The sequence below is a fragment of the Acinetobacter psychrotolerans genome (assembly GCF_048552595.1).
GTDB lineage: Bacteria > Pseudomonadota > Gammaproteobacteria > Pseudomonadales > Moraxellaceae > Acinetobacter.
In genome coordinates this window covers 1-57,671 of sequence record NZ_JBIMDK010000018.1, presented here as the reverse complement: position 1 = coordinate 57,671, position 57,671 = coordinate 1, and the positions used below count along the sequence as shown (strand labels likewise).

The 57,671-nt window shown below is 36.6% G+C and carries 54 protein-coding genes (1 of these 54 running past the window's edge); 28 read left to right on the top strand and 26 right to left on the bottom strand.

From position 1 onward, the window contains the following. From ACG94X_RS13950 to bamJ (ACG94X_RS13935), 4 genes are all read left to right on the top strand, one after another. Positions 1 to 261 carry the 3' portion of a low molecular weight protein-tyrosine-phosphatase gene (locus ACG94X_RS13950; RefSeq protein WP_419384309.1) on the top strand. It extends 168 nt beyond the left edge of the window, so the window shows 261 of its 429 coding nt (coding positions 169-429); its start codon lies off the left edge, out of view; the stop codon is at positions 259 to 261. 21 nt (positions 262 to 282) lie between these two features. After that, on the top strand, positions 283 to 2,475 hold the full coding sequence (locus ACG94X_RS13945) for a polysaccharide biosynthesis tyrosine autokinase (protein ID WP_419384308.1): 2,193 nt from the start codon (positions 283 to 285) through the stop codon (positions 2,473 to 2,475). 192 nt (positions 2,476 to 2,667) lie between these two features. Beyond that, positions 2,668 to 3,375 carry a BamJ family beta-barrel-assembly machinery protein gene (gene bamJ, locus ACG94X_RS13940; RefSeq protein WP_419384307.1) on the top strand — a complete coding sequence of 236 codons (708 nt, stop codon included), beginning with the start codon at positions 2,668 to 2,670 and terminating at the stop codon, positions 3,373 to 3,375. 44 nt (positions 3,376 to 3,419) lie between these two features. After that, on the top strand, positions 3,420 to 4,109 hold the full coding sequence (gene bamJ, locus ACG94X_RS13935; RefSeq protein WP_419384306.1) for a BamJ family beta-barrel-assembly machinery protein: 690 nt from the start codon (positions 3,420 to 3,422) through the stop codon (positions 4,107 to 4,109). Between the two features lie 101 nt (positions 4,110 to 4,210). On the opposite strand, the gene murJ is transcribed toward bamJ (ACG94X_RS13935), so the two are convergent. The 3 genes from murJ to ACG94X_RS13920 all read right to left on the bottom strand — a co-directional run bounded on the left by murJ (position 4,211) and on the right by ACG94X_RS13920 (position 6,667). Next, positions 4,211 to 5,761, bottom strand: coding sequence for a murein biosynthesis integral membrane protein MurJ (gene murJ / locus ACG94X_RS13930; RefSeq protein WP_419384305.1), 1,551 nt, complete (start codon positions 5,759 to 5,761; stop codon positions 4,211 to 4,213). A gap of 165 nt (positions 5,762 to 5,926) precedes the next feature. Next, the gene (gene ampD, locus ACG94X_RS13925; protein WP_419384304.1) at positions 5,927 to 6,502 is read right to left on the bottom strand and encodes a 1,6-anhydro-N-acetylmuramyl-L-alanine amidase AmpD; all 576 of its coding nucleotides are present in this window, start codon (positions 6,500 to 6,502) and stop codon (positions 5,927 to 5,929) included. A 33-nt stretch (positions 6,503 to 6,535) separates the two neighbouring features. Next, a complete protein-coding gene (locus tag ACG94X_RS13920; RefSeq protein WP_419384303.1) occupies positions 6,536 to 6,667 on the bottom strand; it encodes a hypothetical protein in 132 nt (43 codons plus the stop codon). 14 nt (positions 6,668 to 6,681) lie between these two features. On the opposite strand from ACG94X_RS13920, the gene nadC reads away from it, so the two are divergent. From nadC to ACG94X_RS13905, 3 genes are all read left to right on the top strand, one after another. Then, the gene (gene nadC, locus ACG94X_RS13915; RefSeq protein ID WP_419384302.1) at positions 6,682 to 7,527 is read left to right on the top strand and encodes a carboxylating nicotinate-nucleotide diphosphorylase; all 846 of its coding nucleotides are present in this window, start codon (positions 6,682 to 6,684) and stop codon (positions 7,525 to 7,527) included. A gap of 152 nt (positions 7,528 to 7,679) precedes the next feature. Beyond that, positions 7,680 to 8,843 (top strand): DUF2135 domain-containing protein, encoded by a 1,164-nt coding sequence (locus ACG94X_RS13910; RefSeq protein ID WP_419384301.1) that lies wholly within the window; start codon positions 7,680 to 7,682, stop codon positions 8,841 to 8,843. A 171-nt stretch (positions 8,844 to 9,014) separates the two neighbouring features. Further along, a complete protein-coding gene (locus ACG94X_RS13905) occupies positions 9,015 to 10,892 on the top strand; it encodes an LTA synthase family protein (protein WP_419384300.1) in 1,878 nt (625 codons plus the stop codon). A 14-nt stretch (positions 10,893 to 10,906) separates the two neighbouring features. Here the strand turns inward: ACG94X_RS13905 and ACG94X_RS13900 are convergent, their stop codons facing one another. The 6 genes from ACG94X_RS13900 to ACG94X_RS13875 all read right to left on the bottom strand — a co-directional run bounded on the left by ACG94X_RS13900 (position 10,907) and on the right by ACG94X_RS13875 (position 17,129). Then, positions 10,907 to 11,071: an ABZJ_00068 family colistin stress protein gene (locus ACG94X_RS13900; RefSeq protein ID WP_419384299.1), complete on the bottom strand. Its 165-nt coding sequence runs from the start codon at positions 11,069 to 11,071 to the stop codon at positions 10,907 to 10,909. Between the two features lie 231 nt (positions 11,072 to 11,302). Further along, complete coding sequence (locus ACG94X_RS13895) at positions 11,303 to 13,483, bottom strand: phosphocholine-specific phospholipase C (protein WP_419384298.1); 2,181 nt, start codon at positions 13,481 to 13,483, stop codon at positions 11,303 to 11,305. Between the two features lie 21 nt (positions 13,484 to 13,504). Next, the gene (locus tag ACG94X_RS13890; RefSeq protein ID WP_262087376.1) at positions 13,505 to 13,633 is read right to left on the bottom strand and encodes a hypothetical protein; all 129 of its coding nucleotides are present in this window, start codon (positions 13,631 to 13,633) and stop codon (positions 13,505 to 13,507) included. A gap of 219 nt (positions 13,634 to 13,852) precedes the next feature. Then, positions 13,853 to 14,569: a ribonuclease PH gene (rph, locus tag ACG94X_RS13885; protein ID WP_419384297.1), complete on the bottom strand. Its 717-nt coding sequence runs from the start codon at positions 14,567 to 14,569 to the stop codon at positions 13,853 to 13,855. Positions 14,570 to 14,803: 234 nt separating this feature from the next. Next, entirely contained in the window at positions 14,804 to 15,943 is a 1,140-nt protein-coding gene (locus ACG94X_RS13880) for a fatty acid desaturase family protein (protein ID WP_419384296.1), read from the bottom strand. 133 nt (positions 15,944 to 16,076) lie between these two features. Beyond that, positions 16,077 to 17,129, bottom strand: coding sequence for a flavin reductase family protein (locus tag ACG94X_RS13875; RefSeq protein WP_419384295.1), 1,053 nt, complete (start codon positions 17,127 to 17,129; stop codon positions 16,077 to 16,079). 174 nt (positions 17,130 to 17,303) lie between these two features. On the opposite strand from ACG94X_RS13875, the gene ACG94X_RS13870 reads away from it, so the two are divergent. Beyond that, complete coding sequence (locus ACG94X_RS13870) at positions 17,304 to 17,969, top strand: TetR family transcriptional regulator (protein WP_419384294.1); 666 nt, start codon at positions 17,304 to 17,306, stop codon at positions 17,967 to 17,969. 63 nt (positions 17,970 to 18,032) lie between these two features. Here the strand turns inward: ACG94X_RS13870 and ACG94X_RS13865 are convergent, their stop codons facing one another. Continuing rightward, positions 18,033 to 18,650, bottom strand: coding sequence for a thiol:disulfide interchange protein DsbA/DsbL (locus ACG94X_RS13865; protein WP_419384293.1), 618 nt, complete (start codon positions 18,648 to 18,650; stop codon positions 18,033 to 18,035). 183 nt (positions 18,651 to 18,833) lie between these two features. On the opposite strand from ACG94X_RS13865, the gene ubiG reads away from it, so the two are divergent. The 13 genes from ubiG (at position 18,834) to ACG94X_RS13800 (ending at position 30,457) form a co-directional block, all read left to right on the top strand. Then, positions 18,834 to 19,547, top strand: a complete 714-nt coding sequence (ubiG, locus tag ACG94X_RS13860) for a bifunctional 2-polyprenyl-6-hydroxyphenol methylase/3-demethylubiquinol 3-O-methyltransferase UbiG (protein ID WP_419384292.1) — start codon at positions 18,834 to 18,836, stop codon at positions 19,545 to 19,547. Further along, positions 19,547 to 20,218, top strand: a complete 672-nt coding sequence (locus ACG94X_RS13855) for an HAD family hydrolase (RefSeq protein ID WP_419384291.1) — start codon at positions 19,547 to 19,549, stop codon at positions 20,216 to 20,218. The genes ubiG and ACG94X_RS13855 overlap by 1 nt, the downstream gene beginning before the upstream one ends. 127 nt (positions 20,219 to 20,345) lie before the next feature. Further along, positions 20,346 to 21,092 (top strand): YciK family oxidoreductase, encoded by a 747-nt coding sequence (locus ACG94X_RS13850; protein ID WP_419384290.1) that lies wholly within the window; start codon positions 20,346 to 20,348, stop codon positions 21,090 to 21,092. Between the two features lie 169 nt (positions 21,093 to 21,261). Next, on the top strand, positions 21,262 to 21,417 hold the full coding sequence (locus ACG94X_RS13845) for a hypothetical protein (protein WP_419384289.1): 156 nt from the start codon (positions 21,262 to 21,264) through the stop codon (positions 21,415 to 21,417). 248 nt (positions 21,418 to 21,665) lie between these two features. Next, the gene (locus ACG94X_RS13840) at positions 21,666 to 22,061 is read left to right on the top strand and encodes an RcnB family protein (protein ID WP_419384288.1); all 396 of its coding nucleotides are present in this window, start codon (positions 21,666 to 21,668) and stop codon (positions 22,059 to 22,061) included. 214 nt (positions 22,062 to 22,275) lie between these two features. After that, positions 22,276 to 22,644 (top strand): RcnB family protein, encoded by a 369-nt coding sequence (locus tag ACG94X_RS13835; protein ID WP_419384287.1) that lies wholly within the window; start codon positions 22,276 to 22,278, stop codon positions 22,642 to 22,644. 220 nt (positions 22,645 to 22,864) lie between these two features. Further along, a complete protein-coding gene (argA, locus tag ACG94X_RS13830; RefSeq protein ID WP_419384286.1) occupies positions 22,865 to 24,217 on the top strand; it encodes an amino-acid N-acetyltransferase in 1,353 nt (450 codons plus the stop codon). Between the two features lie 363 nt (positions 24,218 to 24,580). Further along, complete coding sequence (locus tag ACG94X_RS13825) at positions 24,581 to 25,540, top strand: sulfonate ABC transporter substrate-binding protein (protein WP_419384285.1); 960 nt, start codon at positions 24,581 to 24,583, stop codon at positions 25,538 to 25,540. A gap of 106 nt (positions 25,541 to 25,646) precedes the next feature. After that, positions 25,647 to 26,570 (top strand): sulfonate ABC transporter substrate-binding protein, encoded by a 924-nt coding sequence (locus tag ACG94X_RS13820; protein WP_419384327.1) that lies wholly within the window; start codon positions 25,647 to 25,649, stop codon positions 26,568 to 26,570. A gap of 29 nt (positions 26,571 to 26,599) precedes the next feature. Continuing rightward, entirely contained in the window at positions 26,600 to 27,769 is a 1,170-nt protein-coding gene (ssuD, locus tag ACG94X_RS13815) for an FMNH2-dependent alkanesulfonate monooxygenase (protein ID WP_419384284.1), read from the top strand. After that, positions 27,766 to 28,605, top strand: coding sequence for an aliphatic sulfonate ABC transporter permease SsuC (gene ssuC, locus ACG94X_RS13810; RefSeq protein WP_419384283.1), 840 nt, complete (start codon positions 27,766 to 27,768; stop codon positions 28,603 to 28,605). Before ssuD ends, ssuC begins: the two co-directional genes overlap by 4 nt. An 8-nt stretch (positions 28,606 to 28,613) precedes the next feature. Further along, the gene (locus tag ACG94X_RS13805; RefSeq protein ID WP_419384282.1) at positions 28,614 to 29,411 is read left to right on the top strand and encodes an ATP-binding cassette domain-containing protein; all 798 of its coding nucleotides are present in this window, start codon (positions 28,614 to 28,616) and stop codon (positions 29,409 to 29,411) included. A 434-nt stretch (positions 29,412 to 29,845) separates the two neighbouring features. Next, on the top strand, positions 29,846 to 30,457 hold the full coding sequence (locus ACG94X_RS13800; RefSeq protein WP_419384281.1) for a TetR family transcriptional regulator C-terminal domain-containing protein: 612 nt from the start codon (positions 29,846 to 29,848) through the stop codon (positions 30,455 to 30,457). A gap of 97 nt (positions 30,458 to 30,554) precedes the next feature. Here the strand turns inward: ACG94X_RS13800 and ACG94X_RS13795 are convergent, their stop codons facing one another. After that, positions 30,555 to 31,118: a 5'-methylthioadenosine/S-adenosylhomocysteine nucleosidase family protein gene (locus ACG94X_RS13795; RefSeq protein ID WP_419384280.1), complete on the bottom strand. Its 564-nt coding sequence runs from the start codon at positions 31,116 to 31,118 to the stop codon at positions 30,555 to 30,557. A 188-nt stretch (positions 31,119 to 31,306) separates the two neighbouring features. Between ACG94X_RS13795 and ACG94X_RS13790 the strand changes: the two genes are divergently transcribed. After that, positions 31,307 to 31,849 carry an NADPH-dependent FMN reductase gene (locus tag ACG94X_RS13790; protein ID WP_419384279.1) on the top strand — a complete coding sequence of 181 codons (543 nt, stop codon included), beginning with the start codon at positions 31,307 to 31,309 and terminating at the stop codon, positions 31,847 to 31,849. Between the two features lie 439 nt (positions 31,850 to 32,288). Here ACG94X_RS13790 and ACG94X_RS13785 read toward each other — a convergent pair whose 3' ends face one another. The 14 genes from ACG94X_RS13785 to ACG94X_RS13720 all read right to left on the bottom strand — a co-directional run bounded on the left by ACG94X_RS13785 (position 32,289) and on the right by ACG94X_RS13720 (position 47,536). Next, positions 32,289 to 32,735, bottom strand: coding sequence for a hypothetical protein (locus ACG94X_RS13785; protein WP_419384278.1), 447 nt, complete (start codon positions 32,733 to 32,735; stop codon positions 32,289 to 32,291). Then, a complete protein-coding gene (locus tag ACG94X_RS13780) occupies positions 32,732 to 33,541 on the bottom strand; it encodes a hypothetical protein (protein ID WP_419384277.1) in 810 nt (269 codons plus the stop codon). Before ACG94X_RS13780 ends, ACG94X_RS13785 begins: the two co-directional genes overlap by 4 nt. Then, on the bottom strand, positions 33,534 to 33,797 hold the full coding sequence (locus ACG94X_RS13775; RefSeq protein ID WP_419384276.1) for a PAAR domain-containing protein: 264 nt from the start codon (positions 33,795 to 33,797) through the stop codon (positions 33,534 to 33,536). Before ACG94X_RS13775 ends, ACG94X_RS13780 begins: the two co-directional genes overlap by 8 nt. 37 nt (positions 33,798 to 33,834) lie before the next feature. Further along, positions 33,835 to 34,578, bottom strand: coding sequence for an OmpA family protein (locus tag ACG94X_RS13770; RefSeq protein WP_419384326.1), 744 nt, complete (start codon positions 34,576 to 34,578; stop codon positions 33,835 to 33,837). A 22-nt stretch (positions 34,579 to 34,600) separates the two neighbouring features. After that, positions 34,601 to 35,563: a type VI secretion system-associated protein TagF gene (gene tagF, locus ACG94X_RS13765; RefSeq protein WP_419384275.1), complete on the bottom strand. Its 963-nt coding sequence runs from the start codon at positions 35,561 to 35,563 to the stop codon at positions 34,601 to 34,603. 34 nt (positions 35,564 to 35,597) lie between these two features. Then, the gene (gene tssM / locus ACG94X_RS13760; protein ID WP_419384325.1) at positions 35,598 to 39,530 is read right to left on the bottom strand and encodes a type VI secretion system membrane subunit TssM; all 3,933 of its coding nucleotides are present in this window, start codon (positions 39,528 to 39,530) and stop codon (positions 35,598 to 35,600) included. A gap of 38 nt (positions 39,531 to 39,568) precedes the next feature. After that, on the bottom strand, positions 39,569 to 40,954 hold the full coding sequence (locus tag ACG94X_RS13755; RefSeq protein ID WP_419384274.1) for a hypothetical protein: 1,386 nt from the start codon (positions 40,952 to 40,954) through the stop codon (positions 39,569 to 39,571). After that, entirely contained in the window at positions 40,955 to 41,947 is a 993-nt protein-coding gene (gene tssG, locus ACG94X_RS13750; RefSeq protein WP_419384273.1) for a type VI secretion system baseplate subunit TssG, read from the bottom strand. After that, the gene (gene tssF, locus ACG94X_RS13745; protein ID WP_419384272.1) at positions 41,911 to 43,719 is read right to left on the bottom strand and encodes a type VI secretion system baseplate subunit TssF; all 1,809 of its coding nucleotides are present in this window, start codon (positions 43,717 to 43,719) and stop codon (positions 41,911 to 41,913) included. Before tssF ends, tssG begins: the two co-directional genes overlap by 37 nt. A 16-nt stretch (positions 43,720 to 43,735) precedes the next feature. Then, a complete protein-coding gene (tssE, locus tag ACG94X_RS13740) occupies positions 43,736 to 44,209 on the bottom strand; it encodes a type VI secretion system baseplate subunit TssE (protein WP_419384271.1) in 474 nt (157 codons plus the stop codon). Between the two features lie 67 nt (positions 44,210 to 44,276). After that, positions 44,277 to 44,780 carry an Hcp family type VI secretion system effector gene (locus ACG94X_RS13735; RefSeq protein ID WP_419384270.1) on the bottom strand — a complete coding sequence of 168 codons (504 nt, stop codon included), beginning with the start codon at positions 44,778 to 44,780 and terminating at the stop codon, positions 44,277 to 44,279. Between the two features lie 47 nt (positions 44,781 to 44,827). Next, positions 44,828 to 46,309: a type VI secretion system contractile sheath large subunit gene (tssC, locus tag ACG94X_RS13730; RefSeq protein ID WP_419384269.1), complete on the bottom strand. Its 1,482-nt coding sequence runs from the start codon at positions 46,307 to 46,309 to the stop codon at positions 44,828 to 44,830. After that, positions 46,302 to 46,811: a type VI secretion system contractile sheath small subunit gene (gene tssB / locus ACG94X_RS13725; protein WP_419384268.1), complete on the bottom strand. Its 510-nt coding sequence runs from the start codon at positions 46,809 to 46,811 to the stop codon at positions 46,302 to 46,304. The genes tssC and tssB overlap by 8 nt, the downstream gene beginning before the upstream one ends. 35 nt (positions 46,812 to 46,846) lie before the next feature. Further along, entirely contained in the window at positions 46,847 to 47,536 is a 690-nt protein-coding gene (locus ACG94X_RS13720; protein ID WP_419384267.1) for a hypothetical protein, read from the bottom strand. A 374-nt stretch (positions 47,537 to 47,910) separates the two neighbouring features. On the opposite strand from ACG94X_RS13720, the gene tssH reads away from it, so the two are divergent. The 6 genes from tssH to ACG94X_RS13690 are packed head-to-tail and all read left to right on the top strand — an operon-like array spanning position 47,911 to position 55,529. Further along, complete coding sequence (gene tssH / locus ACG94X_RS13715) at positions 47,911 to 50,595, top strand: type VI secretion system ATPase TssH (protein ID WP_419384266.1); 2,685 nt, start codon at positions 47,911 to 47,913, stop codon at positions 50,593 to 50,595. A 15-nt stretch (positions 50,596 to 50,610) separates the two neighbouring features. Continuing rightward, the gene (tssA, locus tag ACG94X_RS13710) at positions 50,611 to 51,714 is read left to right on the top strand and encodes a type VI secretion system protein TssA (protein ID WP_419384265.1); all 1,104 of its coding nucleotides are present in this window, start codon (positions 50,611 to 50,613) and stop codon (positions 51,712 to 51,714) included. Between the two features lie 6 nt (positions 51,715 to 51,720). Beyond that, positions 51,721 to 53,085 carry a type VI secretion system baseplate subunit TssK gene (gene tssK, locus ACG94X_RS13705; RefSeq protein WP_419384264.1) on the top strand — a complete coding sequence of 455 codons (1,365 nt, stop codon included), beginning with the start codon at positions 51,721 to 51,723 and terminating at the stop codon, positions 53,083 to 53,085. Between the two features lie 15 nt (positions 53,086 to 53,100). Continuing rightward, complete coding sequence (locus ACG94X_RS13700; RefSeq protein WP_419384324.1) at positions 53,101 to 53,901, top strand: DotU family type IV/VI secretion system protein; 801 nt, start codon at positions 53,101 to 53,103, stop codon at positions 53,899 to 53,901. A 12-nt stretch (positions 53,902 to 53,913) separates the two neighbouring features. Then, complete coding sequence (locus ACG94X_RS13695) at positions 53,914 to 54,549, top strand: hypothetical protein (RefSeq protein WP_419384263.1); 636 nt, start codon at positions 53,914 to 53,916, stop codon at positions 54,547 to 54,549. After that, on the top strand, positions 54,546 to 55,529 hold the full coding sequence (locus tag ACG94X_RS13690; protein WP_419384262.1) for a M15 family metallopeptidase: 984 nt from the start codon (positions 54,546 to 54,548) through the stop codon (positions 55,527 to 55,529). Before ACG94X_RS13695 ends, ACG94X_RS13690 begins: the two co-directional genes overlap by 4 nt. Positions 55,530 to 55,875: 346 nt before the next feature. Here ACG94X_RS13690 and ACG94X_RS13685 read toward each other — a convergent pair whose 3' ends face one another. After that, a complete protein-coding gene (locus tag ACG94X_RS13685; protein ID WP_419384261.1) occupies positions 55,876 to 57,225 on the bottom strand; it encodes an aromatic acid/H+ symport family MFS transporter in 1,350 nt (449 codons plus the stop codon). Positions 57,226 to 57,671 lie beyond the last annotated feature (446 nt).

The following is a 57,671-nucleotide window of genomic DNA, read 5'->3' as shown; positions in this document are numbered from 1 at the left end:
CTTCATATTGATATGCGTGAACATATTGCACGTCAAATCAACGCTGAACTGATTAAAAAAGCTGATTTAATCTTAGTTATGAGTAAAAATCAGTCTCAGCATATTGAACAAAAATGGCCATTCGCAAAAGGTAAAGTATTTCGCTTAGGTCATTGGCAAAGTCAAAATGTGCCTGATCCATACAAACATGATCAAGCATTTTTTGATGAAACCTGTAAGAATATTCAAGTTTATGCCAAAGATTGGCAATCACACCTCTAAATTTTAATTAGTTGTTAACTTATGAACCAAAATTCAAAAACTAATGATGATGATACAATTGACTTAAAAGAGTTATTTTTCTCTTTAATTTCCCAATGGAAAGTGATTGCACTTTGTGTCATTTTGAGTTTAATCTGCGCGTTACTTTATCTTCGTGTTACCGCACCCGTCTACTCAACCGACGCCATCGTTCAAGTTGAAGATGGCAAAAGTGCAGCATCTGCTGCTTTAATGGGTGGTCTATCAGATGTTGCAGGAAGCTTAGGACAAAAATCTCCCGCTGATGCAGAGATAGAAATCCTAAACTCAAGACTTGTACTAGGTAAAGTGATTCATGACCTGAATCTAGACATCCAAATTTCCGACAATGAAAATACTTTTTTCCATAACTTGGTTTCAAAAGATAAAACTCGATTAAGCTACGACACTAAAGCCATTACTTTTCAAAAGAATCAATCAAGCTTTTCAGTCTTGAAATTTGATATTCCACAATATTACTATGATAAAAAATTAACCCTGCAGTTTGTTGATAAAACTAAATTTAATTTAAGCTATAAAGATCAAGTTGTCTTTAAGGGCAGTTTAAATCATTTAAATCAAACTCAAGATAATAAAGGAATGTGGTCTGTTCAAATTAATAGCCAGAGCCCATTTAAACAAGATTTTACCATCACAAAACTTTCGCTTCCTTCGGCAGTTAAACTGGTACGAGAAAACTTTGCAGTTTCTGAAAAAGGTAAAATGACTGGGGTGATTGGTCTAAGCTATACAGGCATTGATCAAGAACATATTACAAAAGTTCTTAATCACATCTTAAGCATCTATCATGAACAAAATATTGAACGTAAAACATTAGAATCAAAGCAAACTTTAAGCTTTCTTGATCAACAGCTACCTGAGTTGAAAAAGCAACTTGAAGATTCAGAAATCAAATTCAATAAATTCCGTGAACAATATAATACTGTTGATGTCACACAAGAATCTGAGTTGATGCTCAAGCAAAATATCGAACTGGAAAAAATGCGCATCGAACTCAAGCAAAAACAAGCTGAGTACTCTGCAAAATATACCTCAGATCACCCGCTCATGACTGAAATTAATGCGCAACTGGCAGCTATTGATAAAAAAATCTCAGAGTTAGCACAATCTATTAAGCGCTTACCTGAAACCCAGCGCCTGTATTTACAAATTTATCGTGATGTTAAGGTGAATACTGAGCTTTACACTTCATTATTAAACAGCTATCAACAATTAAAAATTGTGAAAGCGGGTGAAATTGGTAATGTCCGTATCATTGATACCGCTGTAGAACCCGTTAAACCAATCAAACCACGAAAACTGATTGTATTAATTCTTTCAATTTTTGTTGGTGGCTTTATTGGTGTTTTAATTGCTTTAGTTCGTAATATGCTTTCTTCGGGTATTAAAGATTCAAGCCGTATTGAAAATGAGTTAGATCTGCCTGTTTATGCAACCGTTCCTCGATCTCCTATACAAGAGAGCCGTGTTCAATTGCTTAAAAAGAAAAAGTCGATTCCTATTCTTGCGGTTAAAAATAGTGAAGATATTGCGATTGAAAGTTTGCGTAGTATTCGTACCACCATCCATTTTGCTTTAAATAATGCAAAAAATAATATTATTGCTATTTCTGGACCTGCACCTGAAATTGGCAAATCATTTATCTCGACAAATCTTGCCGCAATTTTTGCACAAGGGAATAAAAAAGTTCTTTTGATTGATGCAGACATCCGTCGTGGTTATTTACATAAGTATTTCGACCATGATACATCGCCTGGTTTAACAGAATATTTAACCAATCAAAATTCAATTGAACAATGTATTGTACATTCTGGAACAGTCAATAATTTAGATTTCTTACCTCGTGGTAAGAACCAAGGCAATCCTTCAGAAATGCTCAGTTCACAGCGCTTTAGTGAGTTACTCAATCAATTGTCTCAGCAATATGACCATATCATCATAGACACACCACCTATTCTTGCAGTCACTGATGGTATTATTATTTCCCAATTTGTCGGTGTAAATCTTGTTGTCGCACGTTATGGCAAAACACAAATGAGGGAATTAGAATTAACCATCAATCGCTTTGAACAAGCTGGAACCAAAGTCAATGGTATTATTCTCAATGATGTTCAAGCATCGATTGGAGGAAGTTATGGCTATGCTTATGCCTATACTTCAGTCAAAGATGATTAATACTCTTGTATTTAGATAGCAAACACTCAAAAAGCCAGATTAAAATCTGGCTTTTTGATAATTGAGATCTGTATATTTTTAGTTGTCCTCATCAGATAACTATATCGTTTGCCATGAAGACGTTATATGCTTGTTCAGTTTATGCTAAGGATCAACTTAGCCTTTTAAAAAGATTAAAATTTGGGAATTTTTATGAGTAAAGCCTTACCCATCGCAGTTGCTGTAATTTTAGGTGGTGCTGCACTTGTACCTGTTTATTATGCTTCTCAACATCCAGCTGACGTAAACAGTAGTTCAATGTCAAAAACTGCAAAACCTGTTGAAAAAATCAGTTATGCACTAGGCTATGAAGTTGCAAGCCAAACACCACCTGAAGTTGATGTAAATACATTTATTAGTGGTATTCGTGACGGTCATGCTAAAAAGCAACGTGCATATACAGACGAAGAATTACAAGCTGCTTATGTTGAATTCCAAAAAGAAATGCAACATAAACAATTAGAAAAAACCGAGAAAACGACATCATCAAATGACACTTTCTTAGCAGAAAATGCTAAAAAACCAGATGTTGTAACTACAGCATCTGGTTTGCAATATAAAGTGACCAAACAAGGCTCAGGTAAGCAACCTGCGGCAACTTCACAAGTTACTGTACATTACAAAGGTATGTTGCTAGATGGCAAAGTCTTTGATAGTTCTTATGATCGTGGACAGCCTGTAGAATTTCCTTTAAACCAAGTGATTCCTGGTTGGACTGAAGGCTTACAGTTGATGAAAGAAGGTGGTAAAGCGACGTTCTATATTCCTGCAAAATTGGCTTACGGTGAACAAGGTGTACCTGGAACGATTCCACCGAATAGCACATTAATTTTCGATGTTGAACTTCTTCAAGTGAAATAAATATTAAAAAAGGAGAGCTTAGCTCTCCTTTTTGGATTTTAATTATGAAAAAAACACTCATTACCTTTAGTTTAAGTCTAATCACGACTACTACATTCGCAGCGCCTATTAATAATAAAAGCCCCCAACAAGATCAATTGGGTTATAGCTACGGTTATGTAATGGGACGTACCAATGCAGACACGTTAAAAGATATTAATTTAGATACTTTTATCCAAGGTATTAAAGAAGGTTCTTCAGGGCAAAAAGCTTCTTTGACCGATGAAGAAATGGCGAAAGCACTATCGCAATACAAACAACGAAGCGAAGCGAAGCAAATGCTAGAGTTTAAAAAAATAGCAGATGAAAATTTAAAAATTGGGACAGCTTTTTTAGACAATAATGCCAAACAATCAGGTGTTATCACTCTGCCAAGTGGTTTGCAATACAGCATTCTCCAACAAGGATCTGGCAAAGCCCCCTCTGCTAAATCGAAAGTATCAGTCAATTATGAAGGTCGCTTGTTAGATGGGACTGTTTTTGACAGCTCTTTTGCTCGAAATGAAGCTGTAGAGTTTCAAGTCAGCCAAGTCATTTCTGGTTGGACTGAAGGCTTACAACTGATGAAAGAAGGCGCTAAATATCGTTTCTTTATCCCTGCAAAATTAGCGTATGGCGAAATCGGTGCAGGTGATGCCATTGGACCAAACAGTACATTAATTTTTGATGTTGAGTTATTGAAAGTTTTACCTTAAAAATTATTTAGCAATTCATCAAAAGGCATCAATAAAAAAACATCGCTCAATAGCGATGTTTTTTTTACAGCAAATATTTTCAATGGAATGAATAAAAATACTTAATGCTTCAAATGTCTTGGTCTAAATCCAGCAGTCAACAATGCAATGCCATAGGTTACAACACCAACAATACATAAACCCAAGACTTCTAAAATACGAATCCATTGCGAAACTTCTCCATTATACCAAGTCATGGCATAGCAAAGTGCTGCGACCATTGCGATATTAGCAATAGAAAATTGAACAAATAATTTTTTCCAATGTGCGCCAAATCTAAAAATATCACGCTTATGTAAATAGAAATATAACATTCCTGCATTCACTAAAGCCGAACCAGAAGAAGCAATTGCTAATGCTATATGTTCTGCTTGCCAATCTATGAACCTAAAAAAGCCAATAAATATAATATTAAGGATCGCATTGGCAGCAACAGCCATTAAACCGACACGAACAGGAGTCTTGGTATCTTGCATTGCATAGAAACCAGGCGCAAAAACTTTAATGAGCATGAATGCCAACACCCCACCACTCATACATTGCAGTGCCATTGCGGTCATTTGAGTATCACGCACATCAAAAGCACCTCGTTGGAACAGTGCTTGAATAATCGGCGTTGAAAGCATAAACAATGCGATACTTGCAGGAACACCGACAAGGACAATCACACGTGCTGCCCAATCCAACATTTTGCGAAATTTAGCTTGATCTTGTTCAGCCTTACTCATTGATAATGAAGGTAGAATCACTGTTCCAATCGCAACCCCAATCAATCCCAAAGGCAGCTCTGTCATTCGTTCTGCGCTGTAAAGCCAAGATACAGAACCATCCTGCATGAACGATGCCCAAATCGTATTTAACAATAAATTAATTTGTGTCACTGATACCCCAAATAATGCGGGCAACATCAATTTAAGAATACGATCTACACCTTCGTGTTTAAAATCAACCTTAGGTGGAATAAGTAATTTTTTTTTCCATAATTCCGGTACTTGTATCGCAAGTTGTAAAATACCCGCGATCACCACAGCCCAACCCAGTGCCATAATCGGCTGTGCTAAATAAGGGGAAAGCCACCAAGCTCCAGCAATCATCGCAATATTTAACAGTACAGGAGAAAATGCAGGTGATGCAAATGAGCCATAGCTATTTAAAATGCTGCTAGCAAAAGCAGTCAATGACATAAACATTAGATATGGAATCGTTAAACGAAACATATCTACAGCGAGATCAAATTTAGCAGGATCGTTATGAAATCCGGGTGCATAAGCATATAAAATCACGGGTGCAATAATCATACTGACTAACGTCAATATTGACATCACGATCAACAGACAACCAAACACTCGGCTAATCAAAATCTGCACTTCCGCATGTAATTTTGTAGTTTTATATTCAGTTAAAACAGGAATAAAGGCTTGTGAAAAAGCCCCTTCGGCAAATAACCGCCTAAAAAAGTTCGGAATACGAAATGCAACCACGAAAGTATCGAAGTCTTTACCTGCACCAAAAACATTCAGTAGCACCATGTCTCTGACTAGACCCAATACCCGAGAAAGCATGGTCATTGCACTGACAATAAAGGTGGATCGCCACAGCGCCATCGTATTCACCCAGTTAAAATAAAGTCGCTATTGTAATTAAATATTCTTAAAAGTTCGTTGTTAAATCATAAATAGAATTGATTTTTTATGATTTTAAATCGTTCAGATATTCACAAATCAAAAGAACTTAACTATTTTTTAGGAATCACCCACTAAAAGAGCAGCTAATTTATGTCAAAGCCCATGTTTAACCTTGACCAATAACTCACGAAAAGCTTGCCATTGAAAATGTGGCCCAGGATCTGTTTTACGCCCTGATGCAATATCTGAATGTCCTGCAATATGCTGCTGGATCATTGGATAAGCACGTTGCAGCGTTGCAACAGCGTTCACCAATTGTTGATATTGAATTGCTTCAAAATCAGTATCATCACTGCCTTCAAGCTCAATACCGATTGAATAATCATTACATTCAATTTTACTTAAATAAGTAGAACGCCCTGCATGCCATGCACGATCATTAAAATTCACAAACTGTAAAATTTCACCTGTTCGTAGAATAAGTAAATGCGTGGAAACTTTCATACCTTCAATGGTTTGAAAATAAGGATGAATCGACCAATCAAGTTGATTTTGAAAAAATTGCTCAATATATCCACCTCCAAACTGCGACGGCGGTAAGCTAATATTATGAATCACGAGCAATTGAATTTCTGTATTTTCAGGACGTTGATTATAATTAGGGGATGGAATTTGTCTTGCGCCAATCAGTTGACCATCGACCACTTGAAACTGCGTTGCAATCTGCATCATCCACCTTTTATTCAAATGAATATCAATATTTTATAGATAAATTTGGATACTGAATCCACCAAATTTTAATGCTGCTAGTTTACTCTGATCTGTATAAAATAAAAACTTCTTCAAACTGGTGACGACAATGTTAATATAACGCTCAGTTTTTAAGGGTGACATTATAGGGACATTCCATGAGCATACCTCAATCTTTGCTTGAACAATCGATTCAAATCAATATTCAACAAGCACTCCAAGAAGATATTGGTGATGCGGATATTACTGCCCTACTCACGCCTGAAGATGAACAAGCCACTGCAACCATTATCTCACGAGAAGATATGATTTTGGCAGGTCAGCCATGGGTCAATGCTATTATTCAAACCTATGATCCATCAATAAAAATTACTTGGCTTAAAAATGATGGCGATCGAGTCAAAGCCAATGAAACCATTTACAAGCTTGCAGGTTCTGCACGTAGCTTACTCACCATAGAACGCCCTGCTTTAAATTTTGTACAAACCTTGTCTGCTGTTGCGACCAAAACTGCTGAATATGTTCAATATTTAGAAGGCACACACACCAAACTGCTCGATACACGTAAAACTTTACCCGGTTTACGCATTGCACAAAAATATGCAGTTGCGATTGGTGGTGGTCAAAACCATCGTTTAGGTTTATTCGATGCTTTTTTGATTAAAGAAAATCACATCATGGCCGCAGGCGGTATTGAGCAAGCCATTGCCAAAGCACACCAAATTGCACCCGGTAAGATTGTTGAAGTCGAAGTTGAAACTTGGGATGAATTAAATCAAGCACTTGAAGCGAAAGCGGATATTGTGATGTTAGATAATTTCAGCCAACAACAAATGATTGATGCGGTAAAACATGTTGCAGGTCGTTGTAAACTAGAGGCTTCTGGCAATATCACACTTGCTAATTTACATGAAGTCGCAAAAACAGGCGTCGACTATATTTCGATGGGTGTATTGACCAAAGATGTCAAAGCTATCGATTTATCGATGCGTTTTAATGCCTAATTACTCAATCATATTCGGTCATAAAGCAGTATCAATATACTGCTTTTTTTATTACAAAATAAAACGATGAGTCAATAAATAATCAGCTAATTTTATGCAAAAGATCTTCTAAATAACAATCAAATTATGTGCACCAACAAAAGAGATAAACAATGAAAAAACATATTTTATATTCATCACTATTCGCATCCATTATTCCGATCTTGAGCCATGCAGACACCGTCAATGTGCATGTGTTAAGTGCAACAGTGAAAGATCAAAATATTGCCAATGCTGAAGTGATTTTGCAAAAAAATGGTGAGCGCTCTGCATCAAGCTCTACCAATACAAGCGGCCGAGCCTCAGTCAATAGTAATACTACAGACAATTCAGATAATTTACTGATTATCAAAAAATCAGGTTATTCAACACTGGTTGCAAAATGTCCATGTGATGGCATGACCTACGCCTTAAGCCCTGTACTCAAAGATCTCAACAGTATGCGAATTGTACTGAATTGGGGGCAAAACCCTTTAGATCTCGATTCACACTTAAGTTATAAAAATCAGCATGTATATTGGGACAGTAAACAAGGTTTGGCTGCAAATCTGGATGTGGATGACACCGACTCTTATGGTCCTGAAACCGTCACGATTGATAAACGTTTAGAAGGTCAATATTATGTGTATTCAGTACATGACTTTTCTGATCGCACTCAACCAACTACGACCAATTTATCCAATAGCCAAGCCAAAGTCATGGTGTATGCAGGTGAATCACTGATTCGTTCTTATTATATTCCAACTGGTCAAACGGGGAATTTATGGACTGTATTCCGCATTAGCCCTGAAGGTGAAATTCAAGACATCAATCGTATTTCAGGAGCCACGGTTAACGCAAGCCAAGTGGGTTCAACAGTATCAAATTATCAAAATCAAACCACTCGGGTAAATATTGTTCCTGTCTCAGCCGATGCGCAAAAAAGAGCCAAGACCCTTAATTTAAGTGCAGATAAAGCCTATCAAAACAACCAGATTGAACAAGCTGCAATGCTCTATCAACAGTCTATCGACTACAATCCAAATGTTGGCCAGACCTATAGTAATCTTGCCGTTGCTTATCAAAAGCTCAATCGTTCCTCAGAAGCTTTATGGGCAAATCAAAAATCCATTGCTTTGGCGACCAATAACAATACCAAAGCTTATTCTCACTATAATATGGGTAAAATCTATGAAAATAATCAAGATTACGCCCAAGCTAAGCAACATTACCAATTGGCAAATCAATACAAACCAAGCGCGACTTATGATGAAGCGATACAACGCGTAAGCCAGTAAAAAAATTGCCCAAAGGATATCTACATTCTTTGGGCAATTTTGATGCTTTAGTTTGCTATTTTTTATTGATTAGTTTTAATTTTGCTTACAAAACAAGCAGTTTTTACATAGAAAAGCCGTCTGAATAAGCCTATAATCTTTGGCTTCCAATACATTCCTGTAATTAGGCCAATGAAGACTTTGAAACAACAAGTTTTGTTTTTACTTGTCGCTTTTTTATCTGTATTTGCTTTTTTCTTATACCAAGAAGATATCACGCGTTTCTTTCAATTACGTGACATCTATCTAAAACCACGTCTGTATAAATATGGCTTTTCAATTCTCTTAAACTACGCCTTTATTAGTTTATTTTATTTAATTTTAAGAAAAACCTTTGCGACTATTTTACTCAGTCAATTTATTATTTTTTTACTGAGTTTTATAAATATCAAGAAAGAGCAATATCTTTCTGCGAGTTTGGTTCCTAGTGATTTTTTATTATTTAAAGAAACCTTTATCGCCTCTCCAATCATGCTCAAAATTGCGGTCTTTGCAGCAATTGCTGTGTTTATTGGACTATTTGTATTTCTCTATAAAAAAGAGAAATTAGGGACAAAGCCGCTTCTCCTAACAAATAGCATTTTATCTTTTGCTATCCTTGGCTTCTTTATCACTGCGAATTTTAAAAATAATTTTAGTGAAGCGTGTGTCAATGCAGCAAAAAATTCAATTTGCCAATATGCAAAATATTTACCCAATACCCGTGGTGACTGGATCGGTGATCATTTAACCATTAAATACTTAGGTTTTTCGACCTTCTTTTTTTCCAAAACCGTAGATGGCTTAAACAATAAAATTTTCCAAACACAAGTTATTCCTGAAGAAAAAGTTGCTGCTTTTTATCAACCAATGACGGTTGAGCATGATGAAGAACCTACATCGAATCTAGCATCAGATGATCAGTCACAACAAAAGTTATTGCCAAATATCGTTTTTGTGATGAGCGAGTCGCATTGGGATGCCACAAAATTAGATAGAAGCATTCCACGTAACATCACCCCAACAATTACTAAAAATCAGGTTTCTAGCTTATTGTCTCCAAGCTTTGGAGGAGGAACTGCTAACGTTGAGTTTGAAGTTTTAACCAGCCTAAATACCTATTTAAATCATAATGAATTGGCTTATGTATCAAAATTAAAACGCCCAACCTATTCATTACCAATGTATTTAAATACATTGGGTTATGAAACAACTGCAATGCATAACAACGGCAAATATTTTTATAACCGTAGCGCAGTTTATCAAAATCTAGGTTTTAACCGTTTTACTTCAATTGAAAATATGATCAACATGGCTGACCGTGCCAAATATATCAATGCTGCGGGTTGGGCTACTGATGATTTGATTTATAACAGCATTGAAAATCAGCTTAAAAATACCGACAAACCGCAATTTATCTATGCCATCAGTGTTGAAAATCATCCAATGTATAGTGATGATCGCTTTGGTAAAGACCATTTTAAAATCACTAAAGATGGTGTGAGTGAGAACAGTAAACGTGCACTGAATACTTATTTAACGGGTATGCAACGTGCTGATGATAAATTTAAAACCCTGATTGAGCATGTTAAACAGCTTGATCGCCCAACGATTGTGATTTTCTTTGGTGACCATTTACCTAACTTACAAAGTGTTTACGATGAATATGGCTTCTTTAAATCAGAGCAAGAAAAAGCTGAGAAAAAAGATGTGCGCTTCTTTGAAACACCACTTGCAGTTTGGGCAAATTTCCCGATTGATCATAAACAATTTAAAGGGCCTTTTGTGGCAGCACATTTCTTAGCACCTAAAGTATTAGAAGCTGCGCATATTCCCCTTTCACCTTACTATGCTTTTGTAAATAAGGTGAGCGCTTGTTATACAACCGTTCATCAGACAGGTACACAAACGCAAAAATCTTGTGAATTTAATCAAGCTGAGATTCTACAACAGTATAAAGACATGAATATGGATGTGTTAAATGGTAAGAATTTCACTTATCAGATGTTAAAATCAAAAGCTGAAAGCTAGTCCTATCCAAATGATCAAGAAGGTTCTCCTGAGTCTTCTTGATCGTGCTGTTGTTCAGCATGTTGTTGTGGTTCATTATTTTTTGCGTCAAATTCTTTGCTTTCGAAATCTTCACGGCGTGGATCTCCAGCTATCAATACAAAGGTAATCACTGCGAATAGAACAATGAGTATTTTCATAAGCCTGCCATTTGCTAAAATTTTAAATATTCTAAATATTGGCTGATGAAAAGATTTGTAGAGTCTGTATACGAAACAAGGGATTTCAGCTGATTTATGTATCTATTGAGATAAATAGATGATTGGAATCTTAATCATGTAAGTTTGCGCAAATTATGTGAGCATTTATCAACTCAAAAATAAGGTGCAAAGCGCACCTTATTTAAATCATAAAAATTTAGCTATTTAAAATTAAGATTCTATGAATCCCATATAAGGGTCAGAAAATGAGTCTTTACCCGTTTCAATACGCCCAGCAAAACGGCGTTTAAAGGTGCTATCACCGTCTATTGTCACAGTAAAATCATACCAACCACCGAAATCAGACATATTCCAATTCAACTCCTTTTCTGTAGAAGCAGTTTCGATATTCCATGTCTTATTGGGTAGATAAGCATTGGCTTTCACCGTCAATTTTGCTGTTTTCGCAGCGTCATTACGAACTTTTAAATAGAGTTTAGGATCACACTCTTCAACACATACACGCACTTCTGGCAATGCATCTATTTGTGCAGACTTGACTAGATCTCCTGTAAAGCCACGATGGAAGCCATTTGGACCCAACACCCATAAATCATATAGTCCATTTGAAGTGTTCCATACATCGTCCAATTGCTTGCCTGCTTCAACCATATAACGACGAGGAATTGCGTCTAAATTCAATTTGTCGTAAACATGGAAAACTGCGGCATGTGTTCCTGTATTGGAGAACATTAACTTCACCGTTTTTGTTACCACATCAACTTTCGCACTACTATGTAAAATATAAGGTAATGCCCGAGACAATCGTGTTCCTAATTCTTGAACAGGATAGACCTGACTTAAAGGACGAGAGACCGGCGGCAATAGCGCTTGCGCATTACGAATCGCATCTGCATCATTTTTGGTTTTTTTACCCATCAAATCCGAAATAGCCGTAGTATTTGGATTTTTAAAGTCAAAAGCTGTGGTTAAATCACCACATACAGCACGGCGATATGGACTAATATTCGGTTCTTGCACGCCAAAACGTTGCTCTAAGAAACGAATAACAGACGAATGATCAAAAACCTGTGAATTTACCCAACCACCACGGCTCCACGGAGAAATCACATACATGGGTACGCGTATTCCTGGACCATAGACCCCTACACCATTGCTGACTTTAGGATCAGTAAAATTAGGTTGGCTTGCTGAAGCTTTGGGATGTGTAGCGTATTCATATGAGATTTGTTCATCACTTAAGGTGGTTTTACCTTGCATCACACCTGAAGCATCTTTTGAAGGCGCACTTGGTGATGGAATGTGATCAAAAAAGCCATCATTTTCATCAAAGTTGACCAATAAAACCGTTTGACTCCAAATCGCAGGATTTTCCGTTAAAGCGTTTAAAACTTCCTGAATATACCAAGCACCTTGTACAGGGCTCGATGGTCCTGGATGCTCACTATAGGCCGCTGGTGCAACCATCCAGCTGACTTGAGGTAATTGACCTTTGGCAATATCATCTTTAAATGAAGCGAGAAATCCGCCATCAGGCATCGTATTGGCAATCCCTTTATACAATGGTTGTGTTGCATCAATGGCGGGATCATAAGCAGGACACGTGCTGTCATTGTTTACAGGTTTACCGGATAACTCATTGGCACGGCGATACTGTTTAAAGCCCGCTAAAGGATTGTCAGTAAAGTTATCTGGCATGTTTTGATAAACTTTCCATGTCACACTCGCTTGTTGTAAGCGCTCTGGATAGGTTGTCCAATCATAGCCTGTGCTTGATGCACCAATACTGTCCAAGTCATTTACGACACTGGCGACACCCGCAGCTTTAGGACCGTTTGAACCTGTCCATAAGAACATACGATTCGAATTGGTTCCTGTATGCATTGCACAATGATATGCATCACACAGGGTAAAGGCGTTGGCAAGTGAGAACTGAAATTCAACTTCTTTTTGTTTGTAATATCCCATAGATTGGGGTTGCTTATATTGTACCCAATTGCCCATACGGCCATGGTTCCAAGCAAATTGCCCATCTGTCCATGAGTGTGGCGTACCGCTAACACGTTGTGCATTGCCACGCGTGCTGTCTAAATGATAGGGAAAGATTTTGTTCTTATCTTTATCGTATTGTTCCCAAATCTTACGGTTGTCGGATAGCGGAATGGTAAAACGATCACCAAACCCACGAACACCTTTTAACGTCCCAAAATAATTATCAAAGGAGCGATTTTCTTGCGTCAAAATGATGACATGTTTTACATCTTTAATCGTGCCTGTTTCGACTTTGGCGTCAATGGCTAAAGCTTTTTGGATGCTGGCTGGAAAGCTGGCTAAAGCGGCTGTACCAAATATTGTTTTTGTTGAATTGACTAAAAAATCACGACGGTTCATCTCTATTTCCTTATTTTTTTATTATGGTGCGCAATGTACTTTACAAGCAGCGGGTGGCTGTGGATTCGTCGTTGAGCTTTCATTATCATCATTACAAGCACTGAGTAAGACACTCAGACTAGTCACTAAAATCAGCAAAAAATTTCGCATTGTCCTATCCATGAAATAAAGGTAGGGATAGTCAATACAACTGGTATGACGCTAGAGTGAAGTTTTTATGGCAGTTTGATGAATACTTTTTAAAATATGATAAATATCAAATATTTGTTTTAATTTATAAATAAGTGACTTAGGTTAAAACAATTTTATATAATAAAAAACGCATCCGAAGATGCGTTTTGTTTATAAAAATATATGAATATTTTAAAATTACCAACCAAGTGCTTCTTGCTGTTTTTTCACAAGTTCTTGAATACCTTTTTCAGCCATTTCAAGCATTGCATTGGATTGAGCGCGGGTAAATGGTTTTTCTTCCGCAGTTCCTTGAATTTCAATAAATTCACCTGCTTGAGTCATCACAACATTTAAGTCAGTTTGGCAATTTGAATCTTCTTCATAACAAAGATCAAGCAGAACTTCATCTTCATAAATACCGACTGAAATTGCTGCAACTAAACCTTTTAAAGGGTCATGTTTAATTTTTTTCTTTTCTAGAAGTACATTCATCGCATCAATAAGTGCAACTGCTGCACCCGTAATTGCAGCAGTACGTGTACCACCATCTGCCTGAATCACATCGCAGTCGATAGTGATGGTGTTTTCACCCAATTTTTTCAAATCGACCATTGAACGTAAACTACGCCCGATTAAACGTTGGATTTCTTGTGTACGACCCGATTGCTTACCACGAGCAGCTTCACGATCACTGCGAGTATGAGTTGAACGTGGCAACATACCGTATTCAGCAGTCACCCAACCCTGTCCTTTGCCTTTTAAAAAGCGCGGTACAGAGTTGTCGATGCTTGCAGTACACAGAACTTTTGTATGACCAAATTCAACCAATACAGAACCTTCCGCATAACGAGTATAGTTACGTGTAATTTTTACTTCACGTAGTTGATCTAATGTTCGTTGGTCGATACGCATAATTCGTCCTAATTTTGACTGAAAAGAATTGCGCACTAGTATAACAGAAGCAGATCAGATGGTTTTGTTACAAGATGGTGGTTTTTAAATTTGTGTAATCAACATACAGATGATTCAAGTTTTAGAACTCATGTTTGCTCCAAAATATTGGCAATAAAAAGGCCTATCCAGAATAGAAAGGCCTTTTACATGATTCATCACATTCCACACATAACTTTCACGACTCAAAGAAAGTTAAGCAAAAATACCCTTCAACTTTTGTAAAGATTGCGTAATGGTCGAAGTCCAATTATTCGGTACAGAACACTTGGCTAAACGAATCCAGACACTCCAAAACTGCTGAAAGAAATTCGCTTCATTATAATGAATACCATATTCAGCACATAAAGCCTTAATCTGTGGTGCAACTTCTGCATAACGGTTGGCAGGCATATCTGGGAATAAATGATGCTCTATCTGATGGCTCAAATTACCACTTAAAATATGCAACCATTCCGTCCCTGTGAAATTACTTGAACCGCGAATCTGACGTAAATACCATTCCGCACGGGTTTCATTCGCCGTATTATCCGCTTCAAAGGTTTCCGCATCTTCGGTAAAGTGACCATTAAAAATCACCGCAGAAGACCATAAACTACGAATCACATTGGCAACCGCATTGCCTGCCAAAACAGGTAAAGCATTCGGTCCTGCAATCACTGGGAAAAATACATAATCTTTTAAAATCTGACGACGTGCTTTTTTACGAAACTTCTCTGAATCTGCCCAAACTTGCTTCCACGTTTTAGTCTTATAAACGGCTGCATCCTCTAAATGTAAATTCTGCACACCGACATACCATTCAAAAAACACCATCAACTGAATTGCCAAAGGAATATTCAATAAAAAACGTGGTTCCCATTTTTGCGATTCACTTACTCGAAGTAAACCATAACCTACATCGTGGTCTTTGCCGACAATATTAGTATAAGTATGATGCATATAATTGTGCGTATATTTCCAGTCATCACCTGATGACATAGTATCCCAATCATAGTTTGCACCATTCAAACTTGGATCATTCAGCCAATCAAATTGACCATGCATTACGTTATGACCTAGCTCCATATTTTCAACAATTTTGGAAATACCCAACAAGCCAGTACCCACCACCCACACAGGTGGAATCCAGCCACCAAACATCAACATACCACGAGACGCAATTTCGCTATAACGCACAAAATTACGAATCTTATAAATATATTTTGCGTCTTGCTCGCCAATATTTTCCATCACCTCACGGCGAATTTCTTCAACACGGCGACCAAATTCTGCTATTTGCTCTGGGTTTAAATGCTTTGACTTACTATTTGTAAAACTGACTGACATATTCATTATTTTTCTCCTGAGCAATCCTTTTATTTAGAACTGCTACTCAATTTTGTTCACAACATGACTCGTCATACGCCTAGCGCTTCTTTCTAAATCGAGTCTTTAAATTGTGAAATACTTTAATCTTTAAAATAAATTACAGGTTAATGGTTACAGGGCTCACCGCTTGGCTAATACACAATTTGATCTGAGTATTTGAGCCATGATCAATCTCACCTGTAAGCATATTCTTGGTTGAACCACTCACTTTTGTACAAGTACAGGTATTACAAATTCCCATACGACAGCCATGTGTCGGTTTCAAACCTGCTTGCTCAGCACTCTCAAGTAAATTAGATTTCGCTTCAAAGGTTTGCTGTGAACGTAAGAAAATGATCGGCTGGACTTCAAGGCTTTCATCAACTGCGATTTGAAAATATTCTTGCTTTAATTGCGCTGAAATATTCAAATCTTGGAAAATTTGATTCAAGCTTTGCATCATTGCATTTGCACCACAGGCAAAGCTTTGACGCTGTTGAAAATCGGGTACAAGACCTTCTAATAGTTCCGCAGTTAAATGTTGCTTACGCGCTACAGTATTGATGTAATGATAATTAAACTGCACATGTTGCTGATGTAATTGTTCTAAATCTGCATGAAAAGCTTCATCACGAGTGAAATAAATTAAATCAATTGGACGCTTTGACGGTTGTAACGCTTCTAACAATATCGAATAAATTGCAGTAATGCCGCTACCTGACGCAAGTAATAATAATGGCTCACTAGAATTATCTAAGATAAACTCGCCCTGCGCTTGTGATAATTCGACAATACTTCCAAAAGCGAGCTGGGTCAGTACGTTCGACACTTTACCTTGCTGTTTTACCGCAATAATCATGTCACCATTGGCCAAAAATTTCACAACAGAATAACTACGTTGTTGGCGTACCCCTGCAATATCCACAGTAACCAGAATGCTCTGCCCTGCTTTAAATTGCTGCTGTTTAAAATTACGATTTGGGCGCAATTGAATTTGATAGAAGTCTTGCCCAATTGCACGACTTTTAATGATTGTTGCCTTCACTTTTTTCCAAGCCCAAACAGGATTGAATTTTTCGGCAATGAAATCAACAAAATCTTCACGAACCCACTCAGGGCGGTACTGATCGTGCTGATTTGAAGCTGGCTGATACTGCATAGAACTACTCATATTACGTTCCTCTTTGTGCTTGCTATTTATTGAGTGAACAAATGTTCTTTTAGTGAACATCTGTACACTATAATCATTTTTTCAATTCAGTCAACACCTGTACACTGACATTCGTCGTTTAATTTATGTTAATTTTTGATAGACTCGTCACAACAAAAATCTTTGGTAACCAGTATGTCGATACGAGATGAACGCAAACAGCAAAGTCGTCAGGCTTTACTTGATGCTGCTTTAAGCTTAAGCACATCAGGCCGTTCATTTTCCAGTATCAGTTTGCGTGAAGTGGCACGTGAAGTGGGCTTAGTTCCAACTGCTTTTTATCGCCATTTTCAAGACATGGATGAATTGGGCAAAGAGCTCGTCGATCAAGTCGCCTTATATTTAAAAAATGTTTTGCATCAATTAGGAAAAGGTTTGGCGCATCCTGAAGCGAAGACCAAAACCAGTATGGAGCTGTTTTTTGAAGCGGTTGAAACCAGTTCTCGGCAATGGATTTTTATGATTGCAGAACGTTGGGGTGGTTCAGAAGCATTGCGCAGAGCAATTGCACGTGAAATCGACTTTTTAAATGATGATCTTGCCAGTGATTTGAAAAAATTCGAGATTGTACAAAACTTTGATGATGAGAATAATCTCAAGGTAATTACCAATATTCTAATTAATTTATCTTTTACTTGGGCAATGTCGTGGATTAACTTATCTCGACAATACTCAGGAATAGAACTTGAATTGCAAAAAATGGTACTTAAAAAGCAATCTGTGACTCAAATCCGTTTAATTTTTAAAGGGATCGAAAATTGGGACACGACAAAGACATCAATAACATCGAGTATCCATTAACAAAATAACAATACCACCACCCAATAAAAAACCCGCAATTGCGGGTTTTTTAAAACGACAAGCTTATTTAGCTTTACGTTCTTTATTAATTAAGTAATCAACAACTTGTGTCACTTTAGCATTCTCACCTTGTACAACATATTTACCATTCACAACTACTGCAGGAACACCTGAAAGTTGATATTGTTGTGCCAATTGATTCGATTCAGCTACTTTAGCAGTAATCGCAAAAGAACCGTACATACTGTTAAATTTCGCCTCTGGTACACCATACTGAGTAAAGAACTTAGCAAAAGCATCTTTTTGTAGAACTTGTTGGTTGCCTGCATGGTTCACATGGAATAAAGGCAAATGTGTACGTTTACGCACACCCAGTGCTTCACTCACGTAATACGCACGAGCACCTTGTTCCCAAAGTGGATTCATTGCTGCTGGTGTACGAACAAAATGTACATCTTTTGGAATTTTCTTTAACCACGTTTGCATATGTGGTTCTAATGTAAAGCAGTGAGGGCATCCATACCAAAAAAACTCACGTACTTCAATTTTACCTGGAACGCTGATTTTCCCAGGGTTCTGTACGACTGTATAATCTTTACCTGCAACAAAATCAGCAGCCATGGTCTGTGCAGAAAATGCCATCACCATTGCAGTCATGCCACTTAGAATAAATTTTTTCATTGACTTTATTGTCCTCGAAGACGTCTTGTTAAGCTTATGCACTAACTATAAAACAAATATGGGAAAATCGTTTTCCTTCTGTGAAGTTTTTTATACGATTCATCGCTTTTTTCAGAATTATCGTTACACTAGCACAGCTTGAATTAATTTTTGATTAAAACAATTTACTCAGAGGTGCCGATTATGTCGCAACTTAATGTTGATCCACAAGAAATTGCAAAATTTGAAGCACTTGCATCGTTATGGTGGGATCAAAACTCTGAGTTCCGTCCTTTGCACCAAATCAATCCGTTACGTTTAAATTGGATTGATGAACATTCTGGCGGTTTAACAGGTAAGAAAATTTTAGATGTCGGTTGTGGCGGCGGTATTCTTGCCGAAAGTATGGCACGTCGTGGTGCAGATGTATTGGGCATCGACATGGGCTTAGCACCGCTTAATGTTGCTCGCTTACATGCAGAACAAGAAAATGTTCACAATATTGAATATAAACAAATCCCTGTAGAGCAACTGGCAGAAGAACAAGCAGGACAATACGACATTGTGACTTGCATGGAAATGCTTGAACACGTTCCAGACCCAGCGTCGATTATCCAAGCATGTCAAAAATTGGTTAAGCCAAATGGGCAAGTGTTCTTTTCAACCATTAACCGTAATCCTAAATCGTATTTATTCGCCATTATTGGTGCAGAATATGTTTTGCGTTTATTGAAAAAAGGCACACACGATTATCATAAGTTTATTAAGCCATCTGAACTTGCTCATGACATTCGCAATGCTGGTTTAAAGCTTAAAGATATGACGGGCTTACATTACAATCCATTAACCAAACATTATTGGTTAGCACCCAATGTCGATGTCAATTATATGGTCTATACCGTAAATGAAGGTGTCTAATGCAAGCGGTTTTATTTGATTTAGATGGAACGCTGATTGATACCGCTGCCGATTTTATCCGCATCATTCAAGACATGTGTCGTGAAGAAGGTCAGGCAATTGTAGATGCTGACCTGATTCGCATGCAAGTCTCAGAAGGCGCACGGGCGATGGTCAAATTGGTTTATCCAGAACTTGAAGTGGATGATCCTATTTTTTTAGCACATCGCCAACGCTTTTTAGACCTCTATGGTGATGATATTGCCGTTGATACAGACTTATTCGAAGGCATGTATCCCCTGTTAGCAGATTTAGAAAGTCATCATATTCCATGGGGAATTGTCACCAATAAGCCGCGTTGGCTCAGTGAATCTTTGCTCAAAGCACTGAATCTGACTGAGCGTTGTGCAGTTCTGGTCTGCCCTGAAGATGTGATCAATACCAAACCTGACCCTGAACCGATGTATCTTGCTGCCAAACAGATTGACCTTGCAGCTAAACAATGTATTTATGTAGGTGATCATCCACGGGATATCGATGCAGGTCGCAATGCACAAATGCACACTATTCTCGCAGCGTATGGTTATTTACCTTTGCAATACAAAGATGATTTAGCCGCTTGGCAAGCAGATTGTATTGTCAATAATGTGAATGAATTACATCAAGTTATACGAAAACTTGTGAATATTTAAGCCATAAAAAAGCCCTTCATTCTGTAGCATCACAGGATAAAAGGTAATGAAACATCTTGAATAAGGTGTTTCAATGTTTTTATATAGAAGCCTAAACAACATCATAACAACGATTAAGAGGTCTCCCATGAAATATTCAGAATATCAACCTCGCCCAGATTTATTAAAAGATAAAATTATTTTAATTACAGGTGCGGGTGATGGGATTGGACGTGCTGCGGCGCTTAGCTACGCATTACACGGCGCAACTGTGGTTTTGCATGGTCGTACACTCAATAAACTTGAAGTGATTTATGATGAGATTGAATCTTTAGGTGCACCTCAACCTGCGATTCTGCCTTTGCAGCTTTCTACAGCAACGTCTCATGACTATGAGCTGCTGGCGAATACGCTGGAACAACAGTTTGGTCGCTTAGATGGCATTTTGCATAATGCAGGAATTTTGGGCGAACGTGTGGAATTGGCACATTATCCAGAAGAAGTTTGGGATGATGTTATGGCGGTAAATTTGCGCGCTCCCTTTGTACTCACCCAAGAATTACTGCCTCTATTACAAAAATCAGAAAATGCCTCGGTGGTTTTTGCAAGCTCTGGAGTTGGGCGTGAAGCACGTGCCGAATGGGGTGCATATTCTGTTTCAAAAATTGCCATTGAAGCCGTCAGTAAAATCTTTGCCAAAGAGAATACCTTTCCAAGTATCCGTTATAACTGTATTAACCCAGGGGGCACACGTACAGCAATGCGTGCAAAAGCATATCCAAATGAAGATCCAAAAATTTTACCTTCACCTGAATCGATCATGCCTGCTTATCTTTATTTAATGGGCGATGATAGTTTAACGATGAATGGTGAAAGCATTGATGCACAAGATTAACCAGCTTTAAATACGCCCTCTCTTTTTACAAAGGGAGGGTTCAAGAAGAGAACATTTTTACGATAAATCGCTTTAACCAATCAAAATAACAATATTATCCAGTTTTTCAAATAAATAAATTCTGTCTATAGTGATCTCTAAGATAAAAACATTTACTGAGAAACCCTTCATGAAAGACCAAAAATATAAAGTTGAAGTGATTCGCTCTATTGAGCAATTACAACTTCCCAATCATCTCATCCAAGCATTGAACGATGCCCAACAAGCTGAATGCGTTGCAAATGCAGTAAACAGCTTAAAAAGTATGACAAATCAATGGCATTAATTTAATGCCTTTGTCTAAGTTATTGTCATAATTCTTTACATTTTTTTTGAATTTGGTCACAATCTAAGAAAATTTTTGAATGCTTGTGATATAAACCTTTGAAGCGAGCTATTTTATCATTTAGAGAAATATGTTCTTATTATGTCTGTATTTTTAAAAGAAAAACTGAACGATCTTCACAGTTTCTCTGCAATTTAGCAGTACAGTAGTGCTGTAAAAAACAACACATCAAAAAAGCGAGGTTAGCTATGAAAAAGATCTTAGCGATTATTGCAATCTCTTTATCAACATTGCTGACAGCTCAGATCAGCAGTGCAGGGCCTCATTCTGACAATGATCGTGGTTATGATCGCTCTGACAATGATCGTGGTAATCGTGGACGTAATTTCCGCGATAATAATGACGATAATATTCAAGAAAAACGACGTGAACGTGAAGAACGTGGCGTAAAGCGTTTACAACAACACAAATGGCAAACAGGTTATGTTATGCCGCAGCATTATCGTGGCAATAGCTATAAAGTAGATTATAAAGAGAGTGATCTGCCAAAACCGTCACGTAATCAACAATGGTACAAAATTAACAATGACTATATTTTAGTTGACTCAGACAGTAATAATATTATTAGTATTCATAGTATGTAAGCTTAATCATATTTAAAATTTTAAAGCTCAAACTTAGTTTGGGCTTTTTTTGTCCATATATTCATCACTTTATTACAATCGCTTGAAAATAGTTACAATCCTCCATGAAGTCTACATACATTTCACAATTCAACTAAATCTCGCTCACCGTTTATCTCCAATTGTTCAGTAATTTGTACTTATCGAAGGACAATAGTCAAACAAGGTAAGTCTCATGAAAAACGTATTCACTGCAATTGCTTTATCTTTAAGCGCTCTCGTTGCTACTTCTGCGATGGCTGACCATGATTCTCGTTATGATCGCAATCAGCATGATCAACAAAATCATTGGAATCAAAAAAATGATTATCGTTGGAACAATAATAATCGCTATGACCGTGATCACAATCGTACCAATCCAAGTCGTGAATGGCGTTCAGGACAATATTTACCAAGCCAGTTCAGCTCATCACGCTACCATGTGAATTACAAAAATTATCGCCAATTGCCAAAACCAGGAAAATACCAACAGTGGTATAAAGTAAACGGCGATTATGTACTTGTAAATGAACGTAATAACCGCATTATCCGTATTGTTGGATAATGTATTGTGAATGCAACCAATATTAATGAGTAAAGAATATTGAGCAAAAGATGAAGCTTTCAATCACTCTATTTTAATGTTTGCTCAGAAAATATAGGCAAAATTGAAGACCCTTTTCGCACTCGTTCGCCACGTTCGAGTGCTTTTTTTATTTCTACTCTTCCCCAAATTTTTTTTTTGTTTAGAATCTATTTCATAGATCATCATGATTGAGATAGGTATGCAAACTGACATTTTAGAAACAACGCAAAGCACAACCCAACAATATGTGCATTGGTTTCGTCATTCTGCACCCTATATCAATGCTCATCGTGATAAAACATTTGTTTTGATGTTTGGTGGTGAAGCCGTTCAAGATCAAAATTTTCAGCATATTATTCATGATATTGCACTTCTCCACTCGCTGGGTATCCGCTTGATTCTCGTGCATGGCGCGCGCCCGCAAATCAATGACAATTTAAAAGAAAAAAATATTCAAAGCCCTATTCATATTAATCGTCGTGTGACCACACGTGAATCATTACCCTGCGTTATGAATGCTGTCGGCTCGATTCGTTTACAGATCGAAGCATTATTGTCGATGGGGCTTGCCAATTCGCCAATGTTCGGCGCTCGCATTGATGTCGTGTCAGGCAATTTTGTTACGGCGAAACCTTACGGCATCCGTGATGGCGTAGATTTTCAACTCACAGGCGAAGTTCGCAGTATTGATACCGAAGCAATTCAACGTCATTTGGACAATCGTAATATCGTGCTGTTGGGTTCTATCGGGTATTCGACCACAGGTGAAGTGTTTAACTTGTTAGCAGAAGAAGTTGCCACCAAAACAGCAATTCACATTAAAGCCGATAAGTTAATTTTTCTGGGCAGTCAACAAGGCTTGATGGATGAATATGGGCAATTATTACGTGAAATTACACCACATCAACTTGATAAGCACATAGAAAAATATCAAGATTCTAATTTTGAAATTGCTTTGCATTTACATAATGCTAAACAAGCCTCACTCAAAGGTGTGCATCGTGTGCATTTACTGTCCTATGCTTACGATGGTGCTTTGATTGAGGAGTTATTTACCCGTGATGGTCATGGCACCATGATCACCGATGCGCATTATGAAGAAGTTCGCATGGCAAATATTGGCGATGTTGGCGGCTTAATGAACCTATTACGCCCTCTCGAAGAAGATGGCATCTTGGTTTATCGTTCTCGCGAACGCTTAGAAAATGAAATTGAGCAATTCGCTGTGATCGAACGCGATGGAACAATTCTCGCCTGTGCAGCTTTATATCCTATTCCAGTGACAGGTAACGAAATTCAGTCTGCGGAAATTGCCTGTGTAGCCGTACATCCAAGTTATCGTAAATCGAATCGTGGTAGCCAAATTCTTCATTTCTTAGAAGAAACAGCGCAAAAACGTGGTATTCAACAGCTTTTTGTCTTGACGACACGCACGGCGCATTGGTTCTTAGAGCATGGCTTTAGTACAGCAAACGTCGATGATCTGCCTGAAGCTCGCCAAGCTTTATATAACTATCAACGGAATTCTATGGTCTTTAAAAAACAGATCTAAGGGTTCCTGAGTCATTCACTGTAAATCTGCAATGATAAATCATCTGCTGATTATCTTATTTTGTGCTAAGAATATGCTCTATCCTTATGGAGATGTTTAAAATATTCTTAGCATAATCTTATCTAAAATTATAAAAATTTATAATAAAGAAGTTTTAATTTTTAATTTTCAATATCTTAAATCCTTTTTATAAAACTCATTCTCAACTTCTTTTTGCATAATTTTAGATAAGCATCGCAGCTTTATTTTTATCTTTTTTTTTCATTAGCAATCACATAAAACTTATTTTTTTGAAAATGCAAAGCACTCTAAGCTGATATTCATTCATTTTTCATCATTTAAAATTTTGGAGCATTGTGACTCATGGCTCGTTCATTTCAACCCACGTGGAAAAAAATCACCCTTTTAAGCGCTAGCCTAGCCACTGTGATGATGCTATCCGCTTGTTCAAAAAAAGAAGAAAGTATCACTTTAAATATTGGGTATCAAAAATATGGCTTATTGCCCATTATCAAAGCACGTGGTGATTTAGATAAAGCCCTAAAAAATAAAGGGGTCAATGTGAAATGGGTGGAGTTTCCTGCTGGACCTCAGTTACTTGAAGGTTTAAATGTCGGCAGCGTAGTTTTTGGTGAAGCTGGTGAAGCCCCACCCATTTTTGCACAAGCAGCCAATGCAAATTTAGTTTATATCGCCAATCAACCCAAAGCCCCTTTGGCTGAAGCTTTAATTATCCCTAAAGATTCAAGCATCAAATCTATTCAAGATTTAAAAGGTAAGCGTGTCGTACTAAATAAAGGCTCGAATGTACATTATCTGTTACTCAAGGTTTTAGAAGCTAACCATCTGAAACTTGACGATATTCAAGTGGTGTATTTGCCTCCTGCCGATGCACGTGCTGCCTTTGAAAAAGGTGCTGTAGATGCGTGGGTCATTTGGGATCCATTCTATGCAGCAGCTGAAAAACAACTCGGTGCAAAAGTCATAGCAACCGGTGAAAATTTGGTCAGTAATCATCAATTTTATCTCGCTGACCGTAAGTTTGCCGAACAACATCCAGACATTTTAAAAGCTGTCGTGAATGAATTGAATACGACGACCCAGTGGGTATCACAACATCAATCCGATGCAGCAAAACTTTTAGAGAAACCAACAGGTTTACCCCTTGATGTATTGAATACATCTATTTCTCGGATGGGTTTTGGTGTAGCTCCCATTTCCAGTGAAGTGGCAAAAGAACAGCAGTATGTCGCCGATGCTTTTTATCAACAAAAACTTATCCCGAATAAAATCAATATCCAAGCTGCCATTTTGGCAAATTAATACAGCTTTAAATGAACTCAAATAAGAGGAAATAGACATGACTCAACATCTTGCACAGCAACAGACATCATCATGGTTAAACCTAACAACGTATGGTTTAACCACCATGCTTGTTGCTTGTGCAATGTTGGGTACAACCACCGTTTGGGCAGTAGATCCGAGTGTAAAAGAGCTACGAATTGGCTTTCAAAAAAGCTCTATTAATTTTGCCATTGCCAAACAACAAAAACTGTATGAAAAAGAATTTCCAAATGCCAAAATTTCTTGGAATGAATTTCCTGCAGGCCCTCAAATTTTAGAAGCACTTGCAGTCGGCTCTGTCGATGTCGGTGTCACAGGTGATACACCACCCGTGTACGCACAGGCAGCCAATAAGCCGTTGTACTACATTGCTTATGAAGCAGCAAAACCTTTGGCTTCCGCAATCTTAGTACAAAAAGATTCTAAATTAACGCAACTCAGCCAGTTAAAAGGCAAACGAATCGCATTGCAAAAAGGCTCAAGCGCACATTATTTATTGGTTCAAGCAGTGCGTAAAGCTGGTTTGCAATGGTCAGATATTCAACCAATTTGGCTGACTCCTGCTGATGCACGTGCTGCATTTCAAAAAGGTGCTGTAGATGCATGGGCAATTTGGGATCCTTATTTTGCATCTGCACAAGTCGAAGATCAGGCACGAGTGCTTGCTTCTGGTAAAGGTCTCAGCCCCAATTATACTTTTTATTTAGCTTCTCCAGATTTTGTAAAACAACACCCTCAAGCATTAAAAAGCATTATTCAGCAAATCAATGTTGCAGACCAGTGGGTACAAGCTCATCGAACTGAAACAGCTCAAAACATTGCACAAAGTACTGGTTTAAAACCGCAAGTCAGCCAAGTCTTTATTGACCGTCGTCCTAGACCTTCTGGTGCAGCACCTTTAACAGCAAAAGTAATTGCAGATCAGCAACAACTCGCAAATCGTTTTAGTGAACTCAAAATTATTCCAAACAGCATCAATATCCAACAAGCCGTTTGGACTGCGAAATAGTTTTTAAATATTTTCTAAGGATGAATGAAATGAAAATCTTCTGGTTTATTCCCACTCATGGTGACAGTCGTTATTTAGGGACAAGCAAAGGTGCTCGCCAAGTGGATCATGCCTATATGAAGCAGATTGCTGTAGCTGTAGATAACTTGGGTTATGAAGGTGTACTCATCCCGACTGGACGTTCATGTGAAGATCCATGGATTACAGCTGCAAGCTTAATTGATGCAACAAAAAATTTAAAATTCTTAGTGGCTTTACGTCCGGGTGTAACCACACCTGCTTTAGCTGCACGTATGGCTGCAACATTTGACCGCCTTTCGAATGGTCGTGTATTACTCAATCTTGTGACAGGTGGTGATGAACAAGAGCTCAAAGGTGATGGTGTTTATGAAGACCATTCAACACGTTATAAAACTGCAGCGGAATACACCACCATTTGGCGTGAAATCTTAAAGCGTTCTCATACTGGTGAATCATTTACTTTCCACGGCGAACGTTTGAGTGTGGACGATGCGAAACTGCTTTATCCACCAGTACAACAACCTTATCCCCCGCTTTGGTTTGGTGGTTCTTCTGAAGATGCGATTGAATTGGCAGCAGATCAAGTGGATACCTATTTAACATGGGGCGAGCCACCTGCTGCTGTAAAAGAGAAAATTGCTGTCGTAAAAGCCAAAGCAGAAGACAAAGGTCGTCAACTGAATTATGGTATTCGTTTGCATGTCATTGTTCGTGAAACCAATGAACAAGCATGGCAAGCAGCCGAAGAACTCATTCAATATGTCGATGATGCAACCATTGCCGCAGCGCAACAGAAATTTAAACAAATGGATTCCGTGGGTCAGCGTCGCATGGCTGAACTGCACAATGGTGACCGTAGCAAACTTGAGGTATCACCTAATCTTTGGGCAGGTGTAGGTCTAGTCCGTGGTGGTGCAGGTACAGCTTTAGTCGGTGATCCACAAACCGTTGCAGACCGTATTCAAGAATATGCAGACTTAGGCATAAACACCTTTATCTTCTCAGGCTATCCACATTTAGAAGAGTCGATTCGTTTTGCAGAATTGGTCTTCCCGCTTCTTCCATTAGAAACACGCAAAAAGTTAGCTCAACCCAATCTTACAGGTCCATTTGGCGAAATTGTCGCAAATAACTATACACCAGAGGAAAATAAAGCTCCCTTAAAGGAGTCTGCATGAATGCCTTAACACAAAAAATAGCCATTGAAAAACATCGATTAGAGAAATCTAAAATTGCAGTTTCACGTGGAACGAAACAATTCGGGCAGCGTTTACTGCCTTGGATTGTACCCATTTTATTGATCATTATTTGGCAAGTCGCCTCTAAAAGTGGTTTGCTAGAAAGCCGTGTTTTACCTGCTCCCAGTGCAGTCGTCTCTGCTTTTTGGACATTATTGGTCAGTGGTGAACTTTGGCAACACGTCAAAGTCAGTGCTGGTCGAGCCCTACTAGGTTTATTAGTCGGTGGTGGGCTTGGGTTATTTTTAGGATTACTCAATGGCTCATCAAAAGTTGCATCAAACCTTCTTGATACGACTTTGCAAATGATTCGGAATATTCCTGCATTAGCATTGATTCCTTTGGTTATTCTATGGTTCGGAATTGATGAATCGGCAAAATTATTTTTAGTTGCAATAGGAGTATTTTTTCCTATTTATATCAACACTTACCACGGCATTCGTTCCGTAGACCCACAGTTAATTGAAATGGGTAAAAGCTACGGTTTAAACCGATGGCAATTGTATAAAGAAATTATTTTACCAGGCGCAATGCCTTCAATTTTGGTGGGTTTACGTTTTTCACTTGGTTTGGTATGGGTCTTACTGATTGTCGCTGAAACTATTTCTGCACAAGCAGGCATAGGTTATATGACCATGAATGCACGTGAATTTCTACAAACAGATATCGTGCTTGTCGGTATATTACTCTATGCATTTTTGGGTAAACTCGCCGATGTATTTGCACAATTCTTAGAAAAATATTTATTGCGTTGGCACGCAGGTTATCAAAAATAGGAGCCGCTATGACCGATTTAAGCATTAGCCAATATGCCAATGATTTGCATCCTACAAAAGAAATTGTAGAATCGGATCAAGCAAAAATTGGCGCAGAAATTTCAATCGAACAACTTTATAAATATTATGGAGATGTAAAAGTTCTAGAAGACTTAGATTTAAAGATTGAAGCAGGGGAATTTGTTGCGATTGTAGGTCGTAGTGGCTGTGGTAAAAGTACCCTACTACGCTTAATTGCGGACTTAGAACAGCCTAGCTATGGCGAAATTAAATTTAAATCTCTGCTTAATTTCCGTGAAGGCATTACTTCGGATGATATTCGGGTCATGTTCCAAGACCCTCGCTTATTGCCATGGAAAAATATTTTAAAAAATGTGCAATTGGGTTTAAGCAAAGACCAACATCCTAAGGCTGAACAGCTACTTGAGAAAGTCGGTTTAAAAGAAAAATCGCTCCTTTGGCCCTCACAATTGTCTGGTGGGCAACGCCAAAGAACAGCGCTAGCTCGTGCACTTTCGCATACACCTCGCGTACTACTACTTGATGAACCCTTAGGTGCTTTGGATGCTTTAACGCGGTTAGAAATGCAAAGCCTGATTGAAAAATTGTGGCTAGAGCAGGGTTTTACTACAATTTTAGTCACCCATGATGTGAGTGAAGCAGTACAACTGGCAGATCGAATTATTTTATTGGATAAAGGTCATATTGCTCAGCAATTTAAAGTTGACTTACCTCGTCCAAGACAAAAAGGCATTGCTTTTGCTGAGTTAGAACAACAAGTGCTGACATCGGTACTGGCGACTTAAACAAATTTTGCCACTTTGGTACAGTATTGTCTAAAAACAATATTCACGATTGACTTAACTGTTCTGCAGAATTTTTAGCTATTTCTAAATATATACGATTTATAAATAATTATTTGATCTGCAGAATTTTTACGTTTGATCTTGTATAAAGAGCCATTTAATAAGAATAATTTATGATTATTCAGTTTAATTTAAGATGCTATTTATATTATAAATGTCACAATATAGCCATAATGAGCAATAAATGACGATATTTTTTATAAATAATTTGCGCTATATCGGTGCATATATAGATAATAAATGATATCAATCAATTTAATAATAAAAGCTCGTCATAATTTATAAGAAATATCTCAAAATAATGCTGCTTTCTGTGCACAAATCAAACATTTTGCCGTACAATTTAAAGATCAATTTTATACTTCAAAGTCGCGATGGAACAAAAAAAGAGTGCTCAAAAACGGCAGCAACTACTCAATGCTGCATTAGATGTTTTTTCAGTCTATGGTTTTAGTGGTGCAAGTTTAGATGAAATTGCACAACTGGCTGATATGCATAAATCTAATATTTTCTATTACTACAAAAATAAAGAAGCATTGTATGTAGAAGTTTTAACAACGGTCATGCAAAAATGGTTAGCACCTTTGCAAATGTTAGAGGCTGAATTAGAACCGACAGAAGCTTTGGCGCATTACATTATGACCAAAATTGAAATTTCTAGAACGCAACCAAAAGCTTCAAAACTTTTTGCTTTGGAAATTATTCAAGGTGCTCCACATATTCTATCTATCCTTAAAGGTCCGCTTAAAAAGTTATTTAAACGGAAAGCCAAAGTTATTTTAAACTGGCAAGAACAAGGCAAAATATCTGACAAAATTGATCCCGAATTATTAATTATTAATATTTGGGGCTTAACACAAAATTATGCAGACTTTAGCACTCAGCTAGAAATGGTGACGGGTAAAACTTTACGCAATAAAAGTATGTGCCAACGTGCAACTGAACATACAATTCATATGATTTTGTATGGAGTAATACCGCGTTAATTTTATTAATGGCAATAGATGATCATTCGTGATGATTTATTTTTGGCATACGACCATAGCTTACTATGGTCGCCGAATTTTAAAATAAAGATTTCACTTAAATACTCTGATATAACTTTAATAATTTCTGAGCACCTAATAATAAATTCTCTTCCCAATCTAAATGTGCGGTGTCATTCGCTCCATCTGTAATATATTTGATTGAAATTAAACGTACATCTAGTTTTTTACAAACTTTTGCCAAAGCATAACCCTCCATATCGACCAAATCACACATCACTTTAGGTTGACCTGTTTCAAAGCTATCTCCAGTTCCACAAATCCCTTGTGGTAAATCTTTGAAATACGATTCAAGCTGAATTTCATGTGGAAAATGCTGATCCATCGGCGTTACGCCTACCTCAAATCCCAACGGTGAAACATCCATATCACGTTGTACGAATGTTTTTACTTCGACCAACTCATGTGCATTAAAAAATGAACTTCCTGCTGAACCTAAATTTAAAATTGTTTTACAACCCATCTTCTGAATCACATCAAAAGCCGTAAAAGCCGCGTTGATTTTACCAATGCCACTATAGTGAATTTGGACCCCAGCTTGCTCAAACAGCCCCTTAGATTCGTTTGGTAAAGCCATAATTAACGCTAGATCATTCTTCATGTTTAAATCACATCAAATTTTGCTTATTAGAATTGAAAATATTTTAAGGATCAAGCTTGGAGTGATAATTTACCCTTCCAGATTTTATTTTGAATACTTAATGGGCAGATAAAAGTGATACAAATTACAACGAAATCATTGATATGAATTATTCATAATGTAGAAAATTAAAGCATGAGCAATAAATAATGAATATTCAAATTATCGTCGGCAGCATTCGCGAAGGACGCATCGCAATTAAAGTCGCAAATTGGCTTGAACGTGAAATTAAAAAATTAGAATTTAGTACGTTAAATATTGAAGTTGTAGATCTTCAGGAATGGGATTTACCATTTTTTGCAGGAAAGAACTCCCCTGCTACAGGTATTTATGACCAACCCAAACAACAAGAATGGGCAAAAAAAATTGCATCTGGTGATGCCTTTATTTTCGTTACACCTGAGTATAATCATGGTTATAGCCCTGTACTTAAAAATGCCATCGATTTTTTATATAAAGAATGGCAAGCTAAACCTTCTGCTTTTGTCAGCTATGGTGGAACCAATGGCTCACGTTCAATCGACCAAATTAAACAAGTTTGTGCTTTCATCGGTATGATTGATAGCAATGCAGTGATTGAATTAAGAGATATTTTTAGTCGAACTAAAGATGATGATTTTGAAGGGAATGAGTTTGATAATAAAGCTGTGAAATCTGTAATCAATAAATTGATCCAATACGCAAATGTTTGATACAGCGTTGTTACTTTTAACTTACAACATCTATTCACTTTTGCCTTTTTAGCCTGCTCGATAACTGTCCTATTCTATATTTACAGGGAATAGGACAGTTCCCTGACAACGAAAAATAAAAATAATTTTGTGCAACAGGATGTGAGATAGAATAGGCGTTCGCCTAGCTTGCGAACCAATACGGAAAAGCCTCATCAGGATGATGGGGCTTTTTATTTAAAATTTTATAATAATTAATGCTATAATAGCTAAATTGAAAACATTATATTAATACAGAATATTTCTTAAAAAGTTTATAAGATCATTTATTTTTCTTAACAATTAGTGCTTGAGTTTTATTAGCTGCTTCTAAACTCCAACTCAAATTATTTTCCCACAGTTGTATACCCATAAATAAAGTTCTTGATCGCTGGATATGACATGAATTTGAGGATGTACATTATTTTTTATGCTTTTTTATATAAAAAAGCAAAATAAATATTAATATTAACACTATAATAAATGGTAATGAGATTACCATGTCAGTTAATAATCCATATTTTTCAAAAATTACTGAATATGTGAACCCATCGTTTGGTTCTTTTCTTAATCTACAATGATCTAAAATAATCATTCCATAAATATAACCTTGAATTAAAAATATTCCTATTAATAACCAGTTAAAAGATTTTATTTTAACTAGGGAAACAATCAAACTAACAATCACTATAAGTATTACTACAGCAATACTTGTTATTAACATTATCGAATTAAAAGCCTCGTCTACACTTAAGTTTGAAAGCATCAGATCTGTATATATTCCATAGAGACCATGTTCGAAAATTAGACTATAGAGGGCTAAGACTACTATTAATAAATAACTGCCTAAAATAACTTTATTTTTCATTTTTTATCTCTATATGGAATACTTTCATCGTATCTTTTTGCTAAGTTTGATCCATACTCTAAACCAGCGATATTAGCTTCCATATCGTTGCCTAAATCTGTACTAATCTCTTTACTTCCTTTACCTTTTAGAATATCTATGACTTCTGCACCAAGTTGAGCGCCTTTAGTTGGTATATAGCCATGATTGAATTGAGAATATACATTATAGATAAAATGTTGAAATTTATCATTACCATAACCTTTATTAGTCTTAGGAACTAAAGCTTCATAAATATGATATAAAGCATACGTCTCTGGTATTGAATCAGCCACATTTACACCATAAATGCTTTTAATTTCATTAATAATTTTTTTAGCAGATGTTCTATCTTTTATATTCTGTAAGGGGTCTTTGAATAATTTATCACAGAATTCTAAATAAATATTATCTTCAAAATTAGGATAATACTTATTAGATAAATTACTCATTACAGTTAAGCCATGTTTTAAATGTTTATTATTAAAATGGATTTTTTTATTTATTCTTTTCAATGTTTCTTCAGAAACAACGGATAAGCCTTTATTTCGCCTGTAAATGTAAAATTTATTTTCAGATAATGAATTAGCCTCTCCTAGTTTTTTAGCTTCAGCATCTCCCATTCTTTTAGTCGTTAAAGATTTTGTAATAGTATATATTTTATATTCTTGATTTTTCTTATTCCCATCTCTAAGATTGTTATTTATGTTTTGCAATGAATTACTTGACTGTAAGATTGAAATTGTAGAACTTCTATAATTTGCCCCTTGACCACCACCATTATCCACCTACTGTTAAATGTTGATCACCAATACATTTACAGCCACAGCTCAAAGGAGAATTATGCTGAGCAGCCGGTTTCCCCATCACGATCATATGATTATCACCAGAAATAATGGTAGAAACACATGAATGTTTCGGACAAGTTGCTTTATCCCCAACACAGGCAATTGGTTTACCATCAATAGTAAAAGACGTTTGGGCAGAAATAACTTTACCGCCCCCTGTTGTTGGTGAACCTAAAGTAATATATGGAAGTGCCATCATTTTTTCCTTCTTGTTATTCTTAGTTCATATCAGATTATAAAACATCAAACTCGATACGGCGGTTTTTCTTACGACCTTCTTCAGTTGTATTATCCGCAACAGGCTTTACAGAACCCAATCCTTCTGTGGTTAAACGTGTTGCCGCAATACTTTTAGCGATCAAATATTGTTTGACAGCTTCAGCACGTTGTAGACTCAAAGATTGATTTTTTGCAGGATCACCTTGGCTATCTGTATGCCCGATAATTTTGACATTTTTACCTTGAACTTTGTTCAAAGCTGCCACCATCTCATCTAAAATTTGTGTCCCTGTCACTGTGAGCACAGCTTTACCAGATTCAAATTCAATAATTCTATTTTTCAGTGCATTATCAATCACAGATTGTTCAGCAGCATTGACTGTAATTTGTGAATTAAAACGATAAGGAGGCTGAACCAGTGATTGGAATAATAAGGTTGTTGGCTGAATCTCTGTTTGTACGCCCATTTTCCCGATTAAATCAACCTGTGTACCACGTACAGATAATTTACCTTGAGTGACTTTTTTTAGGTCTGGAGTAATCACTCGGGTCACGGAGTCACTCCATCCATTGGGAGCAGATACAGGACGAATCTGAATTTTATCGACCACTTGATCATTACCATACACAGCACGTAGTTTTGCTAAAATTGCTTGCTTGGTCATCTCATTTGGAACAGCACCATCCACAACAATCGGATCTGCAAACACATGCGTAACGTAGAATAAACTCGAAATAAGCGCAATTTTCTTAAACATCTGTAATTTTTTATTTTTCATTTTATGCTTCATCTATAAAAGTTTGTCTGAATATTTTCATACCTTGTGCAAGACTCAATTGACGTTCACATAACGCTTGCTCAAGTGCTGCCAAACCTGCATTTTGTTCTAAATATGCGTCAATCCATTGGGCTTGAATCAAAGAGACCCAATGCTCATTTTGCATATTCTGGGTAAAAATATTACTCAGTGCAGTAATGTCTGCGCCTTGGAAACCAAACAGTAGTACAGGTGAGTCTTGGTGTAATATTCCAATCAAAATTTCAGTATTACTTTTTTCTAAGAATCGTCCAATCAAGCTGACCCAAAATGCTGCTATTTCATAGCAATAATTTGGATTATTGATTGGCAAGATTAAGACTTTAGACAGTTTGCTTGTACCATGTTTCAAAACAGGTTGTAGTAATAAGCCTAGACCCAACATACTTTGTGCTAACTCATAAGCACTGATTTTCATCATCTGTGCAAATGAGTGCATGCTATGATTTTCAAAGAAATCTTGTGTTTTTAACTCTGGTAATACTTGAATGTGATGATCAATATTTCCAAGTTTAGTCAACAACAATTCAGGGTCACTAATTATTCGAAAAATTCGATTTTTTTGAAATAAATCAATCAATACTGGCTTGTATTTATACGGTGCATACAAGAAATTTTGATATGGATTCTCAACTTCCAACAGATGGCTTAACACCATTGGAAATTGACGCCCAGAACTGTCTTCGCTGGTCACCATATTGGCAACCAAAAACATCTGCTCTCTTGGATTTGCAATAAAAAAATCTAAAGGCTCTAGAGATTGATAAGCTTCATTAAAATTAGGCTCACGCATTGCAAGTTCTAAGGCTTCCGTGATCCATTGATCAATCACTTGGATCAATGAATATTGTCCTTTGGTTTTTAAGAAATCTCCACGTGCTGGACATTTTCCATAATACAACGGTGTAGACTTTATCGTTTGCATACGTATATCCCCCGCACAAAATTGTTTCCATTCATCATTGTGTCACCCCCGTCCCTACTACAGGCCTAGCAGAACTTGGAGTTGTTGTAGCAACAAGAGCAGTTGTATTCGCTACAGGTACCGTGCCTGTTGCTGTTGGTACATTTGTTTGTGGTACTTTTGGTGCTACAGTCGCCGCACCAAATGGTGATGCTGCATGTGGGTTAGGTGCAGCGGATACAGGCGCTTGTTGTGCAGCGACAACTAAAGCTGCTTTCGGACTGGTCACACGATCGACCAATTTCAAGCCGACATAGCCACGGTTCGAACCGATTGGATTAGACGCATTGCCACTAATTAAACGGAATTGCAGTTTTACAAACATCGATGGATCTTGTTTACTTACCCATGACATTTCATAGCTGCCATTCAATTGTTTACGTTGTGCGCTATCAATAAGTTTATTGATCCCATATTCGCCAGGTTCATCAAAAATGGTATGCGTTTGCCCATCTAGATCAATCGCTGTAATACGTGCTCCAGGAATCGCACCCGGATTTGGCCACATAAAACTCACCCATTGTTGAATGCCATTTTCATAGACTAAGCGCTGACCATCGATATCTACCGTATAAGACAACAATTTATTGTTTGGTAATGGATAGAACTGGAAATTCGACTGGTTTGCCGCTGGCGCGGGTGTACCTGTAGCACCGCCTGCCGAAGCACCATTTACAGGTGTTGTATATTGCTCAAAACTTGTAACAAATTCTGGGTTTAAACCAAGCCCCATATTTTTCCAAGTTTTTGACGATAAGGTATAACCACGGCGAATTACAAATGGATCAAGCGTGTCTTTAACAAATTTAGAAATACTACCGTTATCACCAAAAATCTGACCAATTTCACCACTTGTCGCTTGAATCGTACCCGATGAATTAAATGGTACTTTTAGCGATAAAGTCTGGGTAAAGGGTTGATAAGCCTGCAAAGCCCACAGCTTATTTATTTCATCCTGTGCTGGGGTTAATAAATGATCAAAAGACTGAGTCAATGGACTCACCAATAGTTTTTGTACCATTTGCTGATCTAATTCATTGAGACCCACAGTCAGTTTTTCATCTACAACTTTTTGCGTCGTATTAAACACAGAAGTTTGATCATTAATGGTTAGTTTTGCTAAAGCCAAAGCGTTTGGACCAAAATCACCAGCACTACGAAGATCATTTAACTTCCTTCTAACTTGAGCTAAATTTTGTAAATAATCATCTAATAGCGATTTATTTTGCAAATCATCACGTTTACGAACCAATTGATAAAACACTTGGAATTGTTGAGAAATTTGCCCCTGTGCCTGAGTAGATGCACGTTGTACATCATCAACTTTACCTTGCCCTAAAACCTTTCGCTTAAACCATGCAACAAACCCTGTCTGTGGTGCTGTAAGTTCAGCTTGTACTACAGGGTTATCCCAACTAGTCTCTTTCGCAACGCGGTCTATATATGTTTTGATTGGCGAATTTTGCGGCTCACCCAAAACATCCATAATTTTAGTTTGTTGAACAAAATCAGGGCCTTTTGCATAATGTGTTGCATTGATGAATTTTTTCCATTCAGCAATGTATTCTTGCTTATACAATTGAGCCAACTGTTTACGAATCTGATCTGGACTGCCACTAAAGGTTAAGTCATCCGACTGAGTGCTATTTAACACCCAATCTTTGGTGTCAGTTGGTTTATTCGCCGCTTCTTCAATCGCTTTATCGACATATTCATCCCATGCTTTTTGGGTAAATACTCCTGGTAAAGCATAGCCGCCTAACATCACATTACGATTGGTTTCACCGACAATTTGCGCCACAGTAATAGCAGGATATCGCACCGCTGCACGCATTTTAATTTCGTTATAAACACGATCCCGTGCAGGCATTCCACGTACCACAGACAGCAATACTTGACGAGTTTGATCAACCAATTGAGCATCAGATTCTAAAATAGGGAATTTTTGATCATTCGCCAAAGTCATTGAATAACTCAGTACTTTTTCTGCTTTTTGAATCATTTCACCGCGCGGCATTTGCCCACGATTCGCATCTAACCATGAACGCCAAAAACGCGTCACTTGGTCGCTTAAATGACTTGCATCCATATATTGTGGATTACTCATCATCAAATATGCTTTCAACGCATTATATGCATCTTGCGGATTGCTATCCGAAGGCTCAGAAGCAATTTGTGAAGATGATGTTTGCTTAATTTCTACATTGACGTGATTCTGTTTAAGCGTTTGCTCATTATTCTTCACACGTTGTAAATATTGCGCAATATTTTGCTGGCTCGGTGCTAAAACAATTTGCTTCACACCTTTTAAATATTCGACTTTTAACTTTTCTCTTAATTCATTACCTTGGTATAAACCAAAAGAGAATTTCAAAGGACGATGCTGATCAAAATCATCAAGCTGCTCTAAGCGCTGTTGTAAAATGAGTAAGGCATCAATTTGAGTCGACAGCTCTTGCCCAGAAGCACCCTCCATTTGCACAACTTTATTTAAATCCGCTTGAACATCAGCGATCAATTGCTGATTATTACGATACGACCAGATCCATAAACCAAGAATAATTGAGACACCCAATAAAGCAGCAATAAAGCCTAAATAACGCTTTCGTTTTGTTGTAGGATTAATATGCTGTTTAACCAGATTTTTATCTTTTAAAATAATTTCTGAAAATAGACCTTTTAAGAAATAACCATGGTTTTGTGAAATCGATGTTTGTGGAATTCCATATTCACTATTGGGTATTTTAGCTAAGTTAAAGTCATCGACAATTTGTTCTGTCATCGGACTTTCAATCACACCTTCCTGTAAAGCACTGGTGAAATAAAAACCACGGAAAACAGGCTTAAATTGATAGGGATTTTCTTCAAATAAAGTCCCAATAAATGTTTTTAAAACAGGTTTTAAAGTTTTGAACTCTAATGGAAAAGTCATGACACTGGGTGAAATATTTTGTGCATGACGACGGCTTAAATGAGTGGTACTCACACCTTTTAAGCCATCATATAAAATATTGTAATGCTTCTCAAAATGTTCACCAGCATTTTGAGAAGATTCAGAATCATACGGCAGTGTTGCACCCCATACCTGATCAAACTCAGCAGATTCATAACATTCAAAAAACTCGGTAAATCCTGCAATTAAATCCATTTTAGAGAACACTAAATACACAGGTGCAAAAATTTCTAATCGCTCGGTTAAGTCTTGAATACGTGCCCTTAAACTCTTTGCTAATTTAATCGATTTTTCAGGGCTTTGACTCACTAACTCAGCCACACTTACAATCACAATCAAACCATTGATCGGTGCTTTAGAACGATTTTTCTTCAGGATATTGAGAAATCCAAGCCATTCAGAATGATCTTCCGAATACACCGAATAACGTCCTGCGGTGTCCAGTAAAACGCCTTCTGTAGAGAAGAACCAATCACAGTTTCGTGTTCCACTTAAACCTGCAGAAACAACTCTTTGGTGTGATTCTTCAAAAGGAAATTTTAAACCTGAATGATAAATTGCAGAACTTTTCCCTGCAGCAGGATTACCAATTACCATATACCAAGGCAATTCATAAAGTGCTGCATTACCACTTTTATCACCCAGTTTTGACTTACGAATCAATTGAATAGAATCTTTCATCTGTTGATTAATCAGATTCAACTCTTCTTTATCTTTTTGTTTTCCGTATTCAGCACTGTTATCGAGTTGAATTGCTTCCGCGAGCACCTCACCTTGGTCAGCATGTTTTTTACGTTGAATAAACCAATAAATCCCATAAATGATCAAGCCAAATACATAGGCTGCGACCATCAAGAAAAAATATTGCCGTGGAACAACACCATATGAAGAAATTAAAGCGACAAGGATCGAAAGCGCAATCACCGCTTTAGGATTTGTCACATATTGCCAAACATAACTTAAAATTGTATGTATCATTTTTCTCTATTTCTTTATAAATTTATCTTTAATTTCTAAGCAAACTCAGTTCCAATAACCACCTGTGTTTGCTGATGATCAGCCGTATATACATAACCAAATAAGTCATCTTTGATATGTAAACTCAACATGAATCCAAAAACTTGGGCTAAAGGCTGGGTGTGTCCTAAACTATTTTTACTGTACAAATAGTGGTGTGCTTCAATGGCTGTGCCATCAAAGTTATGTTTTAATTTTTTAAGTGATTTAATTTCTGTAGGATCATCTAGAACCAGTACAAAAGGCTGCTCTTGCTCATACTGTTCAACGCCACTCAACTTTAAATCCTTCAGGACTTTAACCGCTCTGTCAGCATTTAAAATAATGCGCATATATTTAATTGCAGATAAATTTTGTACGTCCACTTGTGAACCAGAGACACAACAACTGCTCACGTATTCTGAAGGAATATATTTCTCCGTCATCCATGTTCGATCATCTATGGTTTCTTGGTCAATTTCAGAATCTACTGCAATCAAAAGTGCAACTTCTGAATCGAATATCTGTATTCTTTTCAGTAACTTAATCCAATCTTTATATGCCGTCGTTTCACCCCAATAGTGATATTCAACATTAAATTGCTGAGCAATAATACCCAATTCTGTTAGATATTGACTGATCGTATCTGAGCCATAATCTTCGTCCCAAGCATGCAATAAATTTTCTGGTAAAATAATATGAATACCTAAACAATTTAAACGTGATACTGACTCTGCAGTTTGTTCAACTGCTTCATCATATTCACTATTTGGATCAATCCATGCGGGATGCATACGATATTCTTGAGCCAATTTAGTGTCATAGAACATGGCTGAACTTTTTAAATGTGAGGCAATTTGATATAAAGTTTCGCTATTTTGTTCAAGCTGCTGACGAATCAATGTAGTTATTCTTTTTTGGCGATTGGACAGATCTAAATCTTCATCTTCCTGTGAATCTTCAATATCTTTAATACGGAATGACAGGATTGGTAAACCAAAAGCATTTAATAATTGTGGATCTAACTCAGGACTGACTGCTTCTTGTAGCAAATCAAAATGTGCTTCATTTTCTGCCAAAGCACTCAAACTGCTTACTGCGAATACTTTAAGTTCAGTCCATTCAATTTTTTCTTCAACTTGTTTTTCACCCTGTGCTTGTTCTTCTGAACGCTGCTCTGCTTCGGCAACTTGTTGGTCTTTTTTCTCTTGACGATATTCATAAATTTTCTTAATAAACATCGGTGTTAGAATAAACAACGTCACAGCTACAGGAATTAATCCAAAATAGATTAAAAAGTCTTGCCCACTTGGATCATATTTAATATCACGCCAATAAAAAACAACAATGGCGATTACCAACAGCAAAACACCAACTAAAGTACTTAAAATTATTTTGATCATTTATGACACTCCAATCAGTGCATAACACGTTTCATTATTATCATTTTTAGCTTTTGGCATTACAAAAGCACCTTCTGCCAGACCAATATTTCCGCTCGAACTCAATTGCACAGGCTGAACATCCTCTTTCGCAAGAATGAGACGCAAATCGATAAGTAAAGTTGGGCTACACCAACTTTGCAGAATTTTTTTGAGCTTATTACTAAGTTCTTTCTCCGGCAAAAACTGTAAATACTTCGCATGCCGTAATGGGCCGATCTGTATTTCAATTTTTCCATCAATTTGACGAATTGTTTCACCACAAAATGTATTCACGCCCAATAAAAATGGATGATCACCACCAAGAACTGTTTTCTGTGTATCCTCTAATTTAAATTTCTCAACAATATATTGTTTTATTTCAACAGGATGATCAAAAATACAACTCAGCATAGTCTTTAGAGCATGCGCCGTATTATTCTGCCCCTGCATAAGACCTGAAAACTCAGCAAAATAATCATCTAAATCATCTTGTTCATGTTGAGTTCGAATATAGCCATTTAACGCATGTAAAATATCTAAGTAATTGTTTTCTTTTTCAATTTCATAACGTACAGGTAAGTTATAACATAGACTGGCATCTACAAATTGTGCCGTCAATTTATGATTAAATAAACCAAAAAATTTCTGTACTTCAACACGTTGCTTACGTGGTGCCTGCTTGACTTTATTGGTATAGTTATATGGCATTGCACCTTGCATACCCGTTAAACCGACCACCAAATTTGTTAAATGAATACGCTCATCTGTTTGCTCAAGCTCTTCAATTTCATGCATTGGAAAATTTAAATTTAAAGAACTTTCAAAACAAAAATCATCTGACCAATTTTTTAAAGCAGCACTACCTGGCGCATGTCTAAACAACCGCGTGGTTTGTACAAACTCGAATGCTGTCGGTGTTTTAAAAAGCTCATCAATTACAGAAGCTTCTTGCCACCAACGTTCTGAACGCATTGGTATAACTCCTGTTTGCTGCTCATATCTTTAACAAAAATATCGACAAAACTGTTCATTTGTACTTTTAAGTTAAAAATATGGCTAATTAATTCACTGAAAATATATAAACTGTGCCCGTGAAAAACTTGAGCATCGATATACATAAGCACCTTTACGCCACGTACAAACATTGGGAAAGGTTTAGCTTCAACCATCTTATGGGTAATTTCAAAATCAATACTTTTAATTGCATCTATAATTAAATGATTTTCTTTAGATTTTGGTAGGTTATATAACTCTAATAATTCTTTTAAATGACTGACAGTATCGCCTTTCATCAAAGCTGAAGTATTTAAAGAAAGATGTGAAATAATCCGCCACTGTTCATTTTTATTCTGCTCAAACTGAAAAGGCTCAGTAGGTCTTTTTAAGACTAAAGCACGGCGTGCAACAGTACTATCATTCAAATTCAACACATTATTGGTCTGACCAAGTGCCTCATGCGGCAAATCACGATTCGAACACAGTAACTTACAACTCACAAAATCGGACTTAATACTGTGTGGTTCTAAGTGCTTGGAAATAATTGAATAGCCTGTTTCTACAAACTGATTTTTTAAAATAGTTGGATTTAAAGAATAGAAAAATTGGACATCCTCGCCATGATAATGACTCATCGCAAAAAAAGGTAAAATTGGATAAACCACTTGATCCTGATTACTTTTCTCACGTATCAAATTCATCCTAAGTATTGAATACACTTTAAAAAACTCAGGATGATGTGCATCTGTAATTAATGGATATTCTAAATTTTTATGATTAATCTTTTGTGGCTCAGCTTGTTTTTCAAATAAGTTGACCACAGGACAGGTAAACAACTTAAAGTTAGCAATATTCAGTTCCGAGTAATTTCGGATAATGGCTTGATCATTCAGATTCAATTTCAAATGAATTTGGATTTCAAAGCTCTGCTGCGATTCTTTTAAAAATCTTAAAAAAGCCAAATTTAGATTTAAATAACTAAATTTTTCAGGGAAACAGAAATACTCTATTAATAAGCGATATGCATGATGCGTATGCTCATCAACAGGTAATAAACTTTCACTTTCCTCAAAACCACTTACCTCAAAAGGATTTTTAATTTCAATCACTTTTTGATTCAGCCTTAAACTAAAACTAGTGTCCTGATGGAAAATATGGTCTAAAACTTGAAGTGGAAAATTTGAAATTGCGTCGAGATAAATTGTAAGTTTTTCATCCTTTAACCATTGATGTGCAGGATTTAATAAATCAAATTTTAAACTTAATGTCGCATTTTGATTTAAATGAATATGTGCACTTGGATTGGTCTGAAAACTTAAACTTTCTAATTGCAGCGGTAATAATTTTACTTCCGAACTGGTATTAAACTCACATTGCACACCTTTAAAACTCCGAGATTTTAAAGTCGTTCCTTTCGGAATAATATGTACATCCGTCAACTGCCTTTGCTTATTAACATCTTCAAAACTAACCACTGAACATGCTGGGAAATGACGTAAATATTGAGGAAACATCACCTCAAACAAAGAACGTGTGAAAATATCGTAACTATCTGCTAATTTTTTATCAATACGTGCAGCAATCAGTGAAAACGCCTGAATCAGACGCTCAATATGAGGATCATCAATTTGTTCTTGGTTCAGAGATAATCGTTGTGCAATTTTTGGATATTTATCTGCAAAGGCACGTGATTGTTGTCCAAATTCCTGTAATTGCTTTTCATAATAAGGTAAAAGTTCTTCTATCACGACATACCTACTTTTTTTAAGATCTGGCAGAAATTACGTATTGTTGTGTTGTTGGTTTAAGTAAGGCATCAAAAACTACAGGCTCATAAAGTGGATGGATATTTAAAAAGGCTTGAATACTCAAACATAAAGAGCCTACATTTTGCTCGTCCACCTGCATATCCACCTTTATTTGTTTTAATCTTGGCTCATGTGCCGCTATAGACTGTTCAATCGACTGGCAAATAGTATCTCGATCTGTCGGATTTGCTGTAGAAAGTCCTACAAAATCAATGATTCCGAATTGAATGATGGATTTTTTTGATAATTCATAATCATCAATATCTAAATCAAGCTTTGCAATGCGTGTATTTAATAAGTCTTCTAAATCCTGAGCAACAGACTCTCTTAGCTCATGAATTGAAAGCCCTTTAATATATTCATCTTCAACAATTAAACGATCAAATAAGGTCGATCGAAAACCATAAGGATAAAGCTGATCTAAACTCATAAAATATAATTCTTATCTTTTAGAAACAAATAGGGACCATTGAGTCCCTATCCATTTAACTCAACAATTAAGCAGCGTAAGATGCAGTATTGTTAGAAAGAGACCACTTCTTAGTAACGGCACCTTTAGCAGAACCGTTAATATCTTGTTGATTATAAGTCCACTCAACCGCAGCATATTTCAAACCAAATGATTCAGTTGGAACGCCTTCTTCATTTACAACAGGTGTTACGCTTGAAACAAGAACATGCTTAAGTTTGATTTGTAAGTACTTAATACGCTTGTCACCATTTGCACGGTAAAAATCGATTTGTACTTCATCAAATGTATAACCTGCAGAACAAGCTTCCCAAAGTTTTGGACTAGTCGCATCCAAATCTTTCACAAAAATCATATCCGAATGCTCAACACGCTCAGCGGTATGACCGCCAACGCTTGAAGAAGTTGCAGATTTAGGCTGACGAATATTATGAGACCATGAATTAACTTCTAGCCAATTTTTGTGCTCAGAGTCACGCGATTCGCCATCTACTTTGTACTTACCTTGAAATTGAACGTATATATCTTTCATTGGCTTTACCCTATTTTTTTAAAGTTATTATTTAGCTGCTCTCTAGATTAATTTGAGGACTGAGGTAACTCAGTAACAAGTCGCAATGAAACTGACAACTCATCCAGCTGGAAATGCGGTCTTAAAAAGACCACAGACTTGTAGTGTCCTGGCTGTGCAGGATTCTCTACAACTTTTACCGAGGCTTCACGCAATGGATACTGAGCTTTCGCTTCCTGAGAAGCACCATCATCAAGAAGTACATATTGTGAAAGCCATTCATTTAAAAATGCTTCTACATTTCCAGCCGAAGCAAAGCTTCCTACTTTATCTCTCATCATTGCCTTTAAATAATGAGCAATTCGAGAAACAGCCATAATGTATTGAATTTGACTGGATAATGACGAATTCGCATTTGCAGTATCACTATCATACTTCTTCGGTTTTTGCGTAGATTGCGCACCAAAAAATGCTGCATAATCAGTATTCTTACAATGAACAAGTGGAATAAAACCTAAATCACTCAGTTCTTTTTCACGGCGATCTGTGATCGCAATTTCTGTTGGGCATTTAAAAACAACTTCACCATCATTTGTTTTAAAGGTATGAACTGGTAAGCCTTCAACCATTCCGCCGCCTTCAACCCCACGAATAGCAGCACACCAACCATGCATATCAAAAGCATTGGTTAAACGCGTACCAAATGCATAAGCTGCATTCATCCATAAGTATTCATCATGGTTTTGACCTGAAACTTCTTCAACAAAGTTAAAACCTTCAGTTGCCCAGCCTTCTTTAGGATCGTAAGGTAAACGACCCAAAACACGGGGCATTGTTAATGCAACATAACGAGCATCATCACTTTCACGGAAAGAACGCCATTGCACATATTCAGCCGTTTCAAATACTTTAGAAACATCACGTGGACGATCAATATCTGTAAAAGATTCAAGACCTAACATATTACTGCTTGCCGAAGAAATAAATGGCGCATGTGCAGCAGCAGCAACGTGTGAAATTTGCTCTAATAAATACATATCTGATGGTGTACGATCAAATTCAAAATCACCGATCAAAGTTGCATAAGGTGCACCACCAAATGAACCATATTCTTCTTCATAAATTTTCTTAAACAAAGTACTTTGATCAAAATCAGTAGCACCTTGGAAATCTTTAACCAATTCTTTCTTGGTCGTATTCATCATACGAATCTTGATCAATGGGTTTGAAGGCGACTCTTGACAGAAATAGTACAAACCACGCCATGTAGATTCAATTTTTTGAAATTGCTCATGATGCATAATTTTACTGAGTTGAGTAGAAATTAAGGCATCAATTTCAGCAATACGCTTATCAATCGACAACGACATATTTTCAGAGACCGTAATTGTCCCGGCCATAACTTCTTTAGCTAATTCGCCAATAAGACTTTTTGCACGGAGATGCTCATCATCATTACGTGCAATACGGCTACGCTCGACGATTGAGTCAAGCAAACCTACTTCTTCTAAAGCAGATTCTTGTGCTAAATTGGTTTGTAAATTACTCATTTTCTAGGCCCGCCTCAACACTGAGCTTACGAACTTGATCCGTATTTTGTAAAACCTCATCTAACAGATCTTCTAAGCGTTCACTGTTGGAGATTTTATTTCTTAAATCGGTTAAACGCTCACGCGCTTCAACCAGTTTTCTTAATGGCTCAACTTGTTGCACAACGCGTTCTGGTCGGAAGTCATCCATGGATTTAAAGGTTAAATCAACAGACATACGCCCCCCCTCTTCCGTTAAGGTATTCTCAATTTGATAAGCAGCACGTGGTGACAAAGAAGCCATCACTTCATCAATATTTTCTAAATCAACATTAATAAATTTTTTATCTTTTAATTTGGTTTTCTCAAGCTCTGATGCAGCGGAAAAATCACCAAGCACACCCACAACAAAAGGTAATTCCTTGATTTCTTTACCATCACCCACTTCAACATCATAGGTTAGTTGAACACGGGGTGGTCTAATTCGTTGTAACTTCTTTTGTACACTTTCACGTTTTGACATTTTATTATCCTTTTAATTAACTAAATTTTTTACAGTTACAGACCTTTAAATGGCGTAGGTCCAGATGATGCCGATGGAGCTGGAGAGTTCGTTACCGTAGCACCCCCTGATGCTTTTCCAGTCTTGCCACCCTTAGTAGCTCTATCTTTTGCGGCTTTATCTCTTAACCATTTTTCTTTAGCGGCTTTATCTTTAGCGGCTTTATCTCTTAACCATCTCTCTTTCGCTTCGGCTTTTCTTGCTACCTCGGCTTCATCTACTCTTTTTTCCACAATTGAAGTCGGAATCGATTTTTTCACGTCTTCAGAAAATTTTATTGCTGCTGGATAGGTATCTTCCGCATTTAAATATCTAGATTCTTGTTGTTTCATATATTGTAATGCTGAATCAGCAATACCCAACGCTGCTAAAAATTTAATATCAGTTACCGTATTGTTTTTTATATTGTTACTTTCTAATTCATTAATAACTTGTAGGGATTTAAAATTTTGACCATTTTTTTGAAATTGCGAAGCCGCTTGTATTAACAACTCATTCTTGCGTTCTTTATTTTTTTTATCACACAATTTTGCATAAATTGACAACAGTTCAGGGTTAGACTCTCCAAGCACGGCTGGATAGTCTTTAAGACATGATTTTTTTAGCTTGATTTCATCATCAGCATGCAACCAAGTACAAGCCAATGCAGCTCCAAGAACAAACGAATACGAAATAATTTTTTTCAAAACTCAACCTCAATTTTTCTTGATTCACTTTTTTGATAGACAACTTTTTAATGCTTTAAAAATATTATTTAATCAAAATACGCTTTATATAATTTAGTAATTTTAAATAATCAGACTAAAAAAATGGCAAGCCGTCAAGCTAAATTTTATAACATTTGGTTAAATCATTAATTTATCGATATTTTTTATTAATTAAAAAAATCTATACAATATCAAGGCTTCCCAAAAACTTTTTTTTATGTAGAATATTTATAGCGCTTTACATAAAATTATTTAAATAACTGATTTTAATCATACTAATTTCTTAATACATGAATAAGTAAATTTAATTTTTAAGTTTTTTGAGTTAAAAGAGTATTTTGAGAGCAATAAAAATGACCGATTTAAAAGTTTTAATTAAAAAACTATCAACAACTTCACGTACAGCTTTGGAACAATCTGCTAATTTATGTGTTAATCATCAAAATTTCGAAATTGAAATTGAACATTTTTTTGTCAAACTATTAGAACAAAAATCAAACGATATTGAATTATTGTTAAGTAAATATAAAATTTCTAAAGATGCTTTATTATCAGATTTAATGGCGTGTATTTCTCAACTACCCAAGGGGAATAGTCGCACTCCAATTTTTTCAAAAACTATTGTTCGCCTACTTGAACAAGCTTGGTTGCTCGCATCTGCGGAACAAGATTCTGTTATTCGAAGTGGTCATTTATTAATTGCATTATTAACAGCTTCAGATCTCTATCAAATTGCTATTCGTGCATCTAGTCTTTTCGATCTATTCCCAATAGATACAATGAAGCATAAGTTTTTGGAAATTTGCTTTAAAAGTACTGAGAATATTCCATTGAATAGCGATGTCTCATTAGTCAATGAAAATGATCCAAATCAGCATACCTCTTCAACGGCTTCACAAAAAACACCGTCGCTAGATCAATTCACCGTTAATCTTACCGAAAAAGCAAAAAATGGTGGAATTGACCCTGTGATTGGTCGTGAATATGAAATTCGTTTAATGCTCGATATTTTAATGCGTCGTCGTCAAAACAATCCTATTTTAACTGGTGAACCTGGTGTAGGTAAAACAGCAGTTGTGGAAGGTCTTGCTTTAAAAATTTCACAAAATCAAGTTCCTAGTGCACTCAAAAACGTGCAAATCCACTCACTAGATATGGGTTTGTTACAAGCAGGTGCTAGCGTCAAAGGTGAATTTGAAAATCGTTTAAAACAAGTAATCAAAGAAGTACAGCAATCTCCACATCCTATTATTCTCTTTATTGATGAAGCACATACGATGATTGGCGCAGGTGGCCAAGCAGGGCAAAACGATGCAGCAAACCTGTTAAAACCTGCACTTGCTCGTGGAGAACTACGTACCATTGCTGCAACAACTTGGGCTGAATATAAGCAATATTTTGAAAAAGATGCTGCTTTAAGCCGCCGTTTTCAAGTGGTTAAAGTTGAAGAACCAACTGAAGAAGTTGCTATTGATATGTTACGTGCCATGATTCCTGTAATGGCAAATCATTTTAATTTAAGAATTGACGATGAAGCAATTGTGACTGCTGTACATGCATCACATCGTTATATTAGCGGGCGCCAACTCCCAGATAAAGCCATTAGCGTGTTGGACACTGCGGCAGCACGGGTTGCATTAACTCAAAATGCACAACCAGTGAAACTGGATCAACAAAAAGCTCAACAGCATAATTTAAATTTAGAATTGAATATTCTTGAAGCGGAACAACGTCATAACCCAATTCACGAAGATCGTTTAAAACAGTTAAATCTATCCTTAGAAGCACTGAATCAGGATATTCAAAATACTGAACGACAATGGCAATCTGAACTGACTTTAATTCAAAAAATTCAAGCTTTGGAAAGTAGTGAAGATGCTGATCAGCAATTTACGAAAGCTGAAACTCTAAAAATTAGAACGGAATTGAGTACATTACAAGGACAAGAACCGCTGGTTTTTGAACGGGTAAATGCACAAATTATCAATGAAATTATTTCAGATTGGACTGGGATTCCTGTAGGGAAAATGGTCAATGATGAAATTAAACAAATTTTGAGCTTGGAAGAAAAACTTGAACGACGTGTAATGGGGCAAGATTATGCCTTACATCAATTGGTTCAAGGGATCAAAACATCGAAAGCACGCTTAGAAGATCCGAATAAACCGCAAGGTGTCTTCATGCTCGTTGGTCCAAGTGGTGTCGGCAAAACTGAAACAGCACTTGCACTTGCCAATGAGCTTTATGGCGGTGAGTCGCATCTCATCACTATTAATATGTCTGAATACCAAGAAGCACATACTGTTTCCTCATTAAAAGGTGCACCTCCAGGCTACGTCGGTTATGGTCAAGGTGGCGTTCTGACCGAAGCTGTACGACGTAATCCCTATAGTGTAGTTTTATTGGATGAAATTGAAAAAGCACACAGTGATGTTCAGGAGTTATTCTATCAAGTCTTTGATAAAGGTACACTTGAAGATGGTGAAGGACGTGTTATTGATTTTAAAAATACCACAATTTTACTCACCTCAAATACAGGTTCAACTGCAATTATGCAGTCTTGTGTGAATCAACCTTTTGAAGAATGGCCAACGGCAGAACTACTCACAGAACAAATAAAACCAAGTTTATATAAGCAATTTAAACCTGCATTTTTAGGTCGTATGCGTATTGTTCCTTACTTTCCTTTACATGATGATTTATTGGTTCGGATTATTGAACATAAAATAGCAAAAATTACCGCACGAATTGAAAAGCAATATGAAACTAGAGTGACCTATAGTGAAGATTTAATTGAATTAATACTCAGCCGCTGCACCGAAGTCGATAGTGGTGCACGGAATGTTGATAATATTCTAAATTCAACAATTCTTCCTGCCTTAGCGACAGAAATTTTAGTTGCTTTAGCTGAACAAAAAATACCAAAAATTATCCATATCGATGTGAAAGACGATCAAATTGTTTACCTTTTAGATCCACAACCTCAGCAAGAAAAGAAAAAATCGAGCAAAAAGACAAAAGTTGTGGAAGCTTCATAATTTAGAGTAGAGAAAATGGATATTAATTTAGACACGCTATTAGCCCCAATTTCTGCAGGCAATCCCTGTGGTGAAGATTTGTCATTTTCAAATGATTTTCATGATATTAAAAAAGCAAGAACACATGATGATCCCTTGTTAGACCAAGGGGATTGGGTCTCCGAACCCAAACAAGCAGATTGGTCATTTGTCGCAGAAAAATGTGTACAACTTTTAACTGAAAAGAGCAAAGATATTCGTTTATTGACTTGGTTAACCGAAGCTTGGGCGAATTTGTATGGCTTTGAAGGTCTAGTAAAGGGCCTAGAACTAACCCATAAAATGTTAGAACAATTTTGGCTTAAAATTCAGCCTGAAATTGAAGATGATGATCTAGATCAACGTCTTGGTTTATTGCAAGGTTTCACAATCCAGCTACCGAGTCTGATTAAAAATGTGCCATTAATTAATGTTCAGCCTTTTTATTCACTTGCACAATACGAAAATTTTTTACATATCCAAAATACGCGGCGCAAGCAAGCGGAGGACTCGGAAAGTGTTGAAGCCTCAATAGAATTGGATGAATTTAATCAAGCTTTGTTTAATGCTTCACGTAGTTTCCAATATCAACAATATCAACAATTTCAACAATTTTTGCAACATTGGGACATTATCAAACAAGTTCTAGATATGTTAATGGAGCTTGAAGCGCCTAGTTTTGCCAATATTGACTCGCAATTTGAAGATATTCAGCTCAATCTTAAAAAAATTTATAAAGCAGATACTTTTAGCACAAATTCGAATTCTACAACGCCTGAAAATATACCCTTTCAAAATACACTCACTTCTACCACGGAAATAAATACGGTGCCTGTAGCACAGGCTCAATCTTTTCAGCCACAACCGCAAAGCCACTTACAAAATCGCGAACAAGCGATGCGTGTTTTACAAGATATTGCAGATTATTTTCATACCAATGAACCCCATAGCCCTGTGAGTTATATGCTGCAAAAAACCATCAAATGGAGTCAAATGCCTTTACATGAGTGGTTAAACCAAGTCATTAAGAATGAAAATCCTCTTGATTCTATTCAAGAATTATTAGGAGTAAACCAAAATAATGAATCTTCAGAGTGGTAATCATTGATGTTTAAAGCAGAAAAAATTCTTTGGGGCGAAGGTTTATTCTTAAGACCTCAGCATTTCCAATTACAGGATACCTATCAAGAACAGCGATTGAACCACACTATTCGCTCTACTGTTCCTTACCCTTATGGGATTAAAAACCTTCGTTTTGATGAAACTCAATTGGGCACACACATTCTTGCCTTAGAACAAATCGATATGATTTGGCAAGATGGTGAAATTTATCAAGCACCTGCTAAAGATTTATTACCGAATCCCATTTTATTAGATGAATTAAATTTACGTGGTGAAATGCTGATTTATTTAGCCTTACCCATTCTGCAGCCGCATAAGAAAAATATTTCAGATGAGCAAGATAAGCAGCCTGCTCGTTATCATTCTTATCTAAATGAAACACATGATCTTTTTACAGATGCGACACCTGCAGAAATCACTTTTTTAAGACGTCGGACGGAGTTTAAACTTTTTGATATCCAAGTCGATCCAAATCAGGATTTAGATGGTTTCTTGTACTTAGTGATTGGTAAAATTAAAAGGCTGAGTTCGGGAAATTTCGAAATTGATGCAAAATTTATCCCACCGATTTTACATATTCAATCGAATGAAGCTTTATTGTCTAATTTGAAACGTACACTCAATGTTGTACGTGCAAAAATTAAGACCATTCAATCGAATAACCGTGAAAATGAACAAAAACTGATTGAATTCCGTTCAGGAGATATCGTGTCTTTCTGGTTGGTGAATGCACTCAATACAGCACATGCGACATTGAATCATTTATTACAGAATCCACAAATTCATCCAGAAAAACTATTTTTTGAGTTATTGCGATTAACAGGTTCTTTACTCACGTTTTCGACTGCTTATGAAGTTGAACATTTACCACAATATCAACATCATAACCTGCAAGATAGTTTTACCCAATTAGATAAAATTTTAAGAGAATTACTCGATACGATTATTTCAAGCCGTTATATCAGTATTGCGCTGAAAGAGATTCGACCTTCTTATTGGGTCGGCAGCTTGGAAACAGATAAAATAACAAAAGAATCAAGGCTTTATATCGCTGTATCGAGCAGCATAATGCAAACTCACGAGTTAATTCAAATTGTTCCGCTACGCTTCAAAGTTGGAAATACAGTTGATGTTGAACAGCGTGTTGTTGCAGCCCTACCTGCCATTCCAATTCATCATTTAGTACAAATACCTACTGCGATTCCTGTACGTTCTGGTGTGAACTATTTTGAAATTGAACCTCATCATGAAATATACCAACGCATGCTTGATTCAGAAACGATTTGTATCTATGTGCCTGCGGGTTTCCAAGATATTAGTATCGAATTAATAGCTGTGATGAATGGATAATAGAGAATTATAATGATGAATCAGAATAATGCAGCACCATCACTCTTTGATGATGGTCAAATTGGCGTAGGCTCCCTACCACAGCAGTCTAAAATTACCCAAGCGACCAATTTAGTAGACCTTTTACATGATGGTTTTTATATCGTTTTTCTATTAAAAAATCAGTATGTTCCAGAAAATGCTGATCGTTTTAAAGATAAAATTTTAGATTTACTTAGCCGTTTTGAAATTCAAGCAAAGAAGCTTCAGTTCTCTGCAGAAGATATCCACGATTCTAAATATGCATATTGTGCTTTATTAGATGAAACGATCGTCACACAGCAAGATCCTTCATTTTTTAATTTGCAGAATCATTGGCTAATCAGCCCACTACAATTGACACTTTTCGGCTCACAATTAGCAGGTTATCGTTTTTTTGAGTTTTTAGAATTAATTCGTGGGCGTGGAAAAGAACGATTAGCATCATTAGAAGTCTATCATTATTGTTTATTATTAGGCTTTCAAGGTAAATATCGTATTGAATCAATTGAAAGTTTAAATCACTTGGTCGCGCGAGTAGGTGATGAAATTGATTATTTAAAAGGAAAAAAAGCCGCTTTTTCACCTTTTTCAGGACTGCCTGACCAAATTAAAAATATCATTCATAAAGAATTACCTTTTGTGTGGATCATCATTTTTCTTCTCGCCTTTGCCTTATTGGCTTTCGCAGGATTAAAAATAATGCTGAATAAAAATGAAGATACGGCACTTTCTAAATTTAACAACGTCATTTCTGCACCTGCAGAACAAGCTTATATCACAATTCATTTGCCTTAATTAGGTTGAATCATGACACAAGAAAAACAAACCTCAATTCGAATATTACAAAGTAAACCCTCCAAAAAAACATTGGGGAAAACACCTATTTTTTTATTGGGTTTATTGGTTGGAATGATCAGCACAGCTATCCTAATGTTGACATTCTTTCATTCAAATATAACCACTGAAACGGATCTGATTACAACTGAATCGACTTCAGAAAAAGAAGCTGAAAATACTGCACGCTCATCAGCTGAGGCAATGCATACTACTCATGATGATGACGGTTCAAATGCGTATAAACAGCATCTTAATGAAAAGGACTTAAATAATTTGTTTAAGCATCCGAATAAAACCCAAGAAGTGAAAAATGTGAATAAGTCTCCTTTTGAGCAAATCGCTATTCCGGAAAATAAAAAGACAGTTATAGCAACATCCGTTAAGACAATACCTCCTCTTGCAAAAACAATGACTAAGGAGACAATCCCTAAAGTTGGAGTTAAGCCCAATGAAGACGTTCAGCCAAAAACTGAAGTTAAAGTAAAAGAAGAAACTAAGCCTGTTATAAAAGAGATTCCAACGAAAAAAGAACAAGTTAAAGAAATATCACCAGAAGCTTCTGTCAAAGTTACGATTGATCGTCGAGCAACAGAAACAAAGCCATGATTTTGTTTGTTATCCTCTGTTTTATTTTTTTGGGATTTAGTTTAACTTTTTTAATGTCTTATGAACTCCGTTATAAGACGCTAGATTACTTAAAAGGGCTTCTCCCACAAGGTAAAAGAAGAATTGCTTCTGCGAAACATTTTGCAGAACAAATGAACCAAGCAGCATCTTCAAATCAAACTCAAACTCATTGGCATTTACAACAATGGTGGATTTTGATTACAGGTTTTTTTGTACTATCAAGTATTTTAGTCTTTGCATTTACACGTCCTATCGACCCAACAAAAATTGAAGCTGAATATTTACGGACAACCGATCCTCAAATTTATGCATTATTAAATGGTGAGGTTTTAAGCCCTCCACCAGCAGTAGATGAAAGTTTAATCGATGCTGCAATTATTCAAGCACAAATATTGGAACGAGAAAATCCTGTCCCAAATCAACAATTTCCTAATATAAATCCATCAAGTATTGATAATGAAGAAGTTGGGGATCAAAGAAGCAGCTTTGATACTGCTATGATTGACCGTAAATGGGATAAAATGCATCCTAGTTATAAACAACGCTTACTCATGGTTTTTAAAATCATGAAAGAACGTCATGGTTATGAAATGGTTCTTTTAGAAGGTTATCGTAGCCCTGAACGTCAAACACGTTTATCTGGAAATACAGCGACCACCTTAGCCAAAGCCTATCAAAGTTATCATCAATTTGGTTTAGCTGCAGATGCTGCCTTCAAACGTGATGGGAAGGTGGTTATTTCAGAACGAGACCCCTGGGCTATGCGTGGTTATCAACTCTATGGAGAAGCCGCTGAAACCGTGGGGCTTACTTGGGGAGGACGATGGACACGAATCCATGATTATGGTCATACTGAATTCCGTATGCCTAATTTACGTAAAAATAGAGAATCAGCTGAGCGTTTAATTGCAGAAGCACAAGGTCAGGGCTTAATGGCAAATAATATTAATACCAACTAACATTGTTGTTCCTTTTGTACGAAAAAGCTTACATCGAATGCTGTTTTTATCATCTATGAGAATTATTAAAAGTTTTATATTCTATGCTTATAGGGAACAGGAAGTTTCCCAGACATAAAACAATAATAAAGCGTCTGAGTACCAGGAATGTGAGATACGACAGGAGTCAGATCTAACTCACCAATACGAAGAAAACCCCATCAGGATGATGGGGTTTTCTTTTAATATATACAAGTCTTAGAATTTGATATTAAATGAATGAATATAAATTTCATAATAAGTATCAATATACTAACAACTGCACAATACTCAAAAATCCTCCAATCATTTGGAGACTCTAAAATAATTAAGCTTTTACAGTAACGGTTGAACCTACAGCGATCTTCTCAGATTTGTCCTCATGTACGATCAATGCGACTGCAATTGCAGTAATCAATACAGGTATACCTACAACAATAAAGTTAATGTATGCAGGAAGGCTCATCCCCAACAAACTACCAATTAAAATTGGACCAACAATTGCTCCCATACGACCAATTGCAGAAGACCAACCAATCCCTGTCGAACGTATCGCAAGTGGATAATATTGTGCGACATAGCTATATAACAGCATTTGTGAACCAATCGATGCTGCACCTGCTAAAAAAACTAAAATATACAAAAGAAATTGGTTTGATTGGAAACCCATCAAACTCATCACAATCCCACCTAACATACCTAAACACATCAATACAGGTTTTAGATGGAAACGATCTGCTAAAATTCCACCACCAATAATACCGACAACTGCACCAATATTCATGACCATCATAAACATTAAGCTATTATCCATAGAATAACCTGCTGCCATCATTAATTTAGGCAACCAACTACTTAATGCATACATCGTGAGTAAGCACGTAAAAAATGCTAACCAAAATAATAATGTATTTGTTGTACGACCTCGGCGGAATAAACTCGCTACATTTGCAGCTTCTGGAATATCAACTTTAGGTAAAGTAAATGTCATCTTTTCATTAACCGATAAATCTGGCGCTAAACGACATGCAATACGACGCGCTTCTTCCTGCTTATTTTCCTTGACAATGAATGCCAAAGATTCGGGCAAGAACTTCCAAATTAAAGGTAATAAAAATAGTGGTATACCTGCAATGAAGAACATAATTTGCCAGCCAAAATTTGGTGTAAACCATGAACCTAATAATGCAGCCATCACCCCACCCACAGCGTAACCACTGAACATTGTGGTGACCAATGTGCTACGCATTTTCTGTGGTGCATATTCAGAAGTTAATGCAACCAAATTAGGCATTACACCGCCAATACCTAAACCAGCAAAAAAACGTAAAATAGCAAATTCTGTTGGGTTTGAAGCAAAACCACCTGCGAAAGTTAAACCACTAAATAATACAATACAGATCATGATGACTTTTTTACGACCAATCTTATCGGCTAAAGAGCCAAAAAACATCGCACCAAACATCATACCTGCCAGAGCTGTACTTGCAAGCATGCCAGCCTGTACTGCACTTAAACCCCATTCCTGCATTAATAGTGGCAATACCACACCATTAATTGCTAAATCATAGCCATCAAATAAGATAATCAATAAGCACCAAGCCACTACATTGAAGTGAAACGAGGTAAATTTTGCCTTATCAACTACAGAACCAATATCTACGTTCTCGGTTGTCATCGTTCTCATCTCCCATGAGTACTTGTTAAATTTTACACATGAATTCTTAAGTAAAATTCAATATCGGCGCAATATACTCAAGTCAAATTTCATGAACAATTAGACTAAAGGATAATAATGAATTATGAATAACCATCCAGCATAAGTATCTGTTTTTAGAAAATTAATACAATTTAACTGCTCATAATACATGCTTATCTATTGTTCATTTTTATTGAATTTATCGCTAATGTTTTATATTTATATTGTTAACTATTTCTAATCTTTTATAGATTTATTTCTATATTAGAAATACTATTTATAAACGAATAAACGAATAAACGAATAAACGAAAAAACGAAAAAACGAAAAAAAACACCCCCTCTGCGTTAGCGGAGGGGGTGTTTAAATTTAAAAGCTGGCGATGACTTACTCTCACATGGGTAACCCCACACTACCATCAGCGC

Bases quoted from the DNA above. Each gene is read 5' to 3' on its own strand.
- ACG94X_RS13945 (WP_419384308.1), top strand. From the start codon at position 283: ATGAACCAAAATTCAAAAACTAATGATGATGATACAATTGACTTAAAA.
- bamJ (WP_419384307.1), top strand. From the start codon at position 2,668: ATGAGTAAAGCCTTACCCATCGCAGTTGCTGTAATTTTAGGTGGTGCT.
- bamJ (WP_419384306.1), top strand. From the start codon at position 3,420: ATGAAAAAAACACTCATTACCTTTAGTTTAAGTCTAATCACGACTACT.
- ampD (WP_419384304.1), bottom strand. From the start codon at position 6,502: ATGCAGATTGCAACGCAGTTTCAAGTGGTCGATGGTCAACTGATTGGC.
- ACG94X_RS13920 (WP_419384303.1), bottom strand. From the start codon at position 6,667: ATGTCACCCTTAAAAACTGAGCGTTATATTAACATTGTCGTCACCAGT.
- nadC (WP_419384302.1), top strand. From the start codon at position 6,682: ATGAGCATACCTCAATCTTTGCTTGAACAATCGATTCAAATCAATATT.
- ACG94X_RS13910 (WP_419384301.1), top strand. From the start codon at position 7,680: ATGAAAAAACATATTTTATATTCATCACTATTCGCATCCATTATTCCG.
- ACG94X_RS13905 (WP_419384300.1), top strand. From the start codon at position 9,015: ATGAAGACTTTGAAACAACAAGTTTTGTTTTTACTTGTCGCTTTTTTA.
- ACG94X_RS13900 (WP_419384299.1), bottom strand. From the start codon at position 11,071: ATGAAAATACTCATTGTTCTATTCGCAGTGATTACCTTTGTATTGATA.
- ACG94X_RS13895 (WP_419384298.1), bottom strand. From the start codon at position 13,483: ATGAACCGTCGTGATTTTTTAGTCAATTCAACAAAAACAATATTTGGT.
- ACG94X_RS13890 (WP_262087376.1), bottom strand. From the start codon at position 13,633: ATGCGAAATTTTTTGCTGATTTTAGTGACTAGTCTGAGTGTCTTACTC.
- rph (WP_419384297.1), bottom strand. From the start codon at position 14,569: ATGCGTATCGACCAACGAACATTAGATCAACTACGTGAAGTAAAAATT.
- ACG94X_RS13880 (WP_419384296.1), bottom strand. From the start codon at position 15,943: ATGAATATGTCAGTCAGTTTTACAAATAGTAAGTCAAAGCATTTAAAC.
- ACG94X_RS13875 (WP_419384295.1), bottom strand. From the start codon at position 17,129: ATGAGTAGTTCTATGCAGTATCAGCCAGCTTCAAATCAGCACGATCAG.
- ACG94X_RS13870 (WP_419384294.1), top strand. From the start codon at position 17,304: ATGTCGATACGAGATGAACGCAAACAGCAAAGTCGTCAGGCTTTACTT.
- ACG94X_RS13865 (WP_419384293.1), bottom strand. From the start codon at position 18,650: ATGAAAAAATTTATTCTAAGTGGCATGACTGCAATGGTGATGGCATTT.
- ubiG (WP_419384292.1), top strand. From the start codon at position 18,834: ATGTCGCAACTTAATGTTGATCCACAAGAAATTGCAAAATTTGAAGCA.
- ACG94X_RS13855 (WP_419384291.1), top strand. From the start codon at position 19,547: ATGCAAGCGGTTTTATTTGATTTAGATGGAACGCTGATTGATACCGCT.
- ACG94X_RS13850 (WP_419384290.1), top strand. From the start codon at position 20,346: ATGAAATATTCAGAATATCAACCTCGCCCAGATTTATTAAAAGATAAA.
- ACG94X_RS13845 (WP_419384289.1), top strand. From the start codon at position 21,262: ATGAAAGACCAAAAATATAAAGTTGAAGTGATTCGCTCTATTGAGCAA.
- ACG94X_RS13840 (WP_419384288.1), top strand. From the start codon at position 21,666: ATGAAAAAGATCTTAGCGATTATTGCAATCTCTTTATCAACATTGCTG.
- ACG94X_RS13835 (WP_419384287.1), top strand. From the start codon at position 22,276: ATGAAAAACGTATTCACTGCAATTGCTTTATCTTTAAGCGCTCTCGTT.
- argA (WP_419384286.1), top strand. From the start codon at position 22,865: ATGCAAACTGACATTTTAGAAACAACGCAAAGCACAACCCAACAATAT.
- ACG94X_RS13825 (WP_419384285.1), top strand. From the start codon at position 24,581: ATGGCTCGTTCATTTCAACCCACGTGGAAAAAAATCACCCTTTTAAGC.
- ACG94X_RS13820 (WP_419384327.1), top strand. From the start codon at position 25,647: ATGCTTGTTGCTTGTGCAATGTTGGGTACAACCACCGTTTGGGCAGTA.
- ssuD (WP_419384284.1), top strand. From the start codon at position 26,600: ATGAAAATCTTCTGGTTTATTCCCACTCATGGTGACAGTCGTTATTTA.
- ssuC (WP_419384283.1), top strand. From the start codon at position 27,766: ATGAATGCCTTAACACAAAAAATAGCCATTGAAAAACATCGATTAGAG.
- ACG94X_RS13805 (WP_419384282.1), top strand. From the start codon at position 28,614: ATGACCGATTTAAGCATTAGCCAATATGCCAATGATTTGCATCCTACA.
- ACG94X_RS13800 (WP_419384281.1), top strand. From the start codon at position 29,846: ATGGAACAAAAAAAGAGTGCTCAAAAACGGCAGCAACTACTCAATGCT.
- ACG94X_RS13795 (WP_419384280.1), bottom strand. From the start codon at position 31,118: ATGAAGAATGATCTAGCGTTAATTATGGCTTTACCAAACGAATCTAAG.
- ACG94X_RS13790 (WP_419384279.1), top strand. From the start codon at position 31,307: ATGAATATTCAAATTATCGTCGGCAGCATTCGCGAAGGACGCATCGCA.
- ACG94X_RS13785 (WP_419384278.1), bottom strand. From the start codon at position 32,735: ATGAAAAATAAAGTTATTTTAGGCAGTTATTTATTAATAGTAGTCTTA.
- ACG94X_RS13775 (WP_419384276.1), bottom strand. From the start codon at position 33,797: ATGGCACTTCCATATATTACTTTAGGTTCACCAACAACAGGGGGCGGT.
- ACG94X_RS13770 (WP_419384326.1), bottom strand. From the start codon at position 34,578: ATGTTTAAGAAAATTGCGCTTATTTCGAGTTTATTCTACGTTACGCAT.
- tagF (WP_419384275.1), bottom strand. From the start codon at position 35,563: ATGCAAACGATAAAGTCTACACCGTTGTATTATGGAAAATGTCCAGCA.
- ACG94X_RS13755 (WP_419384274.1), bottom strand. From the start codon at position 40,954: ATGATCAAAATAATTTTAAGTACTTTAGTTGGTGTTTTGCTGTTGGTA.
- tssG (WP_419384273.1), bottom strand. From the start codon at position 41,947: ATGCGTTCAGAACGTTGGTGGCAAGAAGCTTCTGTAATTGATGAGCTT.
- tssE (WP_419384271.1), bottom strand. From the start codon at position 44,209: ATGAGTTTAGATCAGCTTTATCCTTATGGTTTTCGATCGACCTTATTT.
- ACG94X_RS13735 (WP_419384270.1), bottom strand. From the start codon at position 44,780: ATGAAAGATATATACGTTCAATTTCAAGGTAAGTACAAAGTAGATGGC.
- tssC (WP_419384269.1), bottom strand. From the start codon at position 46,309: ATGAGTAATTTACAAACCAATTTAGCACAAGAATCTGCTTTAGAAGAA.
- tssB (WP_419384268.1), bottom strand. From the start codon at position 46,811: ATGTCAAAACGTGAAAGTGTACAAAAGAAGTTACAACGAATTAGACCA.
- tssH (WP_419384266.1), top strand. From the start codon at position 47,911: ATGACCGATTTAAAAGTTTTAATTAAAAAACTATCAACAACTTCACGT.
- tssA (WP_419384265.1), top strand. From the start codon at position 50,611: ATGGATATTAATTTAGACACGCTATTAGCCCCAATTTCTGCAGGCAAT.
- tssK (WP_419384264.1), top strand. From the start codon at position 51,721: ATGTTTAAAGCAGAAAAAATTCTTTGGGGCGAAGGTTTATTCTTAAGA.
- ACG94X_RS13700 (WP_419384324.1), top strand. From the start codon at position 53,101: ATGAATCAGAATAATGCAGCACCATCACTCTTTGATGATGGTCAAATT.
- ACG94X_RS13695 (WP_419384263.1), top strand. From the start codon at position 53,914: ATGACACAAGAAAAACAAACCTCAATTCGAATATTACAAAGTAAACCC.
- ACG94X_RS13690 (WP_419384262.1), top strand. From the start codon at position 54,546: ATGATTTTGTTTGTTATCCTCTGTTTTATTTTTTTGGGATTTAGTTTA.
- ACG94X_RS13685 (WP_419384261.1), bottom strand. From the start codon at position 57,225: ATGACAACCGAGAACGTAGATATTGGTTCTGTAGTTGATAAGGCAAAA.